51 protein-coding genes and 1 riboswitch (2 of these 52 running past the window's edge) are annotated in these 57671 nt (G+C 69.3%); of the genes, 20 read left to right on the top strand and 31 right to left on the bottom strand.

Annotation, left to right across the window (positions count from 1 at the left end; all coding sequences use genetic code 11):
• From ilvD to ABN028_RS17940, 3 genes are all read right to left on the bottom strand, one after another.
• A protein-coding gene (gene ilvD, locus ABN028_RS17950; protein WP_349326218.1) for a dihydroxy-acid dehydratase crosses the window boundary here: on the bottom strand, positions 1-243 show its start. It extends 1431 nt beyond the left edge of the window; 243 of the gene's 1674 nt are visible here — the first part of the coding sequence; it begins with the start codon at positions 241-243; its stop codon lies beyond the left edge, outside the window.
• 98 nt (positions 244-341) lie between these two features.
• Positions 342-1544 carry a glycosyltransferase 87 family protein gene (locus ABN028_RS17945; protein WP_349697362.1) on the bottom strand — a complete coding sequence of 401 codons (1203 nt, stop codon included), beginning with the start codon at positions 1542-1544 and terminating at the stop codon, positions 342-344.
• A gap of 53 nt (positions 1545-1597) precedes the next feature.
• The gene (locus tag ABN028_RS17940; protein ID WP_349326216.1) at positions 1598-2545 is read right to left on the bottom strand and encodes a 2-hydroxyacid dehydrogenase; all 948 of its coding nucleotides are present in this window, start codon (positions 2543-2545) and stop codon (positions 1598-1600) included.
• 54 nt (positions 2546-2599) lie between these two features.
• Between ABN028_RS17940 and ABN028_RS17935 the strand changes: the two genes are divergently transcribed.
• The gene (locus ABN028_RS17935) at positions 2600-3763 is read left to right on the top strand and encodes a PQQ-dependent sugar dehydrogenase (RefSeq protein WP_349697361.1); all 1164 of its coding nucleotides are present in this window, start codon (positions 2600-2602) and stop codon (positions 3761-3763) included.
• 31 nt (positions 3764-3794) lie between these two features.
• Here the strand turns inward: ABN028_RS17935 and ABN028_RS17930 are convergent, their stop codons facing one another.
• The 4 genes from ABN028_RS17930 to gatC all read right to left on the bottom strand — a co-directional run bounded on the left by ABN028_RS17930 (position 3795) and on the right by gatC (position 7866).
• Positions 3795-4370: a Uma2 family endonuclease gene (locus ABN028_RS17930; protein ID WP_349697360.1), complete on the bottom strand. Its 576-nt coding sequence runs from the start codon at positions 4368-4370 to the stop codon at positions 3795-3797.
• A 159-nt stretch (positions 4371-4529) separates the two neighbouring features.
• Positions 4530-6038 (bottom strand): Asp-tRNA(Asn)/Glu-tRNA(Gln) amidotransferase subunit GatB, encoded by a 1509-nt coding sequence (gatB, locus tag ABN028_RS17925; protein WP_349697359.1) that lies wholly within the window; start codon positions 6036-6038, stop codon positions 4530-4532.
• A gap of 17 nt (positions 6039-6055) precedes the next feature.
• On the bottom strand, positions 6056-7549 hold the full coding sequence (gene gatA, locus ABN028_RS17920) for an Asp-tRNA(Asn)/Glu-tRNA(Gln) amidotransferase subunit GatA (RefSeq protein ID WP_349697358.1): 1494 nt from the start codon (positions 7547-7549) through the stop codon (positions 6056-6058).
• On the bottom strand, positions 7549-7866 hold the full coding sequence (gene gatC / locus ABN028_RS17915) for an Asp-tRNA(Asn)/Glu-tRNA(Gln) amidotransferase subunit GatC (RefSeq protein WP_349326632.1): 318 nt from the start codon (positions 7864-7866) through the stop codon (positions 7549-7551). The genes gatA and gatC overlap by 1 nt, the downstream gene beginning before the upstream one ends.
• 249 nt (positions 7867-8115) lie before the next feature.
• On the opposite strand from gatC, the gene ABN028_RS17910 reads away from it, so the two are divergent.
• On the top strand, positions 8116-8781 hold the full coding sequence (locus ABN028_RS17910) for an ACT domain-containing protein (protein ID WP_349697357.1): 666 nt from the start codon (positions 8116-8118) through the stop codon (positions 8779-8781).
• A 12-nt stretch (positions 8782-8793) separates the two neighbouring features.
• Here the strand turns inward: ABN028_RS17910 and ligA are convergent, their stop codons facing one another.
• From ligA to ABN028_RS17855, 11 genes are all read right to left on the bottom strand, one after another.
• Entirely contained in the window at positions 8794-10884 is a 2091-nt protein-coding gene (gene ligA / locus ABN028_RS17905; protein ID WP_349697356.1) for an NAD-dependent DNA ligase LigA, read from the bottom strand.
• A 124-nt stretch (positions 10885-11008) separates the two neighbouring features.
• Positions 11009-12070: a uroporphyrinogen decarboxylase/cobalamine-independent methonine synthase family protein gene (locus ABN028_RS17900; protein WP_349697355.1), complete on the bottom strand. Its 1062-nt coding sequence runs from the start codon at positions 12068-12070 to the stop codon at positions 11009-11011.
• A 10-nt stretch (positions 12071-12080) separates the two neighbouring features.
• A complete protein-coding gene (gene mnmA, locus ABN028_RS17895; protein ID WP_349697354.1) occupies positions 12081-13175 on the bottom strand; it encodes a tRNA 2-thiouridine(34) synthase MnmA in 1095 nt (364 codons plus the stop codon).
• Positions 13175-14452 (bottom strand): cysteine desulfurase family protein, encoded by a 1278-nt coding sequence (locus ABN028_RS17890; protein ID WP_349697353.1) that lies wholly within the window; start codon positions 14450-14452, stop codon positions 13175-13177. The genes mnmA and ABN028_RS17890 overlap by 1 nt, the downstream gene beginning before the upstream one ends.
• 180 nt (positions 14453-14632) lie before the next feature.
• Entirely contained in the window at positions 14633-15346 is a 714-nt protein-coding gene (locus tag ABN028_RS17885) for a TenA family protein (RefSeq protein WP_349697352.1), read from the bottom strand.
• Positions 15330-16202: a bifunctional hydroxymethylpyrimidine kinase/phosphomethylpyrimidine kinase gene (gene thiD, locus ABN028_RS17880; RefSeq protein WP_349326203.1), complete on the bottom strand. Its 873-nt coding sequence runs from the start codon at positions 16200-16202 to the stop codon at positions 15330-15332. Before thiD ends, ABN028_RS17885 begins: the two co-directional genes overlap by 17 nt.
• Positions 16199-16858, bottom strand: coding sequence for a thiamine phosphate synthase (thiE, locus tag ABN028_RS17875; RefSeq protein WP_349326202.1), 660 nt, complete (start codon positions 16856-16858; stop codon positions 16199-16201). Before thiE ends, thiD begins: the two co-directional genes overlap by 4 nt.
• A 3-nt stretch (positions 16859-16861) precedes the next feature.
• Positions 16862-17674, bottom strand: a complete 813-nt coding sequence (gene thiM, locus ABN028_RS17870) for a hydroxyethylthiazole kinase (protein WP_349697351.1) — start codon at positions 17672-17674, stop codon at positions 16862-16864.
• A riboswitch (TPP riboswitch) is annotated at positions 17665-17763 on the bottom strand. It overlaps the preceding gene by 10 nt.
• A gap of 47 nt (positions 17764-17810) precedes the next feature.
• Positions 17811-18779: an electron transfer flavoprotein subunit alpha/FixB family protein gene (locus tag ABN028_RS17865; protein ID WP_349697350.1), complete on the bottom strand. Its 969-nt coding sequence runs from the start codon at positions 18777-18779 to the stop codon at positions 17811-17813.
• Positions 18780-18817: 38 nt separating this feature from the next.
• Positions 18818-19609 carry an electron transfer flavoprotein subunit beta/FixA family protein gene (locus tag ABN028_RS17860; protein WP_349326199.1) on the bottom strand — a complete coding sequence of 264 codons (792 nt, stop codon included), beginning with the start codon at positions 19607-19609 and terminating at the stop codon, positions 18818-18820.
• Positions 19610-19975: 366 nt separating this feature from the next.
• A complete protein-coding gene (locus ABN028_RS17855) occupies positions 19976-20869 on the bottom strand; it encodes a sugar phosphate isomerase/epimerase family protein (RefSeq protein ID WP_349697349.1) in 894 nt (297 codons plus the stop codon).
• A 395-nt stretch (positions 20870-21264) separates the two neighbouring features.
• On the opposite strand from ABN028_RS17855, the gene ABN028_RS17850 reads away from it, so the two are divergent.
• Genes ABN028_RS17850 through ABN028_RS17825 form a run of 6 tightly spaced genes read left to right on the top strand, consistent with a single transcriptional unit; the run spans position 21265 to position 27643 of the window.
• Positions 21265-22509: an extracellular solute-binding protein gene (locus ABN028_RS17850; protein ID WP_349697348.1), complete on the top strand. Its 1245-nt coding sequence runs from the start codon at positions 21265-21267 to the stop codon at positions 22507-22509.
• The gene (locus tag ABN028_RS17845; RefSeq protein ID WP_349326196.1) at positions 22506-23795 is read left to right on the top strand and encodes an ABC transporter ATP-binding protein; all 1290 of its coding nucleotides are present in this window, start codon (positions 22506-22508) and stop codon (positions 23793-23795) included. Before ABN028_RS17850 ends, ABN028_RS17845 begins: the two co-directional genes overlap by 4 nt.
• Positions 23792-24715: an ABC transporter permease gene (locus ABN028_RS17840; protein WP_349697347.1), complete on the top strand. Its 924-nt coding sequence runs from the start codon at positions 23792-23794 to the stop codon at positions 24713-24715. The genes ABN028_RS17845 and ABN028_RS17840 overlap by 4 nt, the downstream gene beginning before the upstream one ends.
• A complete protein-coding gene (locus ABN028_RS17835; protein WP_349690701.1) occupies positions 24715-25659 on the top strand; it encodes an ABC transporter permease in 945 nt (314 codons plus the stop codon). Before ABN028_RS17840 ends, ABN028_RS17835 begins: the two co-directional genes overlap by 1 nt.
• Positions 25656-26870, top strand: coding sequence for a D-mannonate dehydratase ManD (manD, locus tag ABN028_RS17830; protein ID WP_349697346.1), 1215 nt, complete (start codon positions 25656-25658; stop codon positions 26868-26870). The genes ABN028_RS17835 and manD overlap by 4 nt, the downstream gene beginning before the upstream one ends.
• Complete coding sequence (locus ABN028_RS17825; RefSeq protein ID WP_349326192.1) at positions 26867-27643, top strand: class I SAM-dependent methyltransferase; 777 nt, start codon at positions 26867-26869, stop codon at positions 27641-27643. Before manD ends, ABN028_RS17825 begins: the two co-directional genes overlap by 4 nt.
• 6 nt (positions 27644-27649) lie before the next feature.
• On the opposite strand, the gene ABN028_RS17820 is transcribed toward ABN028_RS17825, so the two are convergent.
• Both ABN028_RS17820 and ABN028_RS17815 read right to left on the bottom strand, forming a co-directional pair.
• Positions 27650-28135, bottom strand: coding sequence for a hypothetical protein (locus tag ABN028_RS17820; protein WP_349326191.1), 486 nt, complete (start codon positions 28133-28135; stop codon positions 27650-27652).
• 107 nt (positions 28136-28242) lie between these two features.
• Positions 28243-29088 (bottom strand): M23 family metallopeptidase, encoded by an 846-nt coding sequence (locus tag ABN028_RS17815; RefSeq protein ID WP_349697345.1) that lies wholly within the window; start codon positions 29086-29088, stop codon positions 28243-28245.
• A gap of 623 nt (positions 29089-29711) precedes the next feature.
• On the opposite strand from ABN028_RS17815, the gene ABN028_RS17810 reads away from it, so the two are divergent.
• The gene (locus ABN028_RS17810; RefSeq protein ID WP_349326189.1) at positions 29712-30182 is read left to right on the top strand and encodes a BlaI/MecI/CopY family transcriptional regulator; all 471 of its coding nucleotides are present in this window, start codon (positions 29712-29714) and stop codon (positions 30180-30182) included.
• Between the two features lie 29 nt (positions 30183-30211).
• Here ABN028_RS17810 and ABN028_RS17805 read toward each other — a convergent pair whose 3' ends face one another.
• The 4 genes from ABN028_RS17805 to ABN028_RS17790 all read right to left on the bottom strand — a co-directional run bounded on the left by ABN028_RS17805 (position 30212) and on the right by ABN028_RS17790 (position 33421).
• Positions 30212-30928, bottom strand: a complete 717-nt coding sequence (locus ABN028_RS17805) for an acyltransferase (RefSeq protein WP_349697344.1) — start codon at positions 30926-30928, stop codon at positions 30212-30214.
• Between the two features lie 195 nt (positions 30929-31123).
• Complete coding sequence (locus ABN028_RS17800) at positions 31124-31324, bottom strand: cold-shock protein (protein ID WP_092656270.1); 201 nt, start codon at positions 31322-31324, stop codon at positions 31124-31126.
• A gap of 263 nt (positions 31325-31587) precedes the next feature.
• Entirely contained in the window at positions 31588-32571 is a 984-nt protein-coding gene (locus ABN028_RS17795) for a class I SAM-dependent methyltransferase (RefSeq protein WP_349697343.1), read from the bottom strand.
• A gap of 10 nt (positions 32572-32581) precedes the next feature.
• Positions 32582-33421 (bottom strand): enoyl-CoA hydratase/isomerase family protein, encoded by an 840-nt coding sequence (locus ABN028_RS17790; protein WP_502877532.1) that lies wholly within the window; start codon positions 33419-33421, stop codon positions 32582-32584.
• A 173-nt stretch (positions 33422-33594) separates the two neighbouring features.
• Between ABN028_RS17790 and ABN028_RS17785 the strand changes: the two genes are divergently transcribed.
• From ABN028_RS17785 to ABN028_RS17770, 4 genes are all read left to right on the top strand, one after another.
• Positions 33595-35295 (top strand): MDR family MFS transporter, encoded by a 1701-nt coding sequence (locus tag ABN028_RS17785; protein WP_349697342.1) that lies wholly within the window; start codon positions 33595-33597, stop codon positions 35293-35295.
• A gap of 33 nt (positions 35296-35328) precedes the next feature.
• Positions 35329-36414, top strand: a complete 1086-nt coding sequence (locus ABN028_RS17780; RefSeq protein ID WP_349697341.1) for an S-(hydroxymethyl)mycothiol dehydrogenase — start codon at positions 35329-35331, stop codon at positions 36412-36414.
• Complete coding sequence (locus tag ABN028_RS17775; protein ID WP_349326184.1) at positions 36411-37067, top strand: MBL fold metallo-hydrolase; 657 nt, start codon at positions 36411-36413, stop codon at positions 37065-37067. Before ABN028_RS17780 ends, ABN028_RS17775 begins: the two co-directional genes overlap by 4 nt.
• A 372-nt stretch (positions 37068-37439) precedes the next feature.
• A complete protein-coding gene (locus tag ABN028_RS17770) occupies positions 37440-38291 on the top strand; it encodes a phytanoyl-CoA dioxygenase family protein (protein ID WP_349326183.1) in 852 nt (283 codons plus the stop codon).
• An 83-nt stretch (positions 38292-38374) separates the two neighbouring features.
• On the opposite strand, the gene ABN028_RS17765 is transcribed toward ABN028_RS17770, so the two are convergent.
• The gene (locus tag ABN028_RS17765) at positions 38375-39271 is read right to left on the bottom strand and encodes a slipin family protein (RefSeq protein WP_349326182.1); all 897 of its coding nucleotides are present in this window, start codon (positions 39269-39271) and stop codon (positions 38375-38377) included.
• Between the two features lie 201 nt (positions 39272-39472).
• Positions 39473-40396 (bottom strand): SMP-30/gluconolactonase/LRE family protein, encoded by a 924-nt coding sequence (locus ABN028_RS17760; protein ID WP_349326181.1) that lies wholly within the window; start codon positions 40394-40396, stop codon positions 39473-39475.
• A 364-nt stretch (positions 40397-40760) separates the two neighbouring features.
• Here ABN028_RS17760 and panC point away from each other — a divergent pair, with 364 nt between their 5' ends.
• Genes panC through panB form a run of 3 tightly spaced genes read left to right on the top strand, consistent with a single transcriptional unit; the run spans position 40761 to position 43965 of the window.
• Positions 40761-42662 (top strand): pantoate--beta-alanine ligase, encoded by a 1902-nt coding sequence (gene panC, locus ABN028_RS17755; protein ID WP_349697340.1) that lies wholly within the window; start codon positions 40761-40763, stop codon positions 42660-42662.
• A 2-nt stretch (positions 42663-42664) separates the two neighbouring features.
• Positions 42665-43078, top strand: coding sequence for an aspartate 1-decarboxylase (panD, locus tag ABN028_RS17750; protein WP_349326179.1), 414 nt, complete (start codon positions 42665-42667; stop codon positions 43076-43078).
• Positions 43075-43965 (top strand): 3-methyl-2-oxobutanoate hydroxymethyltransferase, encoded by an 891-nt coding sequence (gene panB, locus ABN028_RS17745; RefSeq protein ID WP_349326178.1) that lies wholly within the window; start codon positions 43075-43077, stop codon positions 43963-43965. The genes panD and panB overlap by 4 nt, the downstream gene beginning before the upstream one ends.
• A gap of 111 nt (positions 43966-44076) precedes the next feature.
• Here the strand turns inward: panB and ABN028_RS17740 are convergent, their stop codons facing one another.
• The 3 genes from ABN028_RS17740 to ABN028_RS17730 form a co-directional block, all read right to left on the bottom strand.
• Positions 44077-45513, bottom strand: a complete 1437-nt coding sequence (locus ABN028_RS17740; protein ID WP_349697339.1) for a cytochrome P450 — start codon at positions 45511-45513, stop codon at positions 44077-44079.
• Positions 45513-47144 (bottom strand): FAD-dependent oxidoreductase, encoded by a 1632-nt coding sequence (locus ABN028_RS17735; RefSeq protein WP_349697338.1) that lies wholly within the window; start codon positions 47142-47144, stop codon positions 45513-45515. The genes ABN028_RS17740 and ABN028_RS17735 overlap by 1 nt, the downstream gene beginning before the upstream one ends.
• A gap of 191 nt (positions 47145-47335) precedes the next feature.
• Positions 47336-48175 (bottom strand): universal stress protein, encoded by an 840-nt coding sequence (locus ABN028_RS17730; protein WP_349326175.1) that lies wholly within the window; start codon positions 48173-48175, stop codon positions 47336-47338.
• Positions 48176-48344: 169 nt separating this feature from the next.
• Between ABN028_RS17730 and ABN028_RS17725 the strand changes: the two genes are divergently transcribed.
• The 4 genes from ABN028_RS17725 to ABN028_RS17710 all read left to right on the top strand — a co-directional run bounded on the left by ABN028_RS17725 (position 48345) and on the right by ABN028_RS17710 (position 55386).
• A complete protein-coding gene (locus tag ABN028_RS17725) occupies positions 48345-50111 on the top strand; it encodes a sensor histidine kinase (protein ID WP_349326174.1) in 1767 nt (588 codons plus the stop codon).
• Between the two features lie 226 nt (positions 50112-50337).
• Positions 50338-52446: a sensor histidine kinase gene (locus ABN028_RS17720; protein ID WP_349697337.1), complete on the top strand. Its 2109-nt coding sequence runs from the start codon at positions 50338-50340 to the stop codon at positions 52444-52446.
• Positions 52447-52593: 147 nt separating this feature from the next.
• On the top strand, positions 52594-54720 hold the full coding sequence (gene glgX / locus ABN028_RS17715) for a glycogen debranching protein GlgX (protein ID WP_502877531.1): 2127 nt from the start codon (positions 52594-52596) through the stop codon (positions 54718-54720).
• Between the two features lie 246 nt (positions 54721-54966).
• A complete protein-coding gene (locus ABN028_RS17710; RefSeq protein WP_349326171.1) occupies positions 54967-55386 on the top strand; it encodes an RbsD/FucU family protein in 420 nt (139 codons plus the stop codon).
• 48 nt (positions 55387-55434) lie between these two features.
• Here ABN028_RS17710 and clpX read toward each other — a convergent pair whose 3' ends face one another.
• Together clpX and ABN028_RS17700 are read right to left on the bottom strand one after the other, a co-directional pair.
• Positions 55435-56736, bottom strand: a complete 1302-nt coding sequence (clpX, locus tag ABN028_RS17705) for an ATP-dependent Clp protease ATP-binding subunit ClpX (RefSeq protein ID WP_349326170.1) — start codon at positions 56734-56736, stop codon at positions 55435-55437.
• 311 nt (positions 56737-57047) lie between these two features.
• Positions 57048-57671: the 3' portion of an ATP-dependent Clp protease proteolytic subunit gene (locus tag ABN028_RS17700; RefSeq protein ID WP_349326169.1), read on the bottom strand. The gene runs 57 nt beyond the window's last position; 624 of the gene's 681 nt are visible here — the last part of the coding sequence; the start codon falls outside the window, past its right edge; its stop codon occupies positions 57048-57050.

The following is a 57671-nucleotide window of genomic DNA, read 5'->3' as shown; positions in this document are numbered from 1 at the left end:
GACCGAGATCGTGCCGAACTCCAGCGGGTAGCCACCGCCGGCGTGCACGCCGTCCTTGGCGGCCTTCGCCAGCCGGTCGAGGGAGAGGTTGCAGGGGGTGATCTCGTTCCACGACGAGGCGACGCCGATCTGCGGCTTCTCCCAGTCCTCGTCGCCCATCCCCACCGCGCGGAGCATCCCGCGGGCGGCTGCGCGCTCGATCCCGTCGGTGACTTCCCGGCTGCGGGGCTTGATGTCTGTCATGGTCGTTCGGCTCCTCGTTCGCCGCACAGTTGGTGCGTGGAGGCTGCTGATGGCAGCGACGTGGGACGGGATCTCCGCCCCCTCACTGTACGGCGCCCTCACACGGCGGCAGTCTCGGCACTATGTTGTGCGGTCCGCTTGGCGGAGCGGTGGCCCTCGACCAGAGCGATCCCCACGAGAACCGTTCCGAGAATCGGCGTCACACCGCTGAGCAACTGCTCGGCCGGACCGTAGGTCAGCTCGACGTCCTCACCCCAGGGCAGATGCTTGAACTCCGCGGCCGCGACCCAGACCACGAACGCAGCTGAGAAGCCACGTACCAGGGCGGGCAGCCCGCGGTCGACGACCACCGCGGCAAGGGGCACCACCCAGACGAAGTGGTGCGTCCACGACAGCGGCGAGGCGAGCAGGGTGGCCACGCCACACAGCGAGACCGCGAGGAGCGGCTGCCCGCGTACATGCCAGCGTGCCGCTGCCCACGCTCCGGCGAACGCGACAACGGCACTGAGCGCGAGGCCCGCGTAGTAGACGGCCATTCCGTTGCCGGCGAAGCGCAACGTCGCCGCGAGAATCGACTGGTTGAACAGGAACGACGTCGATCCCGTCCGCGTGTCGCCGGCGAGCAGGAACTGCCAGAACGCGAGCGACTCCCGCGGCATGAGGACCGCACCCAGCAACGTCGCCGCTCCTGCCGCGATGAGTGTGGTGCGCGCCGTCCGCCACTGGCGGGCGAGAAGGAGGTAGACGACGAAGAGGGCAGGCGTCACCTTGATCGCCATCGCCAGGCCGGTGAGGACGCCGGGCGGCAGCAGACGCCGCCGCCATGGGGGGAGGCGGGGGCCGGGTACGAGGTCGAGGACGACCATCGCCATCAGGAAGACGTTGACCTGACCGAATCCCAGCGTCTCCCGTACGGGCTCGACGAAGAGGACGGCAGCCGTGGCCGCCAGGCTGAGCCACCAACCGGTCAACCCGAGCCGATGGACGACCCCCACCACCGCGACCGCCGCCGCCGCGAGCCAGAGCGCCTTGAGCAGGACCGGCGTGACGAGGACGAGGGGTAGGCACAGCAGTGCCGCGAACGGTGGATAGATGAACGCCAACCCGTCGCGCGGCGTGCGGGCGGTGAGGATGTCGCCGCCCTGGATCAGGACCTGGCCGGTGTACTGGTAGACCTCCAGGTCGACGACCCGCGGATCCCAGGGCCAGAACCCTTCGAAGCGTACGGAGAACGGCGCGACCAGCAACGCCGCCAGGATCGGCAACGCCACCTGCACGACGATGGCTACCCGGTTCCGCACTCGGTTGCTCCTTCCAGCGTGGGCGTGTCCCGTCCTTGGTCACCGGATCCGGGTCAGTACGAGCCGGTGACGACGTTGGCGAGCGGCTCGCCGGCGACGTAGCGGCGCAGCTGTGCGCTCACCAGGGCACGGCCGCGGGGAACGAATGCCGAGGTGTTGCCGCCGACGTGTGGACTCAGCAGCAGCCCGGGCGCGTCCCAGAGCGGATCCGTTGCAGGCAAGGGCTCCGGATCGGTCACGTCGACCGCGGCGCGCAACCGCCCGCTCGACAGCTCGGCGAGCAGAGCGTCGGACTGCACGATCGGCCCGCGCGCGATGTTGACCAGCAGAGCGCCGTCCTTCAGCTGGGCGAGGAACTTCGCATCGACCATGCCGCGGGTCTCGTCCGTCATCGGTACGAGCAGGACGACGACGTCGGCCGCGGGCAACAGGTCGGCCAGCTGCGCTGCGCCCGCGACGCCGCCCCGTGCCGTACGCCCGACCAGGGTCACCTCGCACTCGAAGGGGGCCAGCCGACGGGCCAGCGCCTGTCCGATCGACCCGGCACCCAGGACCACGACACGCTTGTCGGCAAGGGCCTGCCTTCGACCGTCCGCCCACCGGTGCTCGGTCTGCGCATGGACGAACTCGGGGATCCCCCGCAGGGACGCGAGGATCAGCGCCACCCCGAGCTCCGCGGTACTGGCGTCGTGGACACCACGCGCGTTGCAGAGGGTGACGCCTTCGCCGAGGTGCGGGCGTACGTTCTCCACGCCCGCGGTCAGGGTCTGCACCACCTCGAGCGCGGGCATGCTGGCGACCAGTTCGACCGTGTGGGGTCCGGCCATGTACGGCGGTACGTAGAAGGTCACTCCCGCGAGCGACTCCGGCGGCTCAGCGCTACCGTCGTAGACGTCGATCACCAGACCGTCGGGCAACCCGGAATAGACGGCAGGTGGCTCGGGAAGCCAGACCCGCGCGGGTGGGGACGCCGGACGCCGGACACTCTGCCTGCTCTCCACGGGCCATGAGACTATCCGCAGCGAGGGCACGTTTCACACATCGAGGAGCCACCAGTGCGTCATGTCATCGTCGCCGTCGTCGCGACCACGGCACTTGGCCTGCTCGGCGCCTGCGCGGACGACCCCGCACCGGAGACCAACGGAAATCCGCCGGATTCGTCGCAAACAGCTACCGCGTCGTCCTCTCCCGAGGAGAGCACGCCAGCTGAGGACGAGGGCGAGGACTCCCGCCGGGCCGGTCCCCCACCCGCTCCCCGGATCGCTGGAACGGTCGCCACCGGCCTCACGTCCCCCTGGGGACTGGCCTTCCTGCCTGACGGCGCTGCGTTGGTGGCTGAACGTGACACTGCAGGGATCAAGCGGATCGCCCGCGGCGGCGCGGTGTCCACCGTCGGCACCGTCCCCGGCGTGGTGCCGGGCGGCGAGGGCGGTCTGCTGGGCATCGCCGTGTCGCCGACCTTCGAGCGCGACCGGTTCGTGTACGCCTACTACACCGCCGGGGACGAGAACCGGATCGTACGCATGCCGTACACAGGTTCCCGGCTCGGCCGCCCCCAGACGGTCCTCGACGGCATTCCCGGGAGCGGCATCCACAACGGCGGCCGCATGGTCTTCGGCCCGGACGGCTTCCTCTACGTCGGCACAGGTGAGGCGTCCGACGAGCCGCTCGCCCAGGACCTGGACTCCCTCGGCGGGAAGATCCTGCGGATCACGCCGGACGGTGACCCCGCGCCCGGCAACCCGTTCGACTCGCCGGTGTGGAGCTACGGGCATCGCAACGTGCAGGGGCTGGCGTTCGACGACGACGGGCGGCTGTGGGCGAGCGAGTTCGGCCAGAGCACCTGGGACGAGCTCAACCTCATCCGGCCAGGTCGGAACTACGGCTGGCCCGAGGTCGAAGGTGTCGCGGGCGAGCGCGGGTTCGTCGATCCGGTCGCGCAATGGCCCACCGACGAGGCCTCGCCGTCGGGCCTTGCGTACGTCGACGGTGCGTTGTGGATGGCTGGACTCCGTGGCGAACGTCTCTGGCGGATCCAGATCGACGAGGGTCGCGTCATCGGCAAGCCGCGGGCGTTCTTCACCGAAGACCTAGGCCGGCTGCGTACCGTGGCACCGGCGCCGGGGGGCGGACTGTGGCTCACGACCAGCAACACCGACGGCCGTGGCGACCCGCGCGACGGCGACGACCGGATCCTGCGGCTGTCCCTCGACCGTTGAGCTCAGGTGTAGCGTCGGTCGACCGCTGAGTTCAGGTGTGGCGGCGGTCGAGCTGGGCCGGATCGATCTCCGCCCCCACATCCGGAAACTGCATGGTCTGGCCGCAAGAAGCACGCGCATGATCGACGTAGCGCTCGACCTCCAAGCGCCGTAGCCAGAACGCCGGCCGACCGCTGTCATCGGGCTCGACCACGAGGTACCACGGAATTCCCGCCATCGCGTAGTCGATCGCCTTCTCGTCCCGATCACGTCGCCCGCTGCCGGGCGAGACGACCTCAGCCACCAGAAGTGCTCGGCTCCCCTCGAAGATCATCGATCGATGCAGCTCATGCGTCACGACGACATCAGGAATGCGGATCCGACCCGGAACGATCCGGACGTTCACCTCATAATGGACGTTCAAAGTCTCAGGAGCCGCAGCCTCGAGAAAGTTGGCCAGCCGGCGCGTCCAGTCCTGGTGGAGAGCGCCCGGGCTGGGATTCACGAGCAGGCTCCCGTCCACCAGCTCGACCCACCGGCTTTCCTGAAGTGCCAGGAACTCTTCCTCGGTCCACGGCCCCGGGTGGTTGACCCACACGTCGGGATCCTCGGTCGTGACTGCACCCATTGCGCGACACCTCCAGCGGAGCGCTCACACCAGTGTGGCATGGCAACTACCCTTCGATCAGGAGTTCGAAGGGTAGATGGCGGCACCGACGGCGAAGATCGACTCGACCTCATCGGCCCCGACTGCAACGGTGCAGGACGTTTCCGCCGGGCGCCGGACCTACTCGGCGCCGAGGCGCTCCAGGATCAGCTCGCGGACCCGGCCCGCGTCGGCCTGGCCACGCATCTCCTTCATCACGGCACCGATCAGCGCCCCCGCGGCGGCGACCTTGCCGCCACGGATCTTCTCCGCCACATCGGGGTTGGCCTCGATCGCCCGGTCGACCGCCGCACCGAGCGCGGAGTCGTCGCTCACCACGGCGAGACCGCGCGCCTTGACGACCTCCTCGGGCGTACCCTCGCCGGCGAGGACGCCGTCGAAGACCTCGCGCGCCAACTTGTCGTTGACGGTGCCGGCGTCGACGAGGGCCTGGATGGCGGCCACCTGTGGCGGCGTGATCGGGAGCGCTTCGAGCTCGACCTCGGCCTCCTTCGCCCGGCGTGCCAGCTCGCCGAGCCACCACTTGCGGGCCGCCGCCGGGGTCGTGCCTGCCTCGACGGTCGCCTCCACGAGGTGCAGGGCGCCCGCGCCGATGACGTCGCGGAACTCCATCTCGGTGAAGCCCCATGCCTCGGCGAGCCGTTTGCGGTGCGCGCTCGGCGGTTCCGGCAGGGTGGCCCGCAGCTCCTCCACCCACTCCGGCGACGGCGCGACCGGCACGAGGTCGGGCTCGGGGAAGTACCGGTAGTCCTCGGCCTCCTCCTTGCTACGTCCGGACGTCGTGATGCCGGTGTCCTCGTGCCAGTGCCGGGTCTCCTGCGTGACCTTGCCACCCGCGTCGAGGATGGCCCCCTGCCGGCAGATCTCGTACCGCAGGGCACGCTCCACCGAACGCAGCGAGTTGACGTTCTTCGTCTCGGTCCGCAGGCCGTACGGCGTCTCACCCTGCGGCCGCAGCGACACGTTGGCGTCGCATCGCAGCGAGCCCTGTTCCATGCGTACGTCGGAGACGCCCAGTGCCCGCATCAGGTCACGCAGCTGCGAGACGTAGGCCCGCGCCACCTGTGGCGCCAACGCGCCCGTGCCCTCGATCGGCTTGGTCACGATCTCGATCAACGGGATGCCGGCGCGGTTGTAGTCGACGATCGAGTAGTCGGCGCCGTGGATCCGGCCGCTCGTGCCGACGTGGGTGGACTTGCCGGTGTCCTCCTCCATGTGGGCGCGTTCGATGCCGATCGTGTACGTACGCCCCTCGACCTCGACCTCGACCTCGCCGTTGACCGCGATCGGTTCGTCGTACTGGCTGATCTGGTAGTTCTTCGGCATGTCCGGATAGAAGTAGTTCTTCCGGGCGAACCGGCACCAGTCCACGATGTCGCAGCCGAGAGCGAGGCCGATCCGGATCGCCGACTCGACTGCCTTGCCGTTGACGACCGGCAGCGATCCGGGCAGGCCGAGGCAGACCGGGCAGACCTGGGTGTTGGGCGGCGCGCCGAACTCCGTGGGGCAACCGCAGAACATCTTGGTCACCGTGCTCAGCTCGACATGCACCTCGAGCCCGAGCACCGGGTCGTAACGCTCCACCGCCTCGTCGTAGTCGAGCAAACTCGGCATGGTCCCGGTCGTCATCAGCGTCCTTCGATCATCTAGAGGGTCGGCGCATCGTCGAGCAGCGGGCGGCCGCGGCGTTCGGCGTACGCCGCCTCGACCGCCGCACCGACGCGGTAGAGCCGGTCGTCGGCAAGGACCGGCGCCATCACGTGCAGGCCCACCGGCAGGCCGTCATCGGCAGAGAGGCCGCAGGGGAACGACGCCGACGCGTTGCCGGCAAGGTTGGACGGGATCGTGCAGAGGTCCGCCTTGTACATCGCCAGCGGGTCGTCGACGCGTTCGCCGATCCGGAACGCCGTCGTCGGCGTGGTCGGCGAGACCAGCACGTCGACCGATTCGAAGGCGCGCTCGAAGTCCCGTGCGATGAGGGTGCGGACCTTCTGCGCCTGGCCGTAGTAGGCGTCGTAGTAGCCACTGGACAAGGCGTACGTGCCGATCATGATCCGGCGCTTCACCTCGGGGCCGAAACCTGCCTCGCGGGTCAACGCCATCACCTCCTCGGCACTGCGCGTGCCGTCGTCGCCGACCCGGAGGCCGTAGCGCATCGCGTCGAAGCGGGCGAGGTTGCTGGAACACTCGCTCGGCATGATCAGGTAGTACGCCGCCAGGGCATGGACGAAGTGCGGGCACGACACCTCGACGACCTCGGCTCCCAACTCGCCGAGCAGGTCGACCGCCTCGCGGAACCGCTGCTCGACCCCAGGCTGGTAACCCTCGCCGCCGAGCTCTCTCACCACGCCGACCCGCAGGCCCCGGATGTCGGCGGCACGGGCGGCGTCGACCACCGGCGGCACCGGCCGGTCGATCGAGGTCGAGTCCATCGGGTCGTGGCCGGCAATGACCTCGTGCAGCAGCGCCGCGTCGAGCACGGTCCGGGCGCACGGGCCCGGCTGGTCGAGGCTCGACGCGAGGGCGACCAGGCCGTAGCGGGAGGTTCCGCCGTAGGTCGGCTTCACCCCCACCGTTCCCGTGACCGACGCCGGCTGCCGGATCGATCCGCCGGTGTCGCTGCCGATCGCGAGAGGTGCTTCGTACGCCGCCAACGACGCCGACGAGCCGCCCCCCGAACCACCCGGGATCCGATCGGTGTCCCACGGGTTGCGAGTCGGCCCGTACCCGGAGTTCTCCGTCGACGACCCCATCGCGAACTCGTCCATGTTGGTCTTGCCGAGGATCACGAGGTCTGCGGCACGCAGGCGCCGCACCACGGTCGAGTCATACGGCGGCCGCCACCCCTCGAGGATCCTCGATCCGCAGGTGGTCGGCACGCCCTTCATCGTGAAGACGTCCTTGAGGGCGAGCGGCACGCCGGCCAGCGGACCGAGCGGCTCCCCCGCGGCACGCTTCTCGTCGACGGCTTGCGCGGCCGCCAGCGCACCCTCGGCGTCCAGATGCAGGAACGCGTGGATCCGGTCGTCGACCTTGGCGATCCGGTCGAGATGGGCCTGCGCCACCTCCACCGCGGATGCGTCGCCGGTGCGGACCAGGTAGGCGATCCGCGTCGCCGTGAGCTTGGTGAGGTCGGTCATCACGCCTCCTCGCCGAGGATCCGAGGTACGCGGAATCGCTGCGTCTCCACGGCCGGCTCGCCGTCGACCAGTGGCGCACCGGCCAGGGCCTCCTCGGCGGACAAGCCGGGTCGTATCTCGTCGGCGCGGAAGACGTTGGTGAGCGGCAGCGGGTGCGAGGTGGGCGGGATGTCCAGTGCCGCGACGTCACTTACCTGGGCGACCGACTGCAGAATGACGTCGAGCTGGGGGGCGAGATGGTCGAGTTCGTCATCGGTCAGGTCGATCCGGGCGAGGCGCGCCAGATGCGCAACCTCCTCGCGGGTGATCGCAGGCACGGTGGTGACCCTTCTTGCCGTCGCGTTGTCCTTGCCGTTGGTGCCGAGCCCTGAGCCTCGTCCGGTGATCATGAAGACTGCGCGGTGCTCTGACGCCGAGGAGATTTCATGATCACGCAGGCAGGGCCTGGTCCGGCAATCCTAGGAGGGCCACCGATCGGGCTCCCCACGGGCACACCGGCATGACTCGTCACGGAACTTGACCTCGAAGCAACAACGTCGCCGATCATTCGCTGCGACAATCATGGTGTGTACCTCGTCCGCGTCGTACTCCCTGACGAACCAGGTGCGCTGGGGACCGTTGCCTCGGCGCTCGGCAAGACCGGTGCCGACATCGTGGCGGTCGACGTGATGGGCCGTGAAGATGACGGTACGGCGGTCGACGACTTCGTGGTCGAACTTCCCCTTGGTGGACGTGCCGACGCCCTCGTCTCGGCCTGCCACTCGGTGCCCGGTGTCCGGGTGGTGTGGCTCTCGCGGTATGCGGCGGGCGGCAACCTGCGCCACGACCTGGAAGCCATCGAGGCGATGACCGAGGAACCCACCGACGCCGAACGCGTTCTGGTCCACCAGGCACCCACCGTCTTCCGGGCGGACTGGGCGTTCCTCGTCCACTCGGGTGAAGGGACCGAGGGCACACAGATCGTCCATGCGACGAGGACGGCACCACGACTCCCAGCGGGCGAGGCGTTCTGGTTCCCGCTCCCCTCGGCGCGCCGGTTGAGCATTCCTGCCGAGTGGGAGGGCCACGGGTGGCGCTACGTCGCGGCGGCCGCGGTGCCCCTCGGCCAGCCGTGCCGGGCTCTGGTCGTCGGAAGGTACGGCGGCCCCGACATCCTCGACTCGGAGCTGGCCCGGCTCGCCTACCTCGCCGCCCTCTCCCAGAGCGTCATGGCACTGGCGTCTGAGGAGTAGCCCGACCTGCGGCTACTCCGCGGGAAGTGCGCGTTCGCGGGCGGCGTCGGGGCCGTCGTCCAGGAGCACCTGGAAGCCTGCCTCGTCGAGGATGGGTACGCCGAGGTCGCGGGCCTTGTCGTATTTCGATCCGGGGTTGTCACCGGCGACGACGAAGCCGGTCTTCTTCGACACCGAGCCCGACGCCTTGCCACCCCGTGCCGTGATCGCCTCGGTTGCTTCGTCGCGGGAGAAGCCTTCGAGGCTGCCGGTGACGACGACCGTGACGCCCTCGAGCGGCCGTGGACCCTGCTCGATCTCCTCGCGCAGCTGGACGCCGGCCGCCCGCCACTTCTCGACGATCTCGCGGTGCCAGTCGACCGCGAACCACTCCACGAGCGACGCCCCGATGGTGGGACCGACACCCTCCGCGGCGGCCAACTCCTCTTCGCTCGCCGCCGCGATCCGGTCGAGGTCGCCGAAGGTCCGGGCCAGCGCCTGCGCCGCCGTCGGCCCGACGTGCCGGATGGAGAGCCCGACGAGCACCCGCCACAGGGGGCGGGTCTTGGCCGCCCGGAGGTTGAGGAACAGCCGCTTGGCATTGGCCGAGAGCTCGCCGGACTTCGTGGTGAAGAACTCCGAGCCTTCGAGCTGCTCGGGAGTCAGCGCGAAGAGGTCGCCCTCGTCATGGATCAACCCTTCGTCGAGCAGGGCGGTGCCGGCCTGGTAGCCGAGCACCTCGATGTCGAACGCCCCCCGCCCCGCCAGGTGGAACAGGCGCTCCCGCAGCTGCGCCGGGCATGACCGGGTGTTGGGACAGCGCAGGTCGACGTCGCTCTCCTTCTCCGGCCGCAACGGGCTGCCGCACTCCGGGCACTTGCTCGGCATCACGAACTCACGTTCGGAACCATCCCGCAGGTCGACGACCGGCCCGACGATCTCGGGGATCACGTCACCGGCCTTGCGCAGCACCACCGTGTCGCCGATGAGGACGCCCTTGCGCTTGACCTCCTGGGCGTTGTGCAGCGTGGCGTACTCGACCGTCGACCCGGCCACCTTGGTCGGCTCCATCACGCCGTACGGCGTGACTCGCCCGGTCCGGCCGACGTTGACCCGGACGTCGAGCAGCTTGGTGTTGACCTCCTCGGGTGGGAACTTGAACGCGATCGCCCACCGTGGCGCCCGTGAGGTCGAGCCGAGCTGACGCTGCAGCGGCACCTGGTCGACCTTGACGACCACGCCGTCGATCTCGTGGTCGAGGTCGTGCCGGCGTTCGCCGAACTCGCGGGCGTAGGCGTCGACCTCCTCCAGCGTGCGGAGGACCCGCACGTGGTCGCTGACGGGGACGCCCCAGTCGCGCAGGCTGGAGTACGCCTCCGAGAGCCGGGCCGGCACCCACCCGTCGCGTTTGCCGATCCCGTGGGCGACGAACCGCAGCGGCCGCTGGGCAGTCATCCGGGGATCCTTCTGGCGCAGCGTTCCGGCCGCGGAGTTGCGCGGGTTGGCGAACGGTGCCTTGCCGGACTCGACGAGCCCCGCGTTGATCTCCTCGAAGTCACGGAGGCGGAAGTAGACCTCGCCGCGGACCTCCAACACATCGGGCGGCATCGACCCGTCTGCGCTGGTGGCCAACCGGGTCGGGATGGAGTCGATCGTCCGTACGTTGACGGTGACGTCCTCTCCGGTCCGGCCGTCGCCTCGGGTGGCTCCGCGGACCAGACGCCCGCCTTCGTAGACGAGGTCGACGGCGAGGCCGTCGACCTTCAGCTCGCAGAGATACTCCGCTTCGGTGCCGATCTCGCGCTCGACCCGGGCGGCCCAGGCGCGCAGCTCCTCCAGACTGAACGCGTTGTCGAGCGACATCATGCGTTCGAGGTGGTCGACCGGGGCGAAGTCGGCCGACCAGGTGGCGCCGACCTTCTGGGTGGGCGAGTCGGGGGTACGCAGCTCCGGGTGGGCGTCCTCGAGGTCGCGCAGCTCCCGCATGAGGGCGTCGTAGTCGGCATCGGAGATCGTCGGGCGGTCGAGCACGTGGTAGCGGTAGTTGTGCTCCTCGACCTCCTGCGCGAGGGTGGTGTGCCGTTCACGTGCCTTGCTGGACGGCTCGGCGGTCCGCTTGCTCATGGCAGCAACCTACCGCCGCGGTCCGACATGGCCGCTGCCCATCGCCCCAGTTCACGCCGGACGTCTGCGAGGTCTCCGGCCGGTCAGGTGGCAGAGCGGCCGCTGGCCGGGCGAGGTCCGGTGATCAGGCCGACCGCAGATGAGCCGCGGCGTCGCGCGCCAGCGCCATCGCCGTGCGCGCCCATGCCGGGTCGGCGCCCGCAAGGCCGCACGAGGGTGTCACCACGCAGCCGCGGGCGGCTTCGTCGGCGGCGAAGCCGAGCCGTCGCCACAAGACCGTCACCGAACGCGCCACGTCGCTGTCCGACGGTCCCGCGCCCGTGCCCCCGGTCACAGCGCCCGTCGCCGCGCCGGCCGCGGACGCCGGACGCGTAGCCGGCACGGCACCGACCAGCAGCGCCACCCCGCCGTCGACCGCCGCGCCGAGCGCGTCGAGATCGCGCTCCCGCACCCGGCTCAGGTCGAAGGACACCCCACGCGCCCCTGCCCGCACCAGCAGGTCGAACGGAACACCGGCCGCGCAGGAGTGGACGACCGGGAGAGCCCCGTCGCCCGCCACCCGGTCGAGGACACCGCGGAGCAACTCGAGGACTTCGTACTCCTCGACCGTCCGATAACGGGAGAACCCGGAAGCGGTCGGGACGGAACCCGCCAGGACGGACGGCAGGGAAGGTTCGTCCAGCTGGACGACGAGCTCGGCCCCGGGTACCCGCCCCCGGACCTCCACCAGGTGACCGGAAAGCCCTTCGGCCAGCGACTGTGCGACGTCACGCCGGGCGCCCGGGTCACCGAGGACGCGGCCCCCGCGCGGGCGTTCGACGCATGCGGCCAGCGTCCACGGTCCGGCGACCTGCACCTTCAGCGGCCCGGAGTAACCCTGGGCCAGTTCCTCCAGCGCGTCGAGGTCCTGTGCCAGCATCGACCGGCCGCGGCCCTGGTCCAGTCCCTCTCCCGTCGTGAGCCGCCAGCCGGCGGGCTGCAGGTCGACCGCCAACTCGACGAGCAGGCCGCATGCGCGGCCCACCATGTCCGCGCCGGGTCCGCGCCCCGGAAGCTCCGGCAGGTGCGGAAGGTCCGGCAGCTCTCCGAGGACGACCCTCGCCGCCTCCGACGGGTCGGAGAAGGGCAACGAACCCACGCCGGTCGCCGAACCCGGGCGCCAAGGAACCTCGATGTCGTTGGGCACGACGCACAGGCTACGAGTCGGCCGCCACCGCGGCCGGAACGGTGTCGGCGATCGTCGCGGAGCCGATGACCCGGCTCTCGTCGTAGAGCACGACCGACTGCCCGGGCGCGACACCTACGGCGTGGTCGGCGAGGTCGACGCGGAGCGTCTCGCCGTCGAGCCACGCCCGCGCCGCGAACGCCTCGCCGTGGGCGCGGATCTGGGCCCGGCAGCGCACCACACCGGCCGGCTTCGACCCGCACCAGCGCGGCTGGGTGCCCGCGAGCGCTCGCACGGCGAGCCGCTCGCGCGGGCCGACCGTGACCGTGCGGCTCACCGGTTCGATCGACAGGACGTAGCGCGGGCGGCCGTCGGCGGCGGGCCGGTCGAGGTGCAGGCCGCGCCGCTGCCCGACGGTGAAGGCGTACGACGCGTCGTGGCGGGCGAGCACGGTGCCGTCCTCGTCGACGACCGTGCCGGGCCGCTCACCCAGCTCGCGCGAGAGGAAGCCGGAAGTGTCACCGTCGGCGACGAAGCAGATGTCGTGGCTGTCGGGCTTCTCCGCGACGGCGAGCCCTCGTGCCGCCGCCTCGTCGCGTACGTCGGTCTTGTGGGAGCCACCCAGCGGGAACATCGCGTGCGCCAACTGGTCGGCAGTCAGCACGCCGAGGACGTAGGACTGGTCCTTCTCCGGGTCGACCGACCGGTGCAGCTCGGGTCCGTCCGCACCGTCGACGAGGCGTGCGTAGTGGCCGGTGCACACGGCGTCGAAGCCGAGCGCGAGCGCCCGGTCGAGCACCGCCGTGAACTTGATCTTCTCGTTGCAGCGTACGCACGGGTTGGGCGTGCGTCCGGCCGCGTACTCCGTCACGAAGTCGTCAACCACGTCGGCCTGGAAACGCTCGGCGAGATCCCAGACGTAGAACGGAATCCCGAGCACGTCAGCGGCCCGGCGGGCGTCGCGGGAGTCCTCCAGAGTGCAGCAGCCGCGGGCTCCCGTGCGGAAGGACAGCGGGTTGCGCGACAACGCGAGATGGACGCCGGTGACGTCATGGCCCGCCTCGACCGCCCTCGCCGCCGCGACCGCCGAGTCGACTCCGCCGGACATCGCCGCCAGCACCCGCATCAGCGTTCTCCTCCGGTCGTCGTGCCCGTGACCCGCTCGTGCACGCCTGCGGTGTTGACTGCGTTGACCAGCCCGGCGGCGCGGGCACGCTCGACGACGGGTCCGATCGCGGTGCCCAGGGCGTCGACGTCGGCGCGCGTCGAGGTGTGGCCGAGGCTGAACCGCAGCGATCCACGGGCCCGCTCCTCGTCCCGTCCCATCGCGATCAGGACGTGGCTCGGCTCGGCGACTCCGGCCGAGCACGCCGAACCGGTGGAGCACTCGATCCCGCGCGCGTCGAGCAGGAGCAGCAGCGAGTCACCCTCACAGCCGGGGAACGAGAAGTGCGCGTTACCAGGCAGTCGGCGCGTCTCGCCAGCCGGCTGGCGCTGGTCCGTGGCGAGCGGCTCGCCGTTGAGTTCGGCGTCGGGCACCTCGGCGAGGACCTGGCGGACGAGCTCGTTCCGCAGACCGGCCAGAGTGCGCCCGAGCTCGACGTGCCGTGACGTCGCGAACTCCACCGCCGTGGCGAACCCCGCGACCGCGGGAACGTCGAGCGTGCCCGACCGGACGTCGCGTTCCTGTCCCCCGCCGTGCAGGAGGGGCATGAGGTCGATCTCCCGGCGTACGACGAGCGCGCCGACACCGATCGGACCGCCCACCTTGTGCCCGGTCACCGTCATGGCGTCGAGTCCGGCGGCGGTGAAGTCGACGGGCAGCTGGCCGACGGCCTGGACCGCGTCGGTGTGGAAGGGGATCTCGTGCCGCCGGGCGAGTGCGGCGAGCTCGGACACCGGCTGGACCGTACCGACCTCGTTGTTGACCCACATCACCGTCATGAACGCGACGGAGGTGGGATCCCGCTCCACGCTCGCGACGGCGGCGTCGAGGTCGACCCGGCCCACGACGTCGACCGGCAGCCACTCGACCTCGGCGCCAGCGTGGCCGGCCAACCACTGGACCGCATCGAGGACCGCATGGTGCTCCACCGCACTCGCGAGGATCCGGCGCCGACGCGGGTCGGCGGCCTGACGGGACCAGTAGAGGCCTTTGACGGCGAGGTTGTCGGCCTCGGTGCCGCCACCGGTGAAGACGATCTCCGACGGCCGGGCGCCCAGGGCCCGGGCGATCGTCTCGCGCGACTCCTCGACGACCCGCCGGGCCGCGCGGCCGGACGCGTGCAGGGACGACGCGTTGCCCAGCCGCGGGAGCTGGGCAGCCATCGCCGCGACGGCCTCGGGCAGCATCGGAGTCGTCGCGGCGTGGTCGAGGTAGACAGGGGAAGGCGTGGCATCCATCGCCCTCCAGAGTAATAACCGTCTCCGGCACGTGGGCGGCGAGCACGACGTTCGCGACAAGAGCCCCTCTGAGCTCCCGACGATGCACGGCAAGTACCAACGAAGCACGTCGACTTTTGCCGCGTCGTTGGGAATGATCACGTAAACGTGATCATTCCCCGGCGCCCGCGGCTCGCGGTGCTAGGCGGGCCAGGTCTCCCGGCGCCAGGCGGCGTCCCAGAACATCCACTCGAAGGTCGCCGCCCGGGCGAAGGCCGCGTGCATCCGGCGCAGGGTCGGCTCGCCGGCGCCGGCCGCCACCCGGTCGGCGATCGCCCGTGCCGTCGAGGTCGCGGCGGTGAACGACTCGTCCGCGTACATCCCGATCCAGTCGGCGTACGGATGCCCCCGCAACGCCCCAGCCCGCTCCAGCAGCCGCGTACCGACGTCGGAGTAGATCCAGAAGCACGGCAGCAGCGCGGCCACCAGCTCCGGGTAACCCTGGGTGTGTGCGACGCCCAGGAGGTACGACGTGTACGCCAGACAGGTCGGGCTCGCCGGGTGCCGGCAGATGTCGCCGACGTGGCGGCGGTGCAGGTCACGCTCGACGAGGATCGAGTCCCTGGCCGAGCCGGCGAAGAAAGCCAGGTCGTCGACCGTCTCCGCCTTGACCGCCGCCGTGGCCAGCGCCCGTGCGTAGTTCTCGAGGTAGTGCGCGTCCTGGGCGAGGTAGTAGACGAACCGGTCGCGGTCCAGCGAGCCGTCCCCCAGCCCGCGGACGAACGGCAGCGTGTCGATCGCCTCGCGGGTCACGGCGCTCGCGGTCCACGCCGCGGCACTGAACGTCGTACTGCCCGCCGTACTGTCCGTCGTACTGTGCGCCGGGTCGGGAGCGGCATCAGGAGGCGGCGTCACGGTTTCCCCACCAGTGGTGGAAGTGGTGCACGGGTCCGTTGCCGGTACCCACAGCCAGCGTGTCGGCCGCGGCGATCGCCTCCGTGAGGTAGGCCTTGGCGTCTCCGATCGCCTCCGGCCAGCCCGGACGCTGGGGTCGCAGCGCCGCGATCGCCGACGACAGCGTGCAGCCGGTGCCGTGCGTGTGCCTGGTCCTGATCCGTGGGGCGTTGAACAGGTGGGTGCGTTCGGCGTCGACGTACACGTCGGTGGACTCGTCGGAGTCCAGCCGGTGGCCACCCTTGAGCAGCACCCTCCGCGCGCCCATGCGCCGCAGGTCCCGTGCCTGCTCTTCCGCTTCGTCCACGCTCTGTGCAGGCGGGCGGGCCAGCAGCGTGGCCGCCTCGGGGATGTTGGGGGTCACGAGGTCGACCAGCGGCAGCAACCGGTCGCGCAGATCGGCGACAGCGTCGGGTTCCAGCAACCGGTCGCCGCTCGCCGCCACCATCACCGGGTCGAGAACGATGCACGGCGGTCGAAGCCGGACGAGAGCGTCCGCGACGGTACGGATCACCGCGGCGTTCGCCAGCATGCCGATCTTCACCGCGTCGACGGAGACGTCGGCGAACAGCGTGTCGAGCTGCTCGGCGATGAACGCGGTAGGGATCACCTGGATACCGGTCACGCCCCGGGTGTTCTGTGCGGTGAGGGCGACCAGCACGGCCGTGCCGTAGGCACCGAGTGCCGAGAACGTCTTGAGGTCGGCCTGGATCCCGGCACCACCGGAAGGATCGCTCGTCGCGATCGTCAACGCGACCGGGGGTGGCGTAGCCCCTGGCCGCTCCGGGTCGGGCGTTGTCCGCAACGCCGGTGTCATCGAACCTCCTTCACGGCAAGGCAGTTTCGCAGGGCTCGGGCCGCCGCGGCCGGGTCCGGCGTCCCGCAGATCGCGCTGACGACAGCGATGCCGTCCACCCCGGTCGCCCGGACAGCGGCAGCGTTGTCGGCGTCGATCCCGCCGATCGCGACGACCGGCAAGGATGCTCCGCGGACGACCTCTGCCAGCGTGTCGAGGCCCATCGGAGCAGCGGCGTCGCCCTTGGTACGTTGCGGAAGGACCGGTCCGGCACCGAGGTAGTCGACGGCGCCCGCCGCCAGCTCACGCACCGCGGCGAGCTGATCCGGCCGCTGGATCGACAAGCCCACGAAGGCGTCCGGACCAAGGAGCGCCCGCGCGACCTCGACCGGAAGGTCCTCCTGCCCGACATGGACTCCGTCAGCACCCGCCGCTGCCGCAACGTCCGCGCGATCGTTGACGATCAGCGGAACGCCTGTCTCAGAGAGGGTTTCGCGCAGGCGACGGGCTAGGGCCACGAGCGCGCGGGCGTTCGCGTGGGTGTCGCGTAGCTGGACAGCCGTCACGCCACCGGTCACAGCGGCCAGCACGGTGTCAACCACACCTTGCGTACCGCCACACAACCTCGTGTCGGTGACGAGGTAGAGCGAGAGGTCCAGGTGGCGCAACGAGATCACCTGTCAACGCAGCCTTGCGCCGGTACGGATACGGTCGCCGTCGACGGTGGCCAACTCGTCGATCAAACCCACCGCGAACGAACCAGGCTTGTCGGCCCGCGCCACCGCGTCCTCGGCCGCCAGCGTCAGGAACACGGTAGCCGTCACGGTGGCGAGAAGAGGATCGTCGACGACTGCGAGAAACCCTGCCGCCAGCGCGCCGAGCACACAGCCGACGCCGGTGACCTTCGTCATCAGGGGATGGCCGTTCTCGACACGGACGATCCGCTCGCCGTCGGTGATCAGGTCGACAGCCCCACTCACGGCGACCGTCGCCCCGAACCTGCCGGCGATCGCGGTGGCCGCCGCGGCCGCGTCGTCCGGTCCGGCACTCGCGTCGACCCCCCGACCGCCGAGCTCTCCGGTGAGTGCGAGGACCTCCGAGGCGTTTCCACGTACGACCGCAGGGGGATACAGCTCCGTCAACTCCGCAGCCAGGGCCGCCCGCCAGGGCAACGCACCCGCGGCCACCGGGTCGAGTACCCAGCGACCGCCGGCGTCACCCACCGCGACCACGGCGGCCCGCATGCCGTCGGCGGATGCCGCCGTGACGGTCCCGATGTTGACGAGGACTCCGCCGGCCGCTCGGGCGAGCACGTCGGCGTCCTCCACCGCGTCAGCCATCGCCGGGGCCGCCCCTGCGGCGAGCAGGGCGTTGGCGGTGAATCCGGCCACGACAACGTTGGTGAGACAGTGCACAAGTGGAGTCTGGACGCGCAACCGCTCGAGCGCGTCGGCCATGTCGTCAGCTTTCACAGCAGCATCGGCTGCGGGCATCGCGACGTCCCTTCGCCAGCATGATCTGGATCAGGTTCCACGGGTGTGTTCTCAGCCCGGACGATCTACGGGCACCCCGCGTCACTGCCTTCGACCGTACCCGCTCGGCGGCGGGTATGCGACCCAGGTGTGCCGGTCAGCCCTTGCGTTCGGTGATCTCGTGCGTCGCCTGGGGCAGGACCGTGTGCAGGTCGCCGACGACACCGAAGTCGGCCATCTCGAAGATCGGCGCCTCGGCGTCCTTGTTGACGGCCACGATCGTCCGCGAGGTCTGCATGCCCGCCCGGTGCTGGATGGCGCCGGAGATGCCGGCCGCGACGTACAGCTGCGGCGACACGGTCTTGCCGGTCTGCCCCACCTGGTAGGCGTGTGGGTACCACCCGGAGTCGACCGCGGCCCGCGACGCCCCGACGGCGGCACCGAGCGCGTCGGCGAGTGCCTCGACGACGGCGAAGTTCTCCGCCGACCCGACGCCACGGCCGCCGGACACGACGATGGCCGCCTCGGTGAGGTCGGGCCGGCCGGTCTGGGTGCGTGCCGTGCGTTCGACGACCCGGGCCGTCTTCGCCTGGTCCGACACGGCGACGTCGAGCTTCTCCTCCACCGGTTGCGCAGGCGCCTGCTCCGGGGTGGCGGCGTTGGGCTTGACCGTGATGATCGGCGTGCCGCGGGTGACCTTCGCCTCGACGGTGTAGTTGCCGGCGAACACCGACTGGGTGGCGACCGGCCCGCCGCCGTTCTCGCCGGCTACCACGTCGACCGCGTCGGTGAGTACGCCGGCGTCGAGCTTGATCGCGAGCCGTCCCGCGATCTCCTTGCCCTCGGCGCTGGAGGTCAGCAGGATCGCGGCGGGCGTCGCGCGCTCCGCCACCTGGGCGAGAGCCTCCGCCTTGGGTGCCACGAGGTAGTCGGTCAGCTCGGGGTCTTCTGCGAGGTAGACCTTCTGGGCGCCGAAGCTCGCCAGGGTGTCCTTTGCGCGTTGGTACCCGCTGCCGATGAACACCGCGGCGGGATCGCCGAGGCGGCGGGCGATCGTCAGCAGTTCGGTGGTCGTCTTGCGGACGGCGCCGTCACTGTGGTCGACGAGGACGAGGATCTCTGCCATGCCGGAAGCCTTCCCCTATCTCTTTCCGCGCGCGTGCTTCAGACGAACTTCTGCTCGGCCAGGAAGCCGACGAGTGCCCGACCGCCGTCGCCGTCGTCGGTGACGACCGTGCCCTGCTGACGTGGTGGGCGTTGTGTGTACGACGCGACCGCCGTCCTCGCCGCGCCCAGCCCGACCTCGCCGGGGTCGATGCCGACGTCGGAGAGACTCCAGGTCTGCACCGGCTTCTTCTTCGCCGCCATGATCCCCTTGAACGACGGGTAACGGGGTTCGTTGGCCTGGTCGGTGACGGAGACGACCGCCGGCAGGGACGCCTCGACGGTCTCGGTGGCGGTCTCGCCGTCCCGGCGGATCCGTACGCCGCCCTCCCCCACCTCGACGCTCGCGGCGAAAGTCACCTGCGGCAGGTCGAGGCGTTCGGCGAGCATCGCGGGAACGACCGACATGCCGCCGTCGGTCGAGGCCATGCCGCACAGGACGAGGTCGACAGGACCCTCCTCGCCGATCTTCGCCAGCGCCTTCGCGAGCACCAGGGAGGTGGCCACCGCGTCCGAACCGTGCACCGCGTCGTCGGCGACGTGGACGCCGGCGTCCACGCCCATCTGCAGGGCCTTCTTCACCGCGGCGGCGGCGTCGGGCGGGCCGACCGCCAGGGCGGTGACCTCGGCATCACCGGCCTCGGCGAGCGTCAACGCCGCCTCGATCGCGTGCTCGTCGAGTTCGGAGAGCAGGCCGGGCACGTTCACCCGGTCGACGGTGTTGTCGCCAGGGTCGAAGGTGCGGTCCGCTGTGGCGTCGGGGACGTACTTCACACAGACGACGATCTTCATGCTCCGGTCCGGCTCCTCACTCGCTCCGGGCGCTTACGCGGCTGAACGAACACCCCGCGAGTCGCGGGCGCTCGCGTGGCTACCAGCCTGCCAGGCTCGCCGCTCCTGGCGAACGCACTCGAGCGAACACCTTGGACCCGAACCCGACCAGCGAGACGTTACCCGTCAGTAGCTTAGTCGGCAACCAGCGTGCCGCGGGGACGTGTGGGAGCCTCGGCGCGGTGCAAATGACCACGCTGAGCAGGCGTCAGGACCCTCACGAGGCATCGGCACCTGTCCCGGGTGCCACAGACCTGCTCAGCGTGGTCATTTGCCGCCCTCGGCGGACGCCGGGAGCCGTTCGCGCGACGAGGAGCCGGGCGAGGGTCAGAGGACGGAGGAGAGGGAGTCCGCCGTCTTCGCCACGACATCGCGGACCGGCAGCGCCCGAAGCTCCGCGTTGAACGGCTCGACCTTGATCGGCCCGGCATAACCGATGTCGCGCAGCGCGCCGACGAAACCCGCCAGGTCGATGACACCGGTCGCTCCCGGGAGGGTTCGCTGGCCGTCGATCTGCTCGTCGCGTTCACGGCCGACCGGCGCGTCGTTGAGGTCCACGGCGACCACCTGGTCAGCGGTCAGTCCGCGCAGGTCGTCGGCCGTCTCGCCAGCGGTGTACCAGTGGAAGGTGTCCAGGATGAGGCCGACGTTCGAACTTCCCACCGCCGCCAGCAGCTCGCGCGCCTCGGCGAGGGTGTGGACGAACGGGTAGAGCTCGGTCGACCAGAAGGTCTTCGGCCCGACGTACTCCAGCCCGAACCTGATCCCCGCACCGCTCAGGATCTCGTCGACGAGGCCGACCCGCTCGACGTGCCGGGCGAAGTTGCGCCGGTACGTCACCGCGTCGCTCATCGGCCGGATCCACGTACCCGCGCGCTCGACGCCTGCCGCCGCCAGCGTCGCCGCGTACGCCGGAAGACCCGACAGCTGCTCCGCGAACTTCGCCGCATCACCGGTGAGGTCGACCGGCACGCCACCGGATCCCCAACGCAGACCCGCGCTCTCCAGGCGTTCGCCCACCTTCGACAGCTCGGCTTCGGGCTGCTCCCCGAGGTAGCGGCCGTCCGGGTCGACCGCGCCGAAACCGAACTCGCCGGCGAGCTCCACCGCCGCTTCGAAGCCCGGGCTGATACCGAGCGCACCGGGGTTGAGGCTGGTGAAGAACGCGTCGCTGGCCGGTGTGCCCGGTGTGGTGGAAGTGGTGGCACTGGTACCGCCCACAGGCGTACCCCTCTCGTCGTCGCTACGAGGACTGTCGCCGCTGCCGCCATGGAAGGAGCGACCTCTCAAGTCTCGTCCACACAACACCGTCGAGTCGTGGGGCAGTCCGCCGGCTCTGGGCCGAAACAGGACCGTTCCGGTGTGGATTGCGCCGGTTCGTCCGGGGACTATGCTCTTCACCCCACAGCGGGGCAGCGAGGTCGTGCCTGGCCTTGCCCCGCGTGTCGGTCCGGGGGTCATGCCGGGGGTGGTCGCGACTCCACCTGTCCGGTTGGTGTGAAAAGTGGGGTCTTGACCGTCGAACGCCCGCTGTGGTCGTCTTCGGGAAACCCGTTTCCCATGGACCTCGTGTCGCTCGTCACCGCAATGCTCGCCGGCGAAGGAGAGACGCTGCCATGAAGGCTGCCATCGTGAGTGGTGCAGTTCGGTACGTCGCCGCAGGACTGGGCGCGGCTCTCGTGCTCATCGCCTGCGGCGCACCCGCGCCACCACCAGGAGCGGGCTTCAGCAGTATGACGGGAGGCAGGGAGGTCGAGGTTCCCGCGAAGCCGGCCCAGCCGGTCACGCTGAACATCCTCGACGTCGCCGGCGACCTGCAGTTCACCCAACCGATGATCGACGAGTTCGTCGAGGAGAACCCGGACATCGTGAGCCGGGTGACCTACTCCAAGTCACCCGCGCCCGAGCTCACCGGCAAGATCAGGGCCCAGCAGGACGCCGGGCGGGTCAACATCGATCTCGTCCTCACCGGCAACGACGGCCTGGCGGCCGGGATCTCCCAGGACCTCTGGATGCCACTGGTGCCCAAACACCAGATGCGGTTGACACACATGAACGACTATCTCCCCGCGGCGAGCAAGATGCAGTGGCTGGCCCAGGGCTACGGCGCCGTCGTGATGTACGACCCGTCCGGCCCGCTGCTGGAGTACAACCCGGAGAAGGTCCCCAGTCCGCCCACAAACGCCGACGCACTGCTGGCGTGGGCGAAGGAACACCCGGGCCGGATGATGTACGCCCGACCCGCCAACTCCGGTCCGGGCCGGACGCTTCTGATGGGTCTGCCCTACATCCTCGGCGACAAGGACCCGAAAGACCCGGTGAAGGGCTGGGACAGGACCTGGGCCTACCTGAAGGAACTCGACAAGTACATCGAGTACTACCCGTCCGGTACGACCGAGACGATGAAGAACCTCGGCAACGGCAGCGTCGACCTCATCGCGTCGACGACCGGGTGGGACATCAACCCGAGGGTGCTGGGCACGGTGCCCAAGGAAGTCGAGATCGCTGCGCTCGACGGCTTCCACTGGATCACCGACGCCCACTACGCCGTCGTACCCCACGGCGTCTCCGTGCAGAAACAGGCGGCGATCCTGCTCCTGCTCGACCACATGCTGAGCGTGGAGCAGCAGGCGAAGATCTACGACGACGGCACGTTCCTGTTCGGTGCGGCGGTCAAGGGCGTGACGCTCGACATGGCACCGCCGGCGAGCCGAAAGATCCTCGAGGAGTTCGGCCGCCCCGAATACGACCAGCTCATCGCCGACCACCCCACCGAGACACCGCTCGACGCCGACGCACTCGTCAAGGCGTTCGACAAGTGGGACCGCCTCATCGGCGGGTCGAAAGTCAAGGAGTCATGAGTACCGACGCTCGGACCGACGGGTTCGAAGGACTGACCCTCGAACGCGTGTCGCGCCGGTTCGGTGACTACACCGCACTCCACCGGCTCAACCTCACCATCAAGGCGGGCGAGTTCATCGCCCTGCTCGGCCCGTCCGGGTGCGGCAAGTCGACGGCGCTGAACTGCCTGGCCGGTCTGTTGCCGCTTTCCGGCGGCCGGATCTGGCTCGACGCCGAACGCATCGACACCGTTCCTTCGGAGCGGCGCGGCTTCGGGATGGTGTTCCAGAACTACGCGTTGTTCCCGCACATGTCCGTACGCAAGAACATCGGCTTCGGCCTTGCCATGCGCAAGATTCCCGACGCGGAGATCAAGCGCCGGGTCAACGACGCCCTCGCGCTCGTACGCCTGGAGGAGCACGCGAACAAGCTGCCCGACCAACTCTCCGGCGGCGAGCAGCAGCGGGTGGCGATCGCACGGGCGATCGTGCTCGAACCCGCGCTGGTGCTGATGGACGAGCCGTTGTCCAACCTCGATGCCCGGCTCCGGCTGGAGATGCGTACCGACATCCGCGGGCTCCACCAGTGGCTCGGGTTGACGACGATCTACGTCACGCACGACCAGGAGGAGGCGTTGTCGCTCGCCGACCGGCTGGTCGTTCTCCGCGAGGGGCGCACACAGCAGATCGGCACGCCGGAGCAGCTCTACAGCCAGCCCGCCAACCGTTACGTCGCCAACTTCATGGGTTACCGCAACGACTTCGAGCTACGGGTCCACGCGATCGACGGGCGCGGCGGTGTCCTCGTGGCGGGAAACGGATGGGCCCTGCATGGCGCCGCACAGGCCCGGCTCACGGTCGGCGACCCGGTGGTCGCGATGGCACGGCCCGAGGACCTGGTGGTCGTCCGGCCGGGCGGCGATCCGCGCGGTCCACAACCCGCGTGGGGAGCCCAACGGGCGCCGTCCCCCGAAGGCCGTCAGGGGCAGGGATCCTCGCCTGGGCATGAGGCCGGCCAGGGCCAGACCGGCGACGTTCCGACTTCTCCCCCGGGCGCACCCGGGGTGGAATCCCCGACCAACCAGTGGGGCGTCCACAACGGCATCGAAGTCCGCGTCGAGGTCTGCGAATACCAGGGACGCGAACTCGCCGTCGAAGGTCGGACACCGGACGGCACCCGGATCCACCTGCTGACCCCGCACCGGTTGGCGCCCGGCGACCGGGTTCAGGTGACGATCCGGCCGGAACGCCTCCTGGTCTATCCGTCGGGGACCCGCGATGACACGCCCCGAGGACGCCACCGGTGACCCACGACGAGCAGCTGACCATCGATGTGGACGACGACACCGGCGGCAAGCCGGCCCTTCGCCACCGGCTGGCCGAGCACGGCATCGACCGGGTGCTGCTCCTGCTGATCCCCGCCGCGTTGTTCTTCGGTGTGCTGTTCGTCTATCCGTTCCTCTATGGCGTGGGGCTGTCGTTCCAGCCGGAGACCGGCGGCAGGTTCGCCAACTTCGCGCGGTTCTGGGCAGACCGGCACCTGCGCGACACAGTTGCCACGACACTGTGGCTGGCCATCCCGGCGACGGCAGTCAACGTCCTCGCCTCCGTTCCGGTCGCGTACCGGCTGCGCGGTCGATTCCGTGGGAAGAGGTCGCTCACCACGCTGCTCGTCGTGCCCGTCACCCTCGGCACGGTCCTTACCGCGGAAGGGCTGTTGACCTACCTCGGGCCGACGGGGTGGTTCAATCGCACGCTGCGCACGCTTGGCCTCATCGACGAACCCCTGCAGCTGATCCACAACTACTGGGGCGTGTTCTTCTCCCTCGTCATCACGGGTTTCCCGTTCGCCTTTCTGTTGACGCTCTCCTATCTCACCGGCATCGACCCGACACTCGAACGCGCCGCCGCCACGCTCGGTGCCGGTCGCTGGCAACGCTTCCGCCACGTCACGCTGCCGCTGCTCGCGCCCGGGCTGGCGATCGTGTTCTGCCTCAACTTCGTTCTCGCGTTCTCGGTCTTCCCCTCCGCCGTGCTCGTCGGTGAGCCCGCCGGGGAGACCCGCGTCATCGCCATCGCCGCCTACCAGGCGGCGTTCGAGCAGTACGACTACACCATGGCGGCGGCGATCACGATGGTCATGGGCGGCGTGGAGTTCGTCGTCATCGCGGCGATCCTCGTCTGGCGTTCCCGGCTCCACCGCGGTGCGACGAGGGGACGGGTGTGATGGTCACGCGCAGTACGGCAGCGATCCGCGCCACGGCGCGCCGGGAGCGCTCCGAACGCCGTTCCGCCCGGCGTCAACAGCGCTCCGACTTCCACCCGCCCCAGCGCGAGCGGCGCCGGCTCGTCGCCAGTCCACTCGGCTGGCTGGTCCTCGGCATCGTCGGCTTCTTCCTCGTCAACCTGGTTGGCGTCTTCGGCGCCGTCCTGGCGAGTTCCTTCGCCACCCGGTGGTTCGACACCTGGCTCCCGGAAGGCTGGACCACGCAGTGGTACACCCAGGCGTGGGAGGAGTTCGGGCTGCTGTACGTGCTCCTGGTGACGCTGGAGGTCTCCGCCGCGGTCGTGGGATTGTCGGCGCTGATCGGGGTGCCGGCGGCCTACGTGCTGGCCCGGCGGGACTTCCCCGGCAAGCGCCTGGTGATGTTGGCGTTCCTGCTGCCGATCGTGATCCCGCCGATGACCTACGGCGTGCCGCTCGCGACGGCGCTCTACAAGTACCACCTGGCGGGGACGCTCATCGGTGTGGTGCTCGCCAACCTCGTCCCCTCGGTGCCGTTCCTCATCCTGGTGCTCACGCCGTTCATCGAGCAGATCGACCCCAACATCGAGGCCGCGGCCAGAATGTGTGGAGCGACGACGTGGGACGTCCTGATCCGCATCCTGTGTCCCCTGCTCGCACCGGGGATCCTCGCCTCGTGCATCCTCGTACTCGTGCGGTCTGTCGGGATGTTCGAACTCACCTTCCTCACCGCAGGTCCAGGGTCGGAGACCCTGGTCGTGGCGTTGTACTACTCCATCTCGGCGGCGGGAATCCGCGCGCAGCAGTCCGTCGACGCGATGGCGGTCATCTACACCGGGTCGATGCTGGTCCTCCTCCTGATCGCCCTGAGGTTCGTCAACCCCACGCAACTCGTGGCCGAGGTCAAGGAAGCACCGCCGAAATGACGACAATCGTCGACGCCAGTGTCATCGTCAGCTGTCCGGGCCGTAACTTCGTCACCCTGAAGATTCGTACCGACGACGGCGTGTCCGGCGTGGGTGACGCGACGCTCAACGGACGCGAGCTCGCCGTCGCGAGCTATCTCCGCGACCACGTCTGCCCCCTGTTGATCGGACGGGACGCCCAGCGGATCGAGGACACCTGGCAGTACCTCTACAAGGGCGCGTACTGGCGGCGCGGTCCTGTCACGATGGCCGCGATCGCCGCCGTCGACACCGCCTTGTGGGACGTCAAGGGCAAGCTCGCCGGCCTGCCCGTCTACCAACTCCTCGGCGGCCGCAGCCGCGAAGGCGTCACGGTCTACGGCCACGCCAACGGCGAGTCGGTGGCTGAGGCCGTCGACGACGTGGCGCGGTTGGTCGACCTCGGCTACCGCGCGGTCCGGGTGCAGTGCGGCATTCCCGGCATCGAGAAGATGTACGGCGTGCACAAGGGTTCGACGCCGTACGAACCCGCCGGTGCCGGTGCGCGCCCGGTCGAGGCGACCTGGTCCACCCAGCGGTACCTCACCCACGTTCCCCAGCTCTTCGAGGCGGTCCGAGACCGGTTCGGGCCCGATCTCACCTTGTTGCACGACGTCCATCACCGGTTGACGCCGATCGAGGCGGCGCGGCTCGGCAAGCGGGTCGAGGACTACGCCCTGCACTGGTTGGAGGATCCGGTCCCGGCCGAGCTGCAGGAAGGATTCCGGCTGATCCGGACGCACACGACGACACCCATCGCCGTCGGCGAGGTCTTCAACTCGCTCTGGGACTGCCAGCATCTGGTCGCCGAACAACTCGTCGACTTCGTCCGCGCGACGGTCGTCCACGCGGGCGGGATCACCCACCTGCGGCGGATCTTCGACTACTGCGCGCTCTACCACGTGCGGTCGGGCTCGCACGGAGCGACCGACCTGTCGCCCGTGTGCATGGCCGCGGCGCTCCACCTCGACGTGGCCATCCCGAACTTCGGGCTACAGGAGTACATGCCCCACGCCGAGGTGACCGACGAGGTGTTCCCGCACAGCTACCGGTTCGCCGACGGCTACCTGCATCCCGGTGAGGAACCCGGGCTCGGCGTCGACATCGACGAGAAGCTCGCGGCCCGCTATCCGTACCAACCGGCCTACCTTCCGGTGAACCGGTTGACCGACGGCACCGTGCACAGCTGGTGAGCGGGCTCATGGCCTCCCCCGACGCGCTGCCACTGACAGGTGAACGCACCATGCCTGGCATCTGGCACGAGAACTACTGGTTCCGCCGACACGAGGTGGTCTACCACTGGGTGGCGGAGCAGTTCCTCGCGGCGGGGGCGGGACCGTCCTGGCGGGTGCTCGACGCGGGTGTTGGCGAGGGCTACGGCGCGGACCTGTTACGGCGTACGACCGGAGCCCGGGTGGCCGCACTCGACTACGACGCGGACGTGACGGCACACGTGCGCAGGACCTATCCGGACGTCCCGGTGCTGCGGGGCAACCTCGTGGCGCTGCCGTACGCCTCGCACGTGTTCGACGCGGTGGTCAGCCTGCAGACGATCGAGCACCTGTGGGACCAGCCGGCGTTCCTCGCCGAGTGCGTCCGCGTCACCCGGCCAGGCGGGCGCATCGTGCTCTCCACACCGAACCGGTTGACGTTCCCACCGGGGAACATCTGCCACGCACATGAGCTCGTCGGCAGTGAGCTTCGCGCGTTGCTGGAACGAGCCGGGCTCGAGTCGACGACGGTCGCCGGTCTCCACCACGGCGAACGGATCCTCGCCTGGGAGCACCGACACGGCGACCTCGTCAAGGCCCAGCTCGCCGATCCGCCCGAAGACTGGTCGCCCGAGCTGGCGGCCTTCGTCACCAGCCTCGTCGACGAGGACTTTCACCTGCGAGCCGGGATCGGCGAAGGCGCCGACCTCGACGCCGCGCTCGACCTGCTGTCGGTCGCGAACGTCTCCTCCTGAGGACGGTCAGGGGCGGACGACGCGCTCCACGACGCGTCCGACGACGAGGTAGACCGCCGCGGCGATCCCCCAGTTGACGAGGGTCTGCTTCATCGCGTCGGCGAAGGTGAAGACGTCTGCGAACGGCCCGTCGAGCCGGCCCGCCAAGCCCAGGACCGCGGCCACGATCTCGTTGTCCTGATTGGCTTCCAACGCCGTGAGGATCGCGCCGAGCGCCATGACGAGGGCCGCCAGCACGGCGACCGCGAAGACCACGGTCGCCACCATCTCGCGCACCTTCCCGACCAGAGAGCCGGTCGGGCGCTTCCGGTCCCCCGGCGTACGCCGGCCGTCCGCACGCCCCGATGACGGTGCTGACGGTGACGGTGCTGACGGTGACAGTGCCGCCGAAGCCTCCTGCGCCGCCTCGTCAGGCGCGGGCGCTGGTTCGGCGGTGGTGGGTTCTGCTGACACGTTGCTGTCTGCTGTGGTGCTGCGCGCGTTGTCCGGCACGGCCGCTCCCCTCGACGACACCTCGAGGGTAGGGCACCAAGCCGGTTCACGGACCCTCGCGACGCGTCAGATGTCAGAACCGACCACCTCCGGGGACTCCGCGTGGCCTACGGGTCGAGGCCCTTGTCCTCCAGCCAGTCCTCCGGATCGATCGTGTCGTAGAGACCACCGTTGTCCGGGCGTACCTCGAGGTGCAGGTGTGGTCCGGTCGCGTTGCCGGTCGCGCCGATGTAGCCGATCACGGTGCCGGCGTCGACGCTGCCGGATGACCTCTCGAAGCGTGACATGTGGCCGTAGAGCGTGACGGTGCCGTTGGGGTGCAGCACCTTGATCCTGTTGCCGTAGGCGCCGTCCCACCCGGACGCGATGATCTCTCCCGAGCCCACCGCGCGAATGGGTGTGCCGCTCGGCGCGGCGAAGTCCAGTCCGTGGTGCGACGACGCCCAACGGTTTCCGCTTGCCCCGAAGCGACCGGTGAGGTGGTACGACTCCACCGGAAGGACCCAGTCAGGCTTCCTGGCCGCTTTCACCGCCCCACGCTTCGCGGCAGCCTTCCTCGCTGCCGCCTTCCTCGCTGCCGCCTTCTTCGCCGCGGCCTTCCTCGCTGCCGCCTTCCTCGCTGCCGCCTTCCTCGCTGCCGCCTTCTTCGCCGCGGCCGTCTTCGCCGCGACCTTGGATGCCGCATGCTTCGCGTCGGCCCTCGAACGTCCGGCCCGCTCGCGAGCGGCCCGGGCGCGAGCAGCATCGCGGGCGAGGTGGACATCCGCCCCCGCGGCACGTTCCCCCGTGCCCGAGGCAGCGGCCGGCTGCGGTGTCGCGGACGTTCCACCGACCGCCACAGCCGTTCCCACACCGGCACCGCACACCGCGAGTGCCGTCGCCACCATCGTCAACGGAATCTTGCGCCAACGAAATGTCCACAGAGTGCGAATACGCCGCAAGAAGGACTCCACAACGGTTACCTCGAAAACGTAGACGGCACACCTGTTCGCCCTTTCGAGACGAAATGTGCCGTGCCCAGCGGTGGGCGTGGGGTCGCCAATGAATCGGCGGTCTTCGACCGCGCCCCCGGTGTGCAGGCGCCCAGGCGGACTCTGTTTCTCTGGCCGGGTGAGAGAAGAGATGCACGCACGTCGACACCGACGTTGGTGCCGAATTCCGCTCACCGGCCGCGGACAGTCCTAACAGAGGACTTTTCGCCATGCCAGCCCTGCGCTGGTGCGCACCTACGATTCCCGCTCGTAGTCGGAGTGGAAATACGTGCGTTAAAGTCGAGCGCCGCGGCACCGAAAAGCCGCGGCCGCAATTCACGCAGGTGCAATGTCACGCCTGGCCGGGCTAGGTAGTTCGTCCATGCCTGGTTGGCGGGATGCGTCGATAACGGGATTTATCCGCGAAGTACGAATCGGCGTCGAACCCGCGAGCATCCGTACGATGATCCGTAGGAGCAATATTTGTGGCGTGACACGGATCACAGCACTCGGACGTTATCCATCAAGGACACGTCGGATCTCTGCCCGATGATCCGAGGTGTCTCCGACACATTTCCGCCCAACCTGCGGGAAAGGATGGCGGGATGCCCCGATTTGGACAGCTCGAAGAACAGGTAATGCTGCGCGTGTGGGCGGCCGACCACCCGGTTCAGGTGCGCGAGGTTCGGGAAGCGTTGCTGCCTGACCGGAGTCTCGCCCACACCACCGTGATGACCGTTCTCGACAAGCTTTTCCGCAAAGGGTGGTTGCGCCGCGAGACCAATGGTCGGGCTTACCGCTATTCGCCGGTCATGTCCCGGGAGTCCTACACCGCCGCGCTCATGCACGAGGCGTGGTCGGCGGCGGAGAATCCGGCGGCCGCCCTCGTCTACTTCATCGAGGCGATGAACGCGGACCAGACAGACGCGCTTCGTGATGCGCTGCGGGTCGTCCTGCCCGCACCGAACGGGAGCACGGACTCCGACACCACCGTCCACGAGACCATCGTCAACGACCCGACCCTCCACGACCCCACCGTCAGCGGCCCTGCGGACCACGGCGCCACCCGGCCCTGACCCGCGGTGCCCAGCCCACGGCGAGCGACCTACGGTCCGCCGACCCCGCGGGCCTTCGCCGCCGCCTCTTCCGCGCCCCGGGCCAGACCTTCGAGATACTCCCGGTGACTCGCCTCCGCCGCGTGGACAGCACGTCGGTCCTTCACGAAGCGCGCCGGCACACCAGCGACGATCGCGTAGTCGGGTATCTCGCCGCGCACCACCGCGTGTGCGCCGACCACGACACCCGTCCCGACAAAGCTTCCGCGGAGAACCGTCGCCTTCGTTCCCAGCCAGCAGTTCGGCCCGATGCGTACGGGCGACTTGACGAGGCCCTGGTCCTTGATGGGAGCGGCGAGGTCACTCGTCACATGGTCGAAGTCGACGACGTAGCACCAGTCCGCGATCAGGCTCGCGGCGCCGATCTCGATGTCCAGATAACAGTTGACCGTCACGTCGCGGCCGAACACGCACTTGTCTGCGACCCGGAGCGTTCCCTCGTGGGCGTGCAATCTGGTGCCGTCGCCCAGGTGGACGAAGCGCCCGAGCACCAGACGTCCATATCCCTTGCGTACCTGCAGATCCACCCGCCGACCGAGGAAAACGAACCCTTCGGTGATGACACCGCGATGCCTGATCCGCAGCAGCAGAAAGCGCCAGTAGCGCACCAGGTGGTACGGCGTGAAGGCGCGATGGCGGATGACCCAACGCAGGCTGGCGAGGGTGAGGAACCTGGCCTGGCGCGGATCTCGGACGCGGCATCGCACGGCATCCGACCCTACGACGCCGGCACGCCACACGTGCACCCGACACGAGTGCGTCGTGCCAAAAGCAGGTTCGGCTTCGACGGGTGCCGAGATGAGCAGCCGAGATGAGCAAGGGCCCGCGGGAAGGAATCCCGCGGGCCCTTGACCAAGAGCAGTTGCTCCTCTGGTGGCCTAACTCAGATCACGCGAACGTGGTCAGACAGTGCGGACGTTCTCGGCCTGCGGACCCTTCGGGCCCTGCACGACGTCGAACTCCACCCGCTGGTCCTCGTCCAGGCTGCGGTAGCCGTCGGCGACGATCGCGGAAAAGTGGACGAAGACGTCCTGACCGCCGTCGACGGAGATGAAGCCGAAGCCCTTGTCAGCGTTGAACCACTTGACGGTCCCTTGCGCCATGTTCCTGATTTCCCCTCGCGGAGACGTTGGTGCAGTGCCCGAACCTCACGAGCACCGAGTCGCCACGGGGGTCCTATCCCCGCGTGTCGAATCCCGCGGACGAAGAGTTTGACGCGGCCGGTCACAGGAGGCTGTCACCGGCGCACATTGCACACTTCGACGTACGTCTTGTCGAAACGACGAACGACCGCCGAGGACGGTACCACGGGTGAGCGCCCTGTGACCATGGTCCCTGTTTGACCGGTAGCGCACGAAATCTCCCGTTAAGGTCGTACGCCGGTGATCGACACGTTGTAGTACAACTCGTCCGGGACGAGTGGCTTCAACCACCTGTCGACCGTGCAGAGCCGCCGCCAGCTGCGGTAGGCGAAGCTCGCCCAGCCCCACCCCAGGCGCCCCGGTTTGACCGCGTGCTCGAAGGTGCGGACCGGCCAGCCGAACCATGCCGCGGTCAGCTCGTCGGTGACGGTACGCACGTCCACCGCGCCCGCCCGCGCGGCCATCCGCGCGAGGGTGTCGGGATCGAAGGTGTGCAGATCGACGACCGCCTCCAACGCGGCGGCCCGGGAGGACTCGTCGAGCTCCTCCTGGGGCCGCGCCCACGCCTCGCGCAGGGCCGGCAGCCGGGTCACCCGCGTCGCCGCCCACCAGGTCGCCTGGGACAGCTTGCGGGCGACGCGGTCGCCGTACCGCGTCGGCTCTCCGCAGATCACGAACCGGCCCCCCGGTCTGAGGACCCGCAGCATCTCGCGGAACGCCTCCTCGACGTCGGGGATGTGGTGGATGACCGCGTGCCCGATCACGAGGTCGAACGTCTCGTCGGGGTAGGGCAGACCCTCGGCGTCGGCAACCCGGCCCTCGACCTCGAAGCCCAGCCGGCGGGCGTTGCGCTTGGTCGCCTCGACCATGCCGGGCGAGAGGTCCGTGACGCGCGCGGCGTCCAGAACGCCAGCCTGCTTGAGGTTCAGCGTGAAGAAGCCGGTGCCGCAGCCGACCTCGAGCGACGTCGCGTAGGGCCAGCCGGCCGCACCCGCGACGGCGACGAACCGGTCGCGGGCATAGCTGATGCAGCGTTCGTCGAACGAGATCGACCACTTGTCGTCGTAGGTCTGCGCCTCCCAGTCGTGATAGAGGACGTTGGCCAGCTTGGGATCGCCCCAGGCGGCCTCGACCTCTTCGGCGCTGGCGTTGGGGTTGGGATTGGGCGTGGGACCGCCCGTGGACCTCGAGTGCTCGGAGCGTGCCATCGGGTCCTCCTCAGCGTCCGGTGAAGGTCGGTGTGGACTTCTCCACGAACGCCGACATGCCGATCCGGCGGTCCTCGGTCGCGAAGAGCGCGGCGAAGTTCTGGCGTTCGATCTCGAGGCCGGTGGCGAGGTCGACGTCGAGGCCGTGGTCGATCGCGGCCTTGGCCGCCCGCAACGCCTGCGCCGGCCCGCCGACGAACTGGGCCGCCCATGCCCGCGCGGCGGCGTAGACGGACGCGCCCGCCGTGTCGGGTTCGGCAGCTGGATCGGTCTCGACCACCTCGTCGACCAACCCGATCGCGTGAGCGTGCTGAGCGTCGATGAGACGCCCGGTGAAGATCAGGTCCTTCGCCTTGGCCGGTCCCACCAGGCGGGCAAGTCGCTGGGTGCCGCCCGCGCCCGGAATGATGCCGAGCTTGATCTCAGGCTGGCCGAGCTTGGCCGTGCTCGCCGCCACCCGGTGGTCCGCGGTGAGAGCAAGCTCACAGCCGCCGCCGAGTGCGTAGCCGTTGATCGCGGCCACGACCGGCTTCGGAATCCGCGCCACCGCGTCGAACGACGACGTGAGCCCGTGGGACCGGATCGCCATGTCGGAGTAGGACATGTCGATCATCTCTTTGATGTCCGCCCCGGCGGCGAACACCTTCTCGCCTCCGTAGAGAACAACCGCGGCGACATCGGCACGCCCGGTGGCTTCGGCAGCGGCCGCCCGGATCTGTTCCTGCATCGCCGTGTCGAGCGCGTTCATCGGCGGTCGATCCAACCTGATCGTGCCGATGCCGTTGTCGACCTGCAGGCGTACGAATGCGTCCACGCGCGAAGCCTTCCTCTCGTTGTCCGGATCCGGCATCGCGGCGAGCCTAGCTCCCGCGGCGGACGCATTGTCCATTTCGCGGACCATCCGCCGAGCCGTGTTCCGGCGCGAGGCCAGCAACGGTACGAGACGAGACAGTTGTATGTGGCAAGTATATTCTTGGGTGGGCCAGATCGCTTTCGCCTCACGACAGGAGCGTTGACCACCGGATGAGCGCGACCGGCTCACAACCTGCGTCAGAACCGCCCACCACAACTACATCTGGCACAACTCCACAAAGCACTGAACGGCCTTCGTTCAGCCACAAGCAGATCATCGAGATCGTCTGGGCCCTTCTGCTGTGCCTCTTCGTCACCTCGCTTTCAGCGACCGTCGTCGGCACCGCCCTCCCCACGATCGTCGGCGATCTCGGCGGCCAGGACCAACTCGCCTGGGTCGCGAGCGCCACTCTCCTCACCACCACGGTCTCAACCCCCTTGTGGGGAAAGATTTCCGACCTCTATGGCCGCAAACCGCTCATGCAGATCGCGATCGCGGTCTTCGTCGTGACCTCGCTCTTCGCCGGCCTCTCGCAGACGATGGGCGAACTCATCGCCGCCCGCGCCGCACAGGGCGTAGGCATGGGCGGCGTGATCGCCCTGTCGCAGACGATCATGGCCGACATCGTGAGCCCTCGAGAGCGCGGTCGCTATGCCGGGTATCTCGGTGCGTCGTTCGGCGTCGCCACCGTGGCCGGTCCACTCATCGGCGGTTTCCTCGTCGACGGTCCGGGCTGGCGCTGGTGCTTCTACGTCGGTATCCCGATCGCCGTCGTCGCCTCCCTGGTGCTGCAGAAGACCCTGCATCTTTCGTTCGTACGAAGGAAAACCCGGATCGACTGGCTCGGTGCGATGTTCATCACGGCGTCGGCGTCGGCACTGCTGTTGCTGCTCTCCCTTGCCGGACAGGAGTTCGCCTGGGTCTCGCCATGGTCCGCCGCGCTGGTGCTGGTGAGCCTGGTGAGCCTGGTCCTTGCGGTGCTCGTCGAGCGACGGGCGACCGAGCCGATCCTGCCGCCGCGGCTGTTCCGCAGTCCGACGTTCTGCCTCACCGGGATCGCGGCGTTCTTGGTGGGGGTCGCGATGTTCGGCGCGATGATCTACCTTCCGCAGTACCTCCAGGTCGTTCGCGGGAAGAGCCCCACCGTCTCGGGCCTGCTCACCATCCCGCTGGTGATCTGCATGCTGTCGGTGTCGATGGTGTGCGGCCGCGCGATCACCCGGTGGGGGCGCTGGAAGGTCTTCCCGCTGGTCGGGCTGCTCCTCGTCGCCACCGGGTCGGCCCTGCTGTCGACCCTGCGCGCGGACACCGACCTGGTGGCCGTCTGCGCCTACATGGCCGTCTTCGGTTGTGGGCTCGGCCTGACGATGCAGGTGCTCGTTCTCGCCGTCCAGAACACCTCCGAGGTCCGCGACCTGGGCATCGCCACGTCGTCGTCGACGTTCTTCCGCTCCATGGGAGGGGCCGTCGGCGTGGCGTTGTTCGGCGCGATCCTGACCTCGGGCGTCACCGCGTCGATTCCCGAGGTCCTGGCCAGGCGTGGTGCCCGGGCGCCGTCGGAGGACTCCCTGTCCTCGCACCTGGGTACACCTGCCGAGATCGGTGCCCTGCCCGAACCGCTGCGTACGGCGATCCGGGAGGGGTTCACGCTCGGGTTGGACCGGATCTATCTGCTCGCCGTACCCCTTGTGCTGCTGGCGTTCTTCGCCCTCCTCGCGGTGAAGGAGGTGCCGCTGCGGGGACGGGTTCCGGTAGCGGTCGACCTTTCCGGTGGCGTGGAGACCCCCGGTGGCGGAGCGATCTCGGAGTGTCGACACCACCCTTCCCACGCATGGCCCAATGCTGGAAGGATCCCACCCGAGCACGAGTAACGTCGCCGGCCCGAGGCCCGAAGGAGTGCCCCCATGCCCGAGGTCACCGCTGTCATCTCCCGAGCGAAGGACGCCCCTGTCACCCTGGAGACCATCCACGTGCCTGACCCGGGCCCAGGCGAGGCGCTGGTTCGCATCCAGGCGTGCGGGGTCTGCCACACCGACCTGCACTACAAGCAGGGCGGCATCGGCGACGACTACCCCTACCTGCTCGGACACGAGGCGGCCGGGATCGTCGAGGCGGTCGGTGACGACGTGGCCGACGTCGCCCCCGGCGACTTCGTGATCCTGAACTGGCGGGCCGTCTGCGGCCAGTGCCGGGCCTGCCGCCGCGGCCGGCCGTGGTACTGCTTCGCCACCCACAACGCCACCCAGAAGATGACCCTCGCCGACGGCACCCCGCTCTCGCCGGCCCTCGGCATCGGCGCCTTCGCCGAGAAGACGCTGGTGGCCGCCGGCCAGTGCACCAAGGTCGACCCGCAGACGCCAGCTACCGTCGCGGGGCTGCTCGGCTGCGGGGTCATGGCCGGCCTCGGCGCCGCCCTCAACACCGGCGGCGTCCAGCGCGGCGACTCGGTGGCCGTCTTCGGCTGCGGAGGCGTGGGCGACGCGGCGATCGCGGGCGCTGTCCTCGGTGGAGCGACCACGGTGATCGCGGTCGACGTCGACGACCGCAAGCTCGCGTGGGCCAAGGGGCTCGGCGCCACCCACACCGTCAACGGCCGGCAGGAGGACGCGGTCGAGCGGATCCGCGAGCTCACCGGCGGAAACGGCGTCGACCTCGCCATCGAGGCGATCGGCCTGCCCGAGACCTACAAGCAGGCGTTCTACGCACGGGACCTGGCCGGCACCGTCGTCCTGGTCGGCGTACCCACCCCGGACATGACGATCGAACTCCCGTTCCTCGACGTCTTCGGCCGTGGCGGCGCGCTCAAGTCGTCGTGGTACGGCGACTGCCTGCCCTCCCGCGACTTCCCCATGCTCATCGACCTGTACCGTCAGGGACGGCTCCCCCTGGACGCCTTCGTGAGCGAGGAGATCGGTATCGACGCGGTGGAAGCGGCCTTCGACAAGATGCACGCCGGAGAGGTCCTGCGTTCCGTGGTGGTGATCAAGTGAGCACGCCCAGCATCTCCGGCGCCGGCGGGGCGCGCATCGATCGGGTGGTCACGTCGGGGACCTTCAGCCTCGACGGCGGCACCTGGGAGGTCGACAACAACGTCTGGCTGGTCGGCGACGACAGCGAGGTGCTGGTCGTCGACCCCGCCCACGACGCTCCGGCCATCCTCGCCGCGGTCGGCGACCGCGACGTGACCGCCATCGTGTGTACGCACGGACACAACGACCACATCAGCGCCGCCGGGGATCTCTGGGACGCCACGAAGGCGCCGATCTGGCTGCACCCGGGCGACCGGATGCTGTGGGACACGGTCTATCCCGACATGGCACCCGGCGGCGAGCTCTCCGACGACCAGCGGTTCACCGTCGCCGGTGTCGAGATCCGCGCCCTCCACACCCCCGGCCACTCCCCCGGCAGTGTCAGCCTGCGGGCACGTGACCTCGACGCGGTGTTCACCGGTGACACGCTGTTCGCCGGCGGACCCGGTGCGACCGGTCGTTCGTACTCCGACTTCGAGACGATCATCGCGTCGATCCGCGACCGACTCTTCACGCTGCCGCTGGAGACGGTCGTCTACACCGGGCACGGTGACACGACGACGGTCGGTTCGGAGATCCCGCACCTGCAGGAGTGGATCGCCCGCGGCTGGTGACAGGCGGGGCGGCCCGCGGGCCTGACACCAACGCGCTGATGCTGCCGGCCTGCGCCGCAAATGACCACGCTGGGTATGCCTGTGAACCTGTGCCAGGCGTCGATGCATGTTCCAGGTGCCACAGGCATACCCAACGTGGTCATTGGTCTGCAGGTGCGCCCACCGCGGCAGCTATCCCGGGTGGGCTGTCTGTGCGATAGCAGCTGCTCCCCCGGACCTCCACAGGTGCCAGAAGCGCCCCAGTTGCAAAAGCGCCTGAGCTTTCCCTTGCGCGGCCGAAGGCGGCCGCCCGTGCGCTGGCCGATGGCGACGACGTACGGGCATTGCCAGACTCGGAAGGCGCAGAGGGAACGCGCCAGCGGAGGAGTGCGCATGAGCCAGCTCAGCACCGACCTGCGGTCCACGATCGAGTCGCAGGGCTATGTCGTCGTCCAAGGCGTCGTACCGCGCGCGGCGACGGAAGCAGTCGTCGCCGACATCTGGCGGCACACCGGGGCACGGCCCGACGACCCGGAGTCGTGGTACGCAAAGGGCATCGTCGCCCCTACCGGCATGATCGAGATGTACCACTACGCCTCGATGTGGAACACGCGCCAGCACGAACGGGTCCACGCGGTCTTCGCAGAGATCTTCGGCACCGAGCGGCTGTGGGTGAGTCTCGACCGGGCCAACCTCAAGCCGCCGGTGCATCCGGACCATCCGGACTACGACCACAAGGGATTCATCCACTGGGATGCCGACATCGCGGCGTACCCCGACGTGCCGTTCCGGGTGCAGGGCGTGCTGGCGCTCGTCGACACCGACGAGGCGATGGGTGGCTTCCAGTGCGTACCGGAGATCTACCAGGATCTCGCCGGCTACCTCGAACGCCATCCACCAAAGGACGGCTCACGGGTGCCGGACCTCTCCGGCTACGAGGTCACCAAGATCCCGCTGAGTGCCGGGGACATGGTGATCTGGACCAACCTGCTACCGCACGGAAACGGACACAACACCTCCGACCGACCGCGGCTCGCACAGTACATCTCGATGGGTCCCGCACCCACGGACGACGAGAAGCAGGACTACCGCGACCACCGTGTCACCGTGTGGCGGGAGAACCGGGCACCGACCGAAGGCGGGTCACCGTTCCCCGGCGACCCGCGCCGGATCGAGGAGGCGCGTACGCAACCCGCACCGCTCACGTCACTCGGACGCAGGCTGCTCGGCGCCGACCCCTGGTAGGAGTGCGGTCCGGGGCGTCGGTGTCTCGGCGTTCTGGTGTGAGGGTGGCCCTCATCCAACGGGCGCTCGCTTGAGGGGCGCCCTCATCCAGTCCCTCGCGAGGTTGGCGCCGGCTCCGTCACGGCTTCCCCCGTCCGTGTGCGCTCCTGCGACGGTCGGGGCACATGTGCGCCTTTCTCGAGCGCGTTCGCTGTGGTGTCAGCCCCCTTGGACCGTTGCTCGACGAGACCGCCCGCTGCCTTGTCGAGGAAACGCAGGAGTTCCACCGGGAACGGCAGGACGACGGTGGAGTTCTTCTCCGCTGCGACTTCCACGATCGTCTGGAGCAGTCGTAGTTGGAGCGCGGCCGGCGTGTCCGACATCGCACCCGCGGCCGCCGAAAGCTTCTTCGAAGCCTGGAACTCCCCATCGGCGGTGATGATCCGCGACCGCCGCTCGCGCTCTGCCTCTGCCTGGCGTGACATCGACCGCTTCATCGTCTCCGGCAGGGCGACATCCTTGATCTCCACCCGGTCGATCGAGACTCCCCACCCGACGGCCGGGCTGTCGATCATCAGCGCGAGCCCTTCGTTGAGCCGCTCACGGTTGCACAGCAGGTCGTCGAGCTCGCTCTTGCCGATGATCGAACGCAGGGAGGTCTGCGCGACCTGGGCCACCGCAAACGTGTAGTCCTGCACCTCGACGCAGGCCCGGATCGGGTCCACGACGCGGAAGTAGACCACCGCGTCGACTCGCACGGTCACGTTGTCGCGAGTGATGCCTTCCTGGGCCGGCACTGGCATCGTCACGACCTGGATGTTGATCTTGTGCAGCCGGTCCACCACCGGAATGATCGCCGTCACCCCAGGGGTCCGCAGGTGGTCCTGGACCCGGCCGAGACGAAACACCACGCCTCGCTCGATCTGGCGTACGACGCGGACGCTGGCCGCGAGCCCGACCACGACGAACGCCAAGACCGTGAGGACGATCGCGAGCGCCATGCTGACCTCCTCGTCAGCAACCTGCCTCCACCCCCAAGCCTATGACGGGGTTCGGGTATCGCCGGCGCTCAGGCTCGCTTCCGCCGGTACTTTCACGGCAATCACCGCATTGCGGCCGGAGACGCAGCCGGACTCCGCGCGGGCTCCACCGGCACTCGCAGGCACTCCTGACGTGGCTGGCGGCGTCGGCGAGCTCAGCTCCTAGAGGCGTGGGGCGCCGTTGACCGGGAGAAGTACGGCGTAGAGCGACGTCGTGGCGCAGATGAAGAGCCGGTTGCACCGTGGGCCGCCGAACTCCACGTTGGCGACGGTCTCGGGCACCAGCACCTTGCCGATCAGGGTGCCGTCCGGGTCGTAGCAGTGCACACCGTCACCCGCGCTGGCCCAGATGCGGCCGCCGTCGTCGAGCCGGAACCCGTCGAAGAGGCCCTCCGTACACACCGCGAAGACGTCACCTCCCGACAGCGACGCACCATCGTCGGAGACGTCGAACACGCGCATGTGTCGCGGCCCGTCGGCCGCGTGCGTGGCACCGGTGTCGGAGATGTAGAGGCGCCGCTCGTCCACCGAGAAGGCCAGCCCGTTAGGGCGTACGAAGTCGTCGGCGACGATCCGCACCTCCCCCGTCGCGGGATCCCACCGGTAGACATGGCAGGCGCCGATCTCGCTCTCCGCCCGGTGGCCCTCGTAGTCGCTGTCGAGGCCGTACGCCGGATCGGTGAACCACACCGAGTCATCGGAACGGACCACGACGTCGTTGGGACTGTTGAACCGCTTGCCCTCGAACGTGTCCGCCAGGACGGTGACCGATCCATCGTGCTCGGTCCGGGTGACGCGCCGGTTGCCGTGTTCGCAGCTGACAAGGCGGCCTTGACGGTCGACCGTGTTGCCGTTGGAGAACCCCGCCGGCGTGCGGAAGACGCCGACCTTGCCGCTGGTCTCGTCCCACCGGAGTTGGCGGTCGTTCGGAATGTCGCTCCAGACGAGGTAGCGTCCCGCCGCGAAGTAGGCCGGCCCCTCCGCCCACCGGCACCCTTCGTAGAGCTTCTCGAGTCGGGCACTGGTCTTGACGCATGAGGCGAAACGTTCATCGAGGATCTCGAAGGTCGGGGACGCGTCGGACATGCAAAAACCTCCAGCTCGGACGGGCACCACGCGGGGCAAAAGGCACCGTCACGGACGCTAGCGGGCCCTACCTTTCCGGCGCGAGAGGGTACGACGGCCGATCCAGGCTCGCCGGGCGCGAGAACTCGGCGCTCGGTGGTGACCGGCTCTCCGGGGGACGGGATGATCACCTCCGGCGGGTGTCAGGGACGAAACTCGGGAGGTGGTACGGCGGACGCCTATAATTTCGGTGCGCCGCGACCTGGCCAACCAGGCGCGGACGGTGCCGCGCAGGCGGCACACCGGCATGCCCTCGCCGCCGTGAGGGTAGCCACACCGTATGGCCCTGACGGGGCCCCATACCGAAAGCCGTCTGGTATCTCCGATGCGAGAACTGGAACGGGACCGAGACGCGCGGGCGCTGTCCCGCGCCTCGTCCGAGTTTGGCCGGATTGTTGTGATCGGCAACGGCCGGGTCGGCGGTTCTGTCGTTCATGCCGCCCGGTCCGCCGGGCTCGCGGTCAGCGTCGCAGGACGCGATCGCCTCCACGAAGCGGCGGCAGCGGAGATCGTCCTGATCTGCGTGCCGGATCGGGCGATTCCAGACCTCGCCCACGCGCTCGCAGCCGCCATCCAGGAAGGTTCCACCCAAACGGAGGCTTCCCCACCCAGCGCCGGTCCGCCGACGTCCGCCCAGCCCACGTCCGCCGCCCAGCCCACGTCCGCCGCCCAGCCCACGTCCGCCGCCCAGCCGACGCCCGCGCCCAGCCGACCGGCGTACGTCGGGCATGTCAGTGGTGCGTCCGGCCTCGATGTCCTCGCCGCGGTCGTGGGCGCACAGGCGTTCTCGCTCCACCCCCTGCAGACGATCCCGCGGGCGGGGGCAGACCTCACCGGCGTTCCGTGCGCGGTCGCCGGCGCGACGGGGGCCGCGGCGGCGGTGGCCGAGGACCTGGCCCGCCGGCTCGGGATGGCGCCGTTCGCGGTCGCCGAGGAGCATCGCGCCCTCTACCACGCCGCGGCCGTCATGGCGTCGAACTTCCTCGTCACCCTCGAGGAGACGGCGGCGGACCTGCTGGCCCGTGCCGGCGTGGCGGACGCGCGGGCGACTCTCGCACCGCTCGTACGACAGACGGTCGCCAACTGGTCGGAGTTCGGCGGTGCTGCCCTCACCGGGCCCGTCGCCCGCGGTGACGACACCACTGTGGCGCGGCACGTCGAGGCACTCCAGGCCCACGCACCAGAACTCCGGCCGCTCTACGACCTGCTCACCACGCACACCCGGGCCCTCGCCGACCGCGCGGCGGCACCGACCACAGGTCGCCTGGGCGGCCTTCGACCTGACTCCGCTGGAGGTACCCAGATGAGCACCCCCCGCATCATCCGTACCCGCGAGGAACTCCGCACCGCGCTGGCGTCGGCGCGCCGGGAGGGCCACACGATCGGGCTCGTGCCGACGATGGGCGCCCTGCACGAAGGTCATCTCACCCTGCTGCGGACCGCCCGAGCGCGGTGCGACGTGGTGGTGATGAGTTTGTTCGTCAACCCGACGCAGTTCGCTGCGGGCGAGGACCTCGCCGGCTATCCGCGGGACGAGGAACGGGACGTACGCCTGGCCGGCGAGGCGGGTGCCGATGTCGTCTACGCGCCGGACGCCGCGCAGGTCTACCCGGACGGGTACGCCACGACGGTCGAGGTCGGTGGTGGCCTCACCGAGGTGCTGTGCGGCGCTCCAGGCCGGCGCGGTCCCGGGCACTTCCGTGGCGTGACGACCGTCGTCGCCAAGCTCCTCAACGCCGTCGGGCCGGACGTCGCGTTCTTCGGCCAGAAGGACGCCCAGCAGGCGGTGGTCATCCGCCGGATGGTGCGCGACCTGGAGTTCGGCGTGCAGATCGTCGTCGTGCCGACCGTACGGGAGCCCGACGGCCTCGCGATGAGCTCGCGCAACGTCTATCTCGACCCCGCCGAGCGGACCCGGGGGCTCGCGTTGAACCGGGCCCTCACGGCTATCCGCGACGCGGCGTTGGCGGGTGAGAGCGCGACCGAACCGGCGCTCGCCCTTGGCCGGAAGATCCTCGCCGACGCGGGCGTCGAGCCGGAGTACCTCGAGGCCCGCGACGCCGAGGACCTCACGGCGGCAGCGAAGTTCGGCGTACGACCGGTGCTCGTCGCGGTCGCCGCCCGGGTCGGACGGGCGCGGCTCATCGACAACACCGTGATCACCCTCTCCGAGACCACCACCACGTCAAGCACCACCGATACCGGCCCGAACGAAGCGGAGGACTGACGATGCACCGCACGCTGTTGAAGTCCAAGATCCACCGGGCGACTGTCACCGGATGCGACGTCGACTACGTGGGCAGCATCACCATCGACGCCGAGCTGATGGCGGCGGCGGACCTGCTCCCCCACGAACAGGTCCACGTCTGGGACGTCGACAACGCCGCCCGGTTCGTCACGTACGTGATCGCCGGTCCCGCGGGCTCGGGCACGATGCAGGTCAACGGCGCCGCCGCGAGTCTCGTGGAGATCGGTCACCGGGTGATCGTGGCGTCGTTCGGGAGCTTCTCCTCCGACGAGGTCTGGGCTCACGAGCCCGTCGTGGTCCACGTCGATGCCGCCAACACGATCGCCCGGGTGGACTCCGATCCCGGGGCGCTCCTGGGCTCGCCCCTTGCGTCGCAGGCAGGTGATCCGCGATGACCGCCCGCACTCGCGTGACCATTCCCAGGCTCGCCGAGATGAAGGCGGCCGGCGAGCCGATCGTCATGGTGACGGCGTACGACCATCCGTCGGCGCAGGTCGTGGAGAAGGCCGGCGTCGACGTGGTGCTCGTCGGCGACTCGGCCGCGATGGTGGTGCTCGGCCACGACTCGACCGTGCCGGTGGGGATGACGGAGATGCTCGTCCTCGCGGCGGCCGTGCGGCGGGGGCTCACGGTTCCGTTGCTGGTCGGCGACCTGCCGTTCGGTTCGTACGAACGCTCCGACGAGCAGGCGATCGAGAATGCTCAGCGGCTCGTCAAGGAGGCCGGCTGCGACGCGGTGAAGATCGAACGCGGTGGTACGTCGGTCGACCGGGCCCGCGCGATCGTCCGTGCCGGGATTCCGGTGATGGGCCACGTCGGCCTCACGCCTCAGACGGTCGGGCTGCTCGGCGGGTTCAAGGCGCAGGGGCGGACGGCGGCGAGTGCGGCGCGGATCGCGGCGGAGGCTCGGGCGCTGGCCGACGCCGGGTGTTTCGCGCTGGTCTTCGAGGCGATCCCGTCGGCGGTGACGGAGATCCTGATGGAGCAGGTGGACGTACCTGTCATCGGGATCGGCGCGGGGCCAGCCACCGACGGCCAGGTGCTGGTCTTCCACGACCTGCTGGGGATCTCGACCGGGCACACGCCGAAGTTCGTGAAGCGGTACGCCGGGGTCCGTGAGGCGATGACCACGGGCGTGGCCGCCTATGCCGCCGACGTCCGCGGGCGGGTGTTCCCCGGTCCCGAGCACGGGTACCCGATCGATCCGGACGAGAGTGCCGAGCTCCGCCGCCTGCTCGACGGGCGGCCGCCACTGCCGTGGGCCCGGTCCGCCCCGGGCTGACCTGGTGGCGAGGTCCCTGCGCTCGCAGGCGCGCCGTCGTTGTGCATGAGGGCGGCCCTCACGCAGAACCGCCTCGCATGAAGGGACGCCTCATGCGGAAAGCTGACACCCTCAACGGGGACGCGCCGCCTGGTCGGCAGCCTCCTCGATCGGTCGGCGGGCTTGGGGAACACCTGGCCACGGTTCCGCCGGCTGCGCGGCGAGCAACCGGTCGTACGCCACTTCGAGGTGGCGCGGGCCACGCAAAACCGCGTTCGGACGGTACGACGGCGGATCCGCGGCCAGGCGGGGGTTCTCGAGCCGGCGGGCGAGCGCGGTCAACGCGACCCGCGCTTCCAGCCGGGCGAGCGGAGCACCGAAGCAGTAGTGGATCCCGCCGCCGAACCCGAGATGTTCGGTGCCTGCGCGGTCCTCGCCGTACCGGTCCGGATGGAAGCGGTCCGGGTCGAAGCGGTCCGGGTCCCGCACGTGCGCGGGATCACGGCTACCTGCGGCGAGGGCCAACGTGATGGCCGCCCCTTCCGGGATCGTCGTACCGCCGACGTCGATGTCGGCGAGGGCGACCCGTTCGGGCAGGAAGTGCACGGGCGGTTCGTAGCGCAGCAGCTCCTCGACGACCCAGATCCCGAGGTCGGGTTCGTTGCGCAGGCGCCGGAGTAGGTCGGGGTGCCGGAGCAGGGTGAGCATCCCGTTCGCGATCAGGTTCACGGTGGTCTCGTGGCCGGCGAAGAGCAGCAGCGCGGCGTTGCTGAGCAGCTCGGCGCGGGTCATCCGACCCCGTTCGACCTCCTCGACGACCAGCGTGGACAGGAGGTCGTCGCCCGGCCGGTCGCGGCGTACGTCGGCGAGCCCGCCGAGGTAGCGCTCCAGCTCCGCGACCGCCTCGATCCGTTTGCGCCGCAGGTCGGACGCCTCGGACCTCTCCCCACCGCGCGGGCCGATGGACTCCAGCAGCGCCGCGGTCCACACCCGGAACTTCGGTTCGTCCTCGGTGGGTACGCCGAGCAGCCGGCAGATCACCGTGACCGGGAACGGATAGGCGAACGCGTCCACCAGGTCCACCTGGTTGCTGGCGGAACCGTCGCTCGCGGCCGGGAAGTCGTCGACCAGGCCGGTCACGATCTCGACGAGTTCCGGCTCCATGTCGTCGATCCGCCGGGGAGTGTGGGGAGGGCCGAAGTGCCGCGCCATCAGGCCGCGGAGCCGGTCGTGCTCGGGCGGATCGTGGCGGATGAAGCTCGCCAGGTGCTCGTCCTCCTGTCCCGAGGCGGTCCCGGCTTCCGGTTCCGTCAGCTCGTCGTCCGGTGCCAGTTCGTCGTCAGGAACCTGCTCGTCCTCCGGGGCCGATCCCGGCGCACAGCGGGCGGCGTGCTCGTCCGAGCTGACCCGAGGATCGTGGAGCAGGTCGACGATCTCGCGGTACGTACTGACGACGTAGGTCCCGTCGGCCTCCCGGCGTACCGGTATCTCGCGAAGCTCCGCGTACAACCGATACGGATCGGGCCGGTTGGCGGGATCGAGGATCCGGTCGAAGACGCTCCGCTCCATCACAGGCCCCCTGACGGTTCGCCACCGTGCACCAGCGTCGCCCGCCGGTCGCTCGGCTGGTGGCCGGTGACGAGCACGGTGGCGACGTGGCTGGGCAGGGTCTGGTCCGGGATCTCGGCGGAGACGGGCGCCAGCGTGTCCGGTTGGTCGACGGCATGGAAGTCCGGCGGAAACGCCGCTCGCCGCTCGATCAGCCGCGCATAGAAGTCCAGCCACTTCGCCTGGTCGAAACAGACCGCCGCGGTGATGCGGCCCTGGTAGCCGTACGCCGCGACGAAGCCGTCGCCGTCAAGCGCACCTTGCGTGATGACCAGCTCGTCGGCGTAGGTCGGTACGCCGACCGACTTGATCTCGATCCCGAACTGCGTGGACCAGAACACCGGCAGCGACAGGTGCGGCCAGCGTTCGGTCTCGGCGCTGAGCATGTTGTGCGCGGCGACCTCGGCCTGGGTGACCGCGTTGCCCCAGTGCTCCAGGGCGAGTAGCTGGTAGTCGTAGATGGGGTGCGGGAACCGCGCCACGTCACCTGCGACGAACACGTCGTCGGTCACCAGCCCGTTGACGTCGAACGCCCGGCAGCCGGCGTCGCAGGCCACGCCCCACGCTCCGGCGGCGAGACCTGAGTCGTGAAGCCACTCCACGTTACGGATGGCGCCGAGTGCCGCTACCGCCACGTCGACGTCGAGCACACTGCCGTCGGAGAGCTTCGCCCTGCGCAGCCGGCCGTCGGCATCGCCCTCGAGGGCCGTGACTGTGACGCCACACCGCAGGTCGACGCCATGCTTGCGCTGCATCCTGGCCGCTGTTGCGCCGATCACGCCGCCGAGCGCGCCGACCAGCGGGGTCGGTCCGCGTTCGGCGACGGTGACGGGAATGCCGAGATCACAGCAGTCCGACGCGATCTCGGAGCCGGTGAAGCCGGCGCCGATCACGAGGACCCGGCGAGGCTCCGCCCCGAGGCGCCGCCGGAGCACAGTTGCGTCGTCGCGGGTACGCAGGACGAAGACACCGTCGAGTGCCGCCTCTGTCGGGTTCGGCCAGGGCCGGGCGCGGACGCCGGTCGCGATCAGTACCCGGTCGTAGCCCACACGCCGACCGTCCGCGAGGACGACCTCCTTCGCCCCGATGTCCAGGCGCGCGGCCGGGCTGCCGAGCATCCACCGCGCGTCGATCCCCTCGGTCCGCGGCAGGCTCGTCCGCTGCGCGGGGACCCGGCCGGTCAGGACGTGCTTCGACAGTGGCGGACGATCGTAGGGTGCGTGGCGCTCGTCACCGATCACCGTCAGCGTGCCGGTGAAGCCCTCCGCGCGGAGCGTCACCGCGGCCCGCAACCCGGCAAGAGACGCGCCGACGATGACGATGCGTTCGACCCGCGGCCGCGTCGAGGTGCTCCGCGCCCGGGTTGGCACGGCAGCCGTGCCGCCCGGTGCGGCACCGCCGTCCAACCGGTCCAGCAGGATCGCCTGCACCGGACACGCGGCCGCCGCACGCAGGATCCGGTCCCGCTGCCGATCGTCGGGTTCCGCGTCGTAGGTCAACGACTCGTTGCCACGCATCGAGAAGACGTCCGGCGCGAGGAACGCGCACTGGGCGTACCCCTGACAGCGGGTGAGGTCGACGACGAGCCGCATGGCGCTGTCCTCTCCCGAGAGCCTTCCCCGGCCCGGACTCGCCGTCCGGCCCTGCGACCACACTTTGCGGCCGGGCAGGTCGAACCATCACCTGATCGGGGTGAACACGGGCGGAGTCACCGGTCCCTCCGGCCCAGCGCCACAGGACTGCCAGACCGTTCCCCCGAACGCAGGGGCGGGACGGGGGTACTTCAGGAGGAGGGAACCACCGGGCGTACGACGGCGATGGAGCAGTACGCATGGTGGAGCAAGCTCTGGCTGACCGAACCGAGCAGCATCCCGACCAGCCCGCCGCGGCCCCGTGAGCCGACCACGACGAGGCCGGCGCCGCGCGAGAGTTCGGTGAGCAGCACCGCGGGCCGGCCCTCCAACAGACTCGTCGTCACCTGCACCTCCGGGTACTTGTCCTGAAAGCCCGCAAGCGATTCCGACATCCACCTCAGGTGCTCGTTGCGCCGTGTCGCGAACGCCTCCGCGTCCCACCGGGCTGCGGCCGGATGGTCAACCTGCCAGCAGTGCACGGCGACCAGCCCGGTCCCGCGGTGGGAGGCTTCGCCGAATGCGAAGTCCACCGCACGTTCGGACACGTCCGAGCCGTCGACTCCGACCACGACCCGCGCACCCGGCGTGGCGCGCTCTCCCGACGTCCGGGCCACGATGACCGGGCAGGGCGCATGGGTCGCCACCGCCGATCCCACCGAGCCGAGTACCACCGACGCGATTGCCGACCGCGGCCGCGATCCCACGACCACGAGTTCGGCATCGGCCGCCTGTTCCAGCAGGGCCATCGCCGGGAACCCGCTGGTGACCAGGCCGGACACCTCCGTGAAACCCAGGTCGTCACGGACGAAAGCCACCGCCGAGTCGAGTTCTTCGCTTTCGGGGTTCTCTTCGTACATCTCGACCGAACGCACGATCTGGAGCGGACAGTTCCGGTACCTCGCCTCGTCGACTGCGAGGCGCAATGCCGTGCGGCTCTCCGTACTGCCGTCGACTCCCACGACAACCCGACGGCGCGATGGATCGGTCATCAGAACCTCCTCGCCCGGCTCTGCGCCAGGATTCCCGATCTCGACGATCGCCCCCAGAGGCCAATGTCCCGCTGACGGACGTCCATCGACTCTCCGCGATCCCGCACAATCTGCGAGCGAGACGGTGGCCGGCTATGTCTTGGCGTTCTGGGCGCCTACCATCGGTTCCATGGCCCTGACCGGGGAGGCGGCCGGTATGTCCACTCCAGGGCAACCGGGCGCTCTGCGCGACAACCGGGTGGATCAGGAAAGGATCCCTCCCGATGACCCTGCCTACCCGAGGATGCCGGCTCCTCAGCGTCGGGTCCAGACACTGATCGACGCGATCCTCACCGTCGGAACCGATCTGGACCTTTCACAGGTTCTCGAACGTGTCGTGCATTCCGCGTGCGTCCTTGCCGGTGCTCGATACGGCGTCCTCATTCTCGCCACACCCGAACGGGAAATCACCGACACCATTACCATCGGTACCACTGCGGAGGATCGGGAGAAAATCTCTCAACTGCCGGAATTCCGCGAGGTGCCGGGGTGGGACTTCAAGCCTGGAAAAGAGATCCGGATCGGCGAGGTTCCGGAGCATTTCACGGCCGCCGGGCTGCCTCGCCCCCATCCGGCGGTCCCTGATCTTCTGGGCGTTCCCATCGCCATGCGCGACGAGACATTCGGCCATCTCTACCTCGGCGACTGTGGGCAGGACGGCGACGACGGCACGACGTCGTTGACCCCCGACGACGAGGAAGCGCTTCTCGCCCTCGCCACGGCCGCCGGAATCGCGATCCAGAACGCCCGGCTCTTCGAGCGTGAACGTCGGCGCCAACAGTGGTTGCAGGCGGCATCGGAGATGACCCATCTCCTGCTGGGCGAGGTCAACCGCGACCAGGCCCTGCGCATGGTGACCAGGCAGCTGCGGGAGATCTCCGGCGCGTGCTACGGGAGCCTGATCCTGCTCGATCCGGCTGTCCCGGGAACGATGGTGCTCGAGGCGGCCGACGGTCTCGGGCTGGAGTTCACCACCGGCACCCGCACTGACATCCGCGGAATTCCCGCCATGGTGATGGAGTCAGGAAAAGCTCTTGTCACTCGTGACCTTCCGGCCGAAAAGGCGTTCAACCCCCCGCCTGACTGGCGTAAGCCCTTGTCGGTGGTGGGTCTCGGCATGGTCCTGCCCCTCGTCGCCAGCGACGAGATCCTCGGCGTGCTGTATGTCGGCTGGGAACGCAACTCGCCGAACGAACGTCTGGCCGCCCAGGAGGTCCCCCTGGTGGAGATGTGGGCCAGCCATGCCGCACTTGCGCTCCAGCGGGTCCAGGCCCAGCGCAACAACTCCCGCCTGCTGATCCTGGAGGACCGCGACCGGATCGCCCGCGATCTGCACGACGCCGTGATCCAACGCCTCTTCGCCGTCGGTACCCGTCTGCACAGCGCCAACGGTCTCAGTACCCGGCCCGAGGTCCAGCGCAGGATCGCGAGAGCCATCGAGGAGCTCGACGAGACGACGAACGACATCCGGTCGACGATCTTCCAGCTCCATGAGCCGCGCCGCGAGTCCCCCACTCCCCTGCAGAACCAACTCCTGGCGGAGCTCGACATGGCGCGGGACCTGTTCGGTTTCACCCCACGTGTCGTGTTGAACGGGCTGGTCGATTCCCTGCCTGAGGCTTTCCACGACGAGCTGATATTCGCGGTCCGTCACGCCCTCACCGTTGCCGGCAAGCGTCGTGCGGTGGTCCACGTGGAGGTCGTGATCAACCTCGTCGGCGGAGTCAGCCTCACGGTGACAGATGACGGCGTTGCCGGCGATTCGCAGACCGAACGCTTCCGCGCCGCCCGGATCGCGGAACTGTCGGCGCAGGCGAGCCGCCTCGGGGGCAGGTGCGAGACATTCGCAGACGAGGACGGCCGCACGACGATCAAGTGGTACGCACCGTTCGACTGACTCCCGGGGCCGAGCCTTTGTCTGCCAGGCAGACCCTTTCTCTGCCAGCCTGATCCCTTCTCCAGCGTGCTGGCACTGTCCTCGCAGGGTGCGATCATGCCCCGCGAAGCAGCGGCGCGGCGCAATGTGTCCTACGCTTTTCGAAAGCGGGGTTGCGGACTCGCCGCAAGGGGATGTGTGACCTATTTGCCGCAAGGCTTATGGCCATTGATGGAGCGGACAAACGGTGGGTAACAATTGCGAGCGGAGGCAGGTCCTTCAGCGCATTGTGGAAACCGCGGCGCAGCTCACCGTCGCGAAGTATGCCGTTCTGGTCATCGTGACGCGGGAGAAGCGGATTCTCGAATTCATCCCCTTTGGTGTCACCGAGGAACGTGTTGCGAAAATCGGTGAGCGACCACAGTTCAGAGGAATTCTTAAAATTGTCCGCAAGACCGGCAGAGCCCTGCGGATCGCCGATGTCAGGACACATCCGGCACGATACGGCATTCCCGCACACCATCCCGTCATCACCAGTCTGCTCGCCGTACCCATCAAGCTGCACGGCGACACCGAAGGGCTGCTCTACCTCGCCAACAAGACGTCCGCGCGCGAGTTCTCGGCCGCGGACGAGGCCGCCGTGACCGCACTCGCCGACGCGGCAGGCATGACGATCGAGAACTCGCGGCTGTTCCAGCAGGAACGCCGACGCGAGCGTTGGATCGAGATGGGCGCCGAGGTGACCCGCCTGCTCCTCAACCCGGCAAGTCGCGACGAGGCGCTGCCGCTGGTGCTGCGTCGCATCCGGGAGGTCTCCAGGGCGTTCACAGGCGTGATCGCCCTCGTCGAACGCACGGCCTCGGAGGAACGCATCGTCTTCGAGGCGATGGACGGCATCGAGACGGATCACGACGAGACGGTCAGCATCCAACTCCGCCGCCCCAGCTTCCTGGCGTCCGTGATCGACACCGGAGCGCCGATCCTCACCACCGACCTGCAGGACGACCCGCAGTACAACCCCACCCCCATCTGGGCCGCCCTGTCCGAAGACGTCGGCCTCGCGATGTTCATGCCGCTGACGGCCGAGGGCGAGACGATGGGAGTGCTCGCTCTCACCTGGCGGCGAGGCTCACCCGACGAAGCCGTCGCGATCGAGGACGCCGAACTCATGCAGTCGTTCGCCGACCAGGCCGCACTAGCCCTGCACCAGCAGCGGCTCCAGTACGACCGTGAGCGGCGCGGGCGGTGGCTCGAAGCCGGGTTCGGGCTGACCCGTCTGCTCCTCAACGACGTCGACCGTGACGAGGCGTTGACGATGGTGATCCGGCGGTTCCGGGTGGTTTCCGCCGCCGACTACGCGGGGCTGATCACCGTGGACCCCGCCGACGCCGACACCGCGGTCCTCGCCGTGGTCGAGGGACTCGACCTGGAGTCGACCGCGGGCACCAGGATCGGCCGGCGTGGCCTCACCGCCCGTGTCATCGAGACGCGCCAGCGCGTCGTCAGCGACGATCTCACCCACGAGCCGGAGTACGACCCTCCGCCCGAGTGGGCGGAAGCCATGTCGGTGATCGGCCTGGGCATGCTCATCCCGCTGGTGGTGTCGGGCGACGTCTTCGGCATCCTCTACGCGGGATGGCGGCGTGGTTCGCCACAGGAGCGGGTCGGTCGTCGAGAGATCGACATGGTGGAAGCGTTCGCCGGCCAGGCCGCGCTCGCCCTGCAACACGTCCAGTCGCAGGAGGCCCGCGCCCGGATGCGGGTGCTCGAGGACCGCGACCGGATCGCATCGGACCTGCACGACGTGGTCATCCAGCGCCTGTTCGCGGTCGAGATGCGCCTGCACAGCGCGGCGGGGCTGAGCACCGACCCGCAGGTGCGGCAGCGCATCGACGCGGCGATCGACGACCTCGACGACATGACCAGGGAGGTGCGTTCGACGATCTTTTCCTTACACCACGAGGAGGGCGACGAAGCGTCCATCCGCTCTCAGCTGCTCTACGAGATCGACTCGGCGCGGGCTGTGCTCGGTTTCACGCCACGCCTGGTCGTGCGTGGACCGGTCGACCGAGGCGTGTCACCGCGGCTGCGCAGCGAGCTGGTTCCAGCAGTGCGCGACGCGCTCGCCAACGCCGCCGCCCACCTGTCGCCGACCGAGGTCGAGGTCACGGTCAGGGTCACCGGAGATGAGCTTGTCCTCACCGTCACCGACGACGGCACCGATATCGGCGGCTCGCCGCCTGAAGCGCGCGTCGCCGAGCTGAAGACCCGCGCCCTCCACCTGGGTGGTTCGTTCGACGTCCGGTCCGGCGAGCGTGGCAACCTCCTCGTGTGGCATGTCCCTCTCGCAAGTTGATCGCGTTTGAGCCCGCCCGTGGGGTGCGAGGAACGAGATCGCACGCCCCTGTCGGGCCCTCTCACACCCGGATCGGCGCGGCGATCGCGGGGATCAGTGTCCCGAATCGCCGGCACCACATCGGTTCCGTCCCACCGATCCGCAAGGATGGAGCCCGTGACGAGGAATGGAGCGGGCCTCTGGTGGCCCGACGGCTGCCCACCACCCGGTGCGACGTACGACGGCTCGGGCGTGACGTTCGCCCTCTGGGCGCCCATGGCCGAACGCGTGGAGGTCTGCCTCACCGCTCCCGACGGTTCCGAACGGCGGGTTCCCTTGTCCGACCAGATCTTCGGGACGTGGTACGGCCGCATCGCCGGTGTCGGGCCCGGGCAGCGTTACGGTTACCGCGTCTACGGGCCGTGGGATCCGCAGGCGGGCCACCGGTTCAACCCGGCGAAGCTGCTTGTCGATCCGTACGCCCGGGCGATCAACGGTGAGCTCGTCGACCACGCAGCGATCTTCGGCCACGCGACCAAGGCCGAGGGCGACCTGATCCGCGACGACCGGGACTCCGCGCCCTATGTGCCGCGGTCAGTCGTCGTCGACGCGTCCTTCGACTGGGGCGATGACCGACGACCCCGCGTACCGTGGAGTGACACGGTTCTCTACGAGCTTCACGTGCGTGGTTTCACGAAGCTGCACCCCGAGGTCCCGCCCGAGCTTCGCGGTACCTACGCCGGCCTGGCCCATCCGGCGGTCCTCTCCTACCTCGTCGACCTGGGCGTCACCACCCTCGAGCTTCTGCCGGTCCACCAGTTCGTCAGCGAGTCGATGCTGAGCGGGCGTGGGCTCGCCAACTACTGGGGCTACAACACGCTCGGGTTCTTCGCGCCCCACGGGGGATATGCCGCGGCCGGCACCGAAGGGCAGCAGGTCACCGAGTTCAAGCAGCTGGTGAAGGCGGCCCACGAAGCCGGGCTCGAAGTCGTGCTCGACGTGGTCTACAACCACACCTGCGAGCAGGACGAGCGCGGACCCACGCTGTCGTTCCGTGGCATCCACAACGCCGCCTACTACCGGCTGGACGACGGGGGGCGGCACTACCTCGACCTCAGCGGTACGGGCAACTCCCTCAACCTGCGCCATCCCGAGGTCGTGCGGCTGGTCCTGGACTCGCTGCGGTACTGGGTGGAGGAGATGCACGTCGACGGGTTCCGGTTCGACCTGGCGTCGGCGCTCACCCGGGACGACGGCGGAGTCGACATGGCGGGACCGTTCGTCGCGGCCGTCAACCAGGACCCGGTCCTGCGTCGCGTCAAGCTGATCGCCGAGCCCTGGGACCTTGGGGCGGGCGGCTACCAGGTCGGCGCGTTCCCGCCGCCGTGGTCGGAGTGGAACGACCGGTTCCGGGACGCCGTCCGCGAGTTCTGGTCCGGCTCCCCCGATGGCGTCAGGGACCTTGCGTCGCGGATGTCGGGGTCGAGCGACCTCTACCGGCGCAGCGGCCGCCGGCCCTTCGCTTCCATCAACTACGTCACGTCCCACGACGGCTTCACGGCGCGTGACCTCGTGAGCTACGAACGAAAGCACAACGAGGCCAATGGCGAGGACAACGCCGACGGGAACGACGACAACCGGTCGTCCAACTCCGGTGTCGAGGGCGAGACGGATGACCCGGCGGTGGTCGCGCGGCGGCTGAGGCAGGTCCGCAACCTGCTCACGACCCTGGTCCTCGCAGCCGGTGTGCCGATGGTGCTCGGCGGCGACGAGCGCGGGCGTACGCAGGGCGGCAACAACAACGCCTACTGCCAGGACAACGAGATCTCCTGGGTCTCCTGGGCTGACAAGGGCGTCTGGACGGACCTTCGCCGCGTGGTACGGACGCTGCTGCGGATCCGGCGCGAGCACCCGGTCTTCCGACGTTCGACGTTCTTCTCCGGCGCGCTCGACCCCGCTGGCGGGCGCCGCGACGTGGGCTGGTTCGGCCCATGGGGCGAGGAGATGGACGACGCCGCCTGGCACGACTCGTCACTGCGGACGCTCGGGATGTTCCTGGCCGGCGAACGCACCGGACGGCGTACGGCCGCAGGCGAGCCGGTCCACGACGACTCGTTCCTGCTGTGGCTCCACGCCGGCGAGGAGGCCGTCAAGGTCAGCTTGCCGGGACCGCCATGGGCGCTGGCCTACTCCGTCATCGTCGACTCCAGCGACTCGGTGGTGCCGCGGCACCTGGCCGGCTACGAAGAGCTGGAGCTGCCACCCCACTGCGCCGTCCTCCTCCGCGCTGAGTGACCGCCGGCGACCCAGGTTCGGATTCGGATTCGGGTGCCCCCCGCCAACGCGCCCTCACGAGAGGGGACCCCCCTCCAATAGGTACGTACGAAGGGCACCCTCACCCAACGCGGCTTCGCAGGGAGGGTCCCCTCCTGCAGGAGCGAGAGGGCGAAGAACCACCGACATCCCCGGCTCGTTATAGTCCCAGGCCGGAGGACGTGCGGGTCGGCGGAGAAGGGCCCGCACTCATCGAGAGGCGAGGCCATGCTGCGGTACAACCTCATCCATCCAGAGATCCTGGCCGCCCTGGCCTCGGCGGGCCATGGCTCGCGAGTGCTGATCGCGGACGGGCACTACCCCTTCGTCACCGCTGCCGGGCCCAACGCGACTCACGTCTTCCTCAACCTCACGCCCGGTCGGCTCAACGCCACCGAGGTTCTGGCGGCCGTGGTGGACGCCACGCCGATCGAGTCCGCCTCGGTCATGCAGCCACCTCCCGAGCTCCCGACGCCTGAGGTCTTCGCCGAGTTCGGGGCGCTGCTGCCCGACGGCACTCCGATGGAGCGGCTCGACCGGTTCGGGTTCTACGACGCCGCGAAGTCGGAGGATGTCGCGCTGGTCATCGCCACCGGCGAGCAGCGCACGTACGCCAACATCCTGCTCACCATCGGCGTCGCGGCCTGAGCAAGGGCCCCTCCGGCGCCCGTCCCCGTCGAGCCCGCGCCAGTCTCGTCAGGCCGTCTTCTCGCGGCGTTCGCTGCTGCTGCGCTTGCGGCCGGTCTGCTCTCGCGGAACGAGCGTCGGGTTCACGTTGTCGAGGACGACCTCGCGGGTGACGATGACCCGGGCCACGTCGTCGCGGCTGGGCACTTCGTACATCACGTTGAGCAGGACCTCTTCGATGATCGCCCGGGTCGCGCGCGCCCCGGTGCCGCGAAGCAGCGCCTGCTCGGAGATCGCCTCGATCGCTTCGTCAGAGAACTCGAGCTCGACACCGTCGAGCTCGAAGAGCTTCTGGTACTGCTTGACCAGCGCGTTGCGCGGCTCGGTGAGGATCCGCATCAGCGCGGTCCGGTCCAGTGGCTGCACCGTCGCGACGACCGGGAGCCGGCCGACGAACTCCGGGATCAGCCCGAACTTCAACAGGTCCTCCGGCATCACCTCGGAGAAAGCGTCGTCCTTCTCGCGTTCCTCCTTCGTCCGGATGGTGGCGGAGAATCCGACGCCCTTCTTGCCGACCCGCTGCTCGATGATCCGCTCGAGGCCGGCGAACGCCCCGCCCACGATGAACAGGACGTTGGTCGTGTCGATCTGGATGAACTCCTGGTGCGGGTGCTTGCGGCCACCCTGCGGCGGCACGCTCGCGGTGGTCCCCTCCAGGATCTTCAGCAGTGCCTGCTGGACACCTTCGCCGGAGACGTCGCGGGTGATCGACGGGTTCTCGCTCTTACGGGCGATCTTGTCAACCTCGTCGATGTAGATGATGCCGGTTTCGGCCTTTTTGACATCATAATCAGCGGCCTGGATCAGCTTGAGCAGGATGTTCTCGACGTCTTCACCGACGTAGCCCGCCTCGGTCAGTGCGGTCGCGTCGGCGATCGCGAACGGGACGTTGAGCATCTTGGCCAGGGTCTGCGCGAGATAGGTCTTGCCGCAGCCGGTGGGCCCGATGAGCAGGATGTTGGACTTCGCCAACTCGACTGGCTCGTCACGGGCGTGTCGCCCGGCGGCCGACAGGCCCGACTGCACCCGCTTGTAGTGGTTGTAGACAGCCACCGAGAGCGCCTTCTTGGCAGCGTCCTGCCCGACGACATAGGAGTCGAGGAACTCGTAGATCTCCCGCGGCTTGGGAAGCTCGTGCAGACCGACCTCCGAGGACTCGCTGAGCTCCTCCTCGATGATCTCGTTGCACAGGTCGATGCACTCGTCGCAGATGTAGACGCCCGGACCTGCAATGAGCTTCTTGACCTGCTTCTGGCTCTTTCCACAGAAGGAGCACTTGAGCAGGTCGCCGCCGTCACCGATGCGTGCCACTCCGGAACGTCTCCTTCGGTTGCTACGCCACTGTCATGGGCGTGGGGGTCGAACCTGCATAGGACTCGGGCCGGTCAGCCCTCAGGGTGTGTCGCGGCGACCTTGTGAGCCGTTGCCGCGCATGCTCTGAGCGTACAGAGACCGACGGTACTCCGTTCTGGGCGCGAACGGTCGCGTTCAACCGCGCGTCGCTGGACACACGCGGCGAATCCGGGTGGGCCCGACACTTCTGGGCCGCCGTGACATTCGGCACGTCGGTTGACTCCCTTGTCAGTTCCCCACAAAGCCGGCTCTGGAGCCTGGCTCGGCCCTCAGACCTCGACCAGGCTCTTCTTGCGGCTGACCAGCACCTCGTCGATGAGGCCGTACTCGACGGCCTGCTCGGCGCTGAGGTACTTGTCGCGCTCGATGTCGCGTCCGACCTCCTCGATCGGACGTCCGGTGTTGTCGGCGATCATCGTCTCCAGCATCTCGCGCATCCGCAGGATCTCGTTCGCCTGGATCTCGATATCGCTCGCCTGACCGTAACCACCCTCGGTGTAGGGCTGGTGGATGACGATCCGGCTGTGCGGAAGCGCCGACCGCTTGCCTGGCGCGCCGGCGGCCAGCAGCACCGCGGCCGCCGAAGCCGCCTGGCCGAGGCAGACCGTGTGGACGTCGGGAGTGATGTAGCGCATCGTGTCGTAGATCGCCGTCAGCGCCGTGATGGAACCACCGGGTGAGTTGATGTAGATCTGCACCTCGCGGTCGGGGTCCATCGACTCCAGGCACATCAGCTGCGCCATGACGGCGTTGGCGATGTCGTCGGAGATCGGCGTGCCGAGGAAGATGATCCGCTCCTCGAAGAGCTTCGCGTACGGATCGATCTGTCGGTAACCGTAGGGGGTGCGCTCTTCCCACCGCGGGATGAAGTAGTCGCCCCGCGGCAGCCTCGA

Source organism: Actinopolymorpha sp. B17G11, assembly GCF_040196095.1.
Lineage (GTDB): Bacteria > Actinomycetota > Actinomycetes > Propionibacteriales > Actinopolymorphaceae > Thermasporomyces.
This window is presented reverse-complemented; position numbering and strand designations above follow the sequence as displayed.

Excerpts from the sequence above, each read along its gene's own strand:
- ABN028_RS17930 (WP_349697360.1), bottom strand. The coding sequence starts at position 4,370 with ATGGGTGCAGTCACGACCGAGGATCCCGACGTGTGGGTCAACCACCCG.
- gatB (WP_349697359.1), bottom strand. The coding sequence starts at position 6,038 with ATGACGACCGGGACCATGCCGAGTTTGCTCGACTACGACGAGGCGGTG.
- gatA (WP_349697358.1), bottom strand. The coding sequence starts at position 7,549 with ATGACCGACCTCACCAAGCTCACGGCGACGCGGATCGCCTACCTGGTC.
- ligA (WP_349697356.1), bottom strand. The coding sequence starts at position 10,884 with ATGAGCAAGCGGACCGCCGAGCCGTCCAGCAAGGCACGTGAACGGCAC.
- mnmA (WP_349697354.1), bottom strand. The coding sequence starts at position 13,175 with ATGCGGGTGCTGGCGGCGATGTCCGGCGGAGTCGACTCGGCGGTCGCG.
- ABN028_RS17890 (WP_349697353.1), bottom strand. The coding sequence starts at position 14,452 with ATGGATGCCACGCCTTCCCCTGTCTACCTCGACCACGCCGCGACGACT.
- thiD (WP_349326203.1), bottom strand. The coding sequence starts at position 16,202 with ATGACACCGGCGTTGCGGACAACGCCCGACCCGGAGCGGCCAGGGGCT.
- thiM (WP_349697351.1), bottom strand. The coding sequence starts at position 17,674 with ATGCCCGCAGCCGATGCTGCTGTGAAAGCTGACGACATGGCCGACGCG.
- ABN028_RS17865 (WP_349697350.1), bottom strand. The coding sequence starts at position 18,779 with ATGGCAGAGATCCTCGTCCTCGTCGACCACAGTGACGGCGCCGTCCGC.
- ABN028_RS17860 (WP_349326199.1), bottom strand. The coding sequence starts at position 19,609 with ATGAAGATCGTCGTCTGTGTGAAGTACGTCCCCGACGCCACAGCGGAC.
- ABN028_RS17850 (WP_349697348.1), top strand. The coding sequence starts at position 21,265 with ATGAAGGCTGCCATCGTGAGTGGTGCAGTTCGGTACGTCGCCGCAGGA.
- ABN028_RS17845 (WP_349326196.1), top strand. The coding sequence starts at position 22,506 with ATGAGTACCGACGCTCGGACCGACGGGTTCGAAGGACTGACCCTCGAA.
- ABN028_RS17835 (WP_349690701.1), top strand. The coding sequence starts at position 24,715 with ATGGTCACGCGCAGTACGGCAGCGATCCGCGCCACGGCGCGCCGGGAG.
- manD (WP_349697346.1), top strand. The coding sequence starts at position 25,656 with ATGACGACAATCGTCGACGCCAGTGTCATCGTCAGCTGTCCGGGCCGT.
- ABN028_RS17810 (WP_349326189.1), top strand. The coding sequence starts at position 29,712 with ATGCCCCGATTTGGACAGCTCGAAGAACAGGTAATGCTGCGCGTGTGG.
- ABN028_RS17800 (WP_092656270.1), bottom strand. The coding sequence starts at position 31,324 with ATGGCGCAAGGGACCGTCAAGTGGTTCAACGCTGACAAGGGCTTCGGC.
- ABN028_RS17795 (WP_349697343.1), bottom strand. The coding sequence starts at position 32,571 with ATGGCACGCTCCGAGCACTCGAGGTCCACGGGCGGTCCCACGCCCAAT.
- ABN028_RS17790 (WP_502877532.1), bottom strand. The coding sequence starts at position 33,421 with ATGCCGGATCCGGACAACGAGAGGAAGGCTTCGCGCGTGGACGCATTC.
- ABN028_RS17785 (WP_349697342.1), top strand. The coding sequence starts at position 33,595 with ATGAGCGCGACCGGCTCACAACCTGCGTCAGAACCGCCCACCACAACT.
- ABN028_RS17780 (WP_349697341.1), top strand. The coding sequence starts at position 35,329 with ATGCCCGAGGTCACCGCTGTCATCTCCCGAGCGAAGGACGCCCCTGTC.
- ABN028_RS17770 (WP_349326183.1), top strand. The coding sequence starts at position 37,440 with ATGAGCCAGCTCAGCACCGACCTGCGGTCCACGATCGAGTCGCAGGGC.
- ABN028_RS17765 (WP_349326182.1), bottom strand. The coding sequence starts at position 39,271 with ATGGCGCTCGCGATCGTCCTCACGGTCTTGGCGTTCGTCGTGGTCGGG.
- ABN028_RS17760 (WP_349326181.1), bottom strand. The coding sequence starts at position 40,396 with ATGTCCGACGCGTCCCCGACCTTCGAGATCCTCGATGAACGTTTCGCC.
- panC (WP_349697340.1), top strand. The coding sequence starts at position 40,761 with ATGCGAGAACTGGAACGGGACCGAGACGCGCGGGCGCTGTCCCGCGCC.
- panD (WP_349326179.1), top strand. The coding sequence starts at position 42,665 with ATGCACCGCACGCTGTTGAAGTCCAAGATCCACCGGGCGACTGTCACC.
- panB (WP_349326178.1), top strand. The coding sequence starts at position 43,075 with ATGACCGCCCGCACTCGCGTGACCATTCCCAGGCTCGCCGAGATGAAG.
- ABN028_RS17740 (WP_349697339.1), bottom strand. The coding sequence starts at position 45,513 with ATGGAGCGGAGCGTCTTCGACCGGATCCTCGATCCCGCCAACCGGCCC.
- ABN028_RS17735 (WP_349697338.1), bottom strand. The coding sequence starts at position 47,144 with ATGCGGCTCGTCGTCGACCTCACCCGCTGTCAGGGGTACGCCCAGTGC.
- ABN028_RS17730 (WP_349326175.1), bottom strand. The coding sequence starts at position 48,175 with ATGACCGATCCATCGCGCCGTCGGGTTGTCGTGGGAGTCGACGGCAGT.
- ABN028_RS17725 (WP_349326174.1), top strand. The coding sequence starts at position 48,345 with ATGGCCCTGACCGGGGAGGCGGCCGGTATGTCCACTCCAGGGCAACCG.
- glgX (WP_502877531.1), top strand. The coding sequence starts at position 52,594 with ATGGAGCCCGTGACGAGGAATGGAGCGGGCCTCTGGTGGCCCGACGGC.
- ABN028_RS17710 (WP_349326171.1), top strand. The coding sequence starts at position 54,967 with ATGCTGCGGTACAACCTCATCCATCCAGAGATCCTGGCCGCCCTGGCC.